Origin of the sequence: Paenalicyclobacillus macrosporangiidus, from assembly GCF_900116805.1 — a bacterium.
GTDB classification, from domain to species: Bacteria; Bacillota; Bacilli; order Alicyclobacillales; family Alicyclobacillaceae; genus Alicyclobacillus_H; species Alicyclobacillus_H macrosporangiidus.
This window is the reverse complement of the sequence record NZ_FPBV01000024.1, coordinates 1-49,708: the sequence shown is the minus strand read 5'-3', so window position 1 is coordinate 49,708 and position 49,708 is coordinate 1. Positions and strand designations below refer to the sequence as shown.

47 protein-coding genes and 1 tRNA gene are annotated in these 49,708 nt (G+C 66.8%); 20 read left to right on the top strand and 28 right to left on the bottom strand.

Annotation, left to right across the window (positions count from 1 at the left end; genetic code table 11):
* Positions 1–202: 202 nt before the first annotated feature.
* The 7 genes from BM357_RS15950 to BM357_RS15925 all read right to left on the bottom strand — a co-directional run bounded on the left by BM357_RS15950 (position 203) and on the right by BM357_RS15925 (position 7,029).
* Complete coding sequence (locus BM357_RS15950; protein ID WP_074955743.1) at positions 203–1,012, bottom strand: CotS family spore coat protein; 810 nt, start codon at positions 1,010–1,012, stop codon at positions 203–205.
* 419 nt (positions 1,013–1,431) lie between these two features.
* On the bottom strand, positions 1,432–2,628 hold the full coding sequence (locus BM357_RS15945) for an acyl-CoA dehydrogenase (RefSeq protein WP_074955739.1): 1,197 nt from the start codon (positions 2,626–2,628) through the stop codon (positions 1,432–1,434).
* A gap of 61 nt (positions 2,629–2,689) precedes the next feature.
* Positions 2,690–3,355 (bottom strand): 2-oxo acid dehydrogenase subunit E2, encoded by a 666-nt coding sequence (locus BM357_RS20355; RefSeq protein ID WP_245784047.1) that lies wholly within the window; start codon positions 3,353–3,355, stop codon positions 2,690–2,692.
* Positions 3,356–3,369: 14 nt separating this feature from the next.
* Complete coding sequence (locus BM357_RS20350) at positions 3,370–3,771, bottom strand: biotin/lipoyl-containing protein (RefSeq protein WP_245784046.1); 402 nt, start codon at positions 3,769–3,771, stop codon at positions 3,370–3,372.
* 14 nt (positions 3,772–3,785) lie between these two features.
* Positions 3,786–4,763, bottom strand: a complete 978-nt coding sequence (locus tag BM357_RS15935; protein ID WP_074955736.1) for an alpha-ketoacid dehydrogenase subunit beta — start codon at positions 4,761–4,763, stop codon at positions 3,786–3,788.
* Positions 4,745–5,851, bottom strand: a complete 1,107-nt coding sequence (gene pdhA, locus BM357_RS15930) for a pyruvate dehydrogenase (acetyl-transferring) E1 component subunit alpha (protein ID WP_074955733.1) — start codon at positions 5,849–5,851, stop codon at positions 4,745–4,747. The genes BM357_RS15935 and pdhA overlap by 19 nt, the downstream gene beginning before the upstream one ends.
* 77 nt (positions 5,852–5,928) lie before the next feature.
* A complete protein-coding gene (locus BM357_RS15925; RefSeq protein ID WP_074955730.1) occupies positions 5,929–7,029 on the bottom strand; it encodes a YheC/YheD family protein in 1,101 nt (366 codons plus the stop codon).
* A 95-nt stretch (positions 7,030–7,124) separates the two neighbouring features.
* Between BM357_RS15925 and panD the strand changes: the two genes are divergently transcribed.
* Positions 7,125–7,502 carry an aspartate 1-decarboxylase gene (panD, locus tag BM357_RS15920; protein WP_074955727.1) on the top strand — a complete coding sequence of 126 codons (378 nt, stop codon included), beginning with the start codon at positions 7,125–7,127 and terminating at the stop codon, positions 7,500–7,502.
* A gap of 188 nt (positions 7,503–7,690) precedes the next feature.
* Complete coding sequence (locus tag BM357_RS15915) at positions 7,691–8,209, top strand: GtrA family protein (RefSeq protein ID WP_175511560.1); 519 nt, start codon at positions 7,691–7,693, stop codon at positions 8,207–8,209.
* On the opposite strand, the gene queF is transcribed toward BM357_RS15915, so the two are convergent.
* Positions 8,145–8,510, bottom strand: coding sequence for a preQ(1) synthase (gene queF, locus BM357_RS15910; protein ID WP_074955724.1), 366 nt, complete (start codon positions 8,508–8,510; stop codon positions 8,145–8,147). The two genes, BM357_RS15915 and queF, sit on opposite strands and share 65 nt — an antisense overlap.
* A gap of 294 nt (positions 8,511–8,804) precedes the next feature.
* Here queF and BM357_RS15905 point away from each other — a divergent pair, with 294 nt between their 5' ends.
* Positions 8,805–9,440 carry a hypothetical protein gene (locus BM357_RS15905; RefSeq protein ID WP_083430595.1) on the top strand — a complete coding sequence of 212 codons (636 nt, stop codon included), beginning with the start codon at positions 8,805–8,807 and terminating at the stop codon, positions 9,438–9,440.
* Between the two features lie 258 nt (positions 9,441–9,698).
* On the opposite strand, the gene BM357_RS19490 is transcribed toward BM357_RS15905, so the two are convergent.
* Both BM357_RS19490 and BM357_RS15895 read right to left on the bottom strand, forming a co-directional pair.
* The gene (locus BM357_RS19490) at positions 9,699–10,157 is read right to left on the bottom strand and encodes a hypothetical protein (RefSeq protein WP_139234760.1); all 459 of its coding nucleotides are present in this window, start codon (positions 10,155–10,157) and stop codon (positions 9,699–9,701) included.
* Positions 10,123–10,590, bottom strand: a complete 468-nt coding sequence (locus BM357_RS15895; protein WP_074955718.1) for a hypothetical protein — start codon at positions 10,588–10,590, stop codon at positions 10,123–10,125. Before BM357_RS15895 ends, BM357_RS19490 begins: the two co-directional genes overlap by 35 nt.
* A 198-nt stretch (positions 10,591–10,788) precedes the next feature.
* Here BM357_RS15895 and BM357_RS15890 point away from each other — a divergent pair, with 198 nt between their 5' ends.
* Positions 10,789–12,219, top strand: a complete 1,431-nt coding sequence (locus BM357_RS15890) for an RsmB/NOP family class I SAM-dependent RNA methyltransferase (RefSeq protein WP_245784045.1) — start codon at positions 10,789–10,791, stop codon at positions 12,217–12,219.
* Between the two features lie 51 nt (positions 12,220–12,270).
* On the opposite strand, the gene BM357_RS15885 is transcribed toward BM357_RS15890, so the two are convergent.
* The gene (locus tag BM357_RS15885) at positions 12,271–13,461 is read right to left on the bottom strand and encodes an acetyl-CoA C-acetyltransferase (protein ID WP_074955716.1); all 1,191 of its coding nucleotides are present in this window, start codon (positions 13,459–13,461) and stop codon (positions 12,271–12,273) included.
* 252 nt (positions 13,462–13,713) lie between these two features.
* On the opposite strand from BM357_RS15885, the gene BM357_RS15880 reads away from it, so the two are divergent.
* The 3 genes from BM357_RS15880 (at position 13,714) to BM357_RS19970 (ending at position 15,324) form a co-directional block, all read left to right on the top strand.
* Positions 13,714–14,106 carry a DUF2089 domain-containing protein gene (locus BM357_RS15880; RefSeq protein WP_217647707.1) on the top strand — a complete coding sequence of 131 codons (393 nt, stop codon included), beginning with the start codon at positions 13,714–13,716 and terminating at the stop codon, positions 14,104–14,106.
* The gene (locus tag BM357_RS15875; protein ID WP_074955714.1) at positions 14,103–15,107 is read left to right on the top strand and encodes a DUF4097 family beta strand repeat-containing protein; all 1,005 of its coding nucleotides are present in this window, start codon (positions 14,103–14,105) and stop codon (positions 15,105–15,107) included. The genes BM357_RS15880 and BM357_RS15875 overlap by 4 nt, the downstream gene beginning before the upstream one ends.
* A 79-nt stretch (positions 15,108–15,186) precedes the next feature.
* Positions 15,187–15,324 carry a hypothetical protein gene (locus BM357_RS19970; RefSeq protein WP_175511559.1) on the top strand — a complete coding sequence of 46 codons (138 nt, stop codon included), beginning with the start codon at positions 15,187–15,189 and terminating at the stop codon, positions 15,322–15,324.
* A gap of 19 nt (positions 15,325–15,343) precedes the next feature.
* Here BM357_RS19970 and BM357_RS15870 read toward each other — a convergent pair whose 3' ends face one another.
* Both BM357_RS15870 and BM357_RS15865 read right to left on the bottom strand, forming a co-directional pair.
* The gene (locus BM357_RS15870; protein WP_074955711.1) at positions 15,344–16,504 is read right to left on the bottom strand and encodes an aminotransferase class V-fold PLP-dependent enzyme; all 1,161 of its coding nucleotides are present in this window, start codon (positions 16,502–16,504) and stop codon (positions 15,344–15,346) included.
* A gap of 4 nt (positions 16,505–16,508) precedes the next feature.
* Positions 16,509–17,309: an SDR family oxidoreductase gene (locus tag BM357_RS15865; RefSeq protein ID WP_074955708.1), complete on the bottom strand. Its 801-nt coding sequence runs from the start codon at positions 17,307–17,309 to the stop codon at positions 16,509–16,511.
* 162 nt (positions 17,310–17,471) lie between these two features.
* On the opposite strand from BM357_RS15865, the gene BM357_RS15860 reads away from it, so the two are divergent.
* The gene (locus BM357_RS15860) at positions 17,472–17,819 is read left to right on the top strand and encodes a hypothetical protein (protein WP_074955705.1); all 348 of its coding nucleotides are present in this window, start codon (positions 17,472–17,474) and stop codon (positions 17,817–17,819) included.
* A 29-nt stretch (positions 17,820–17,848) separates the two neighbouring features.
* Here BM357_RS15860 and BM357_RS15855 read toward each other — a convergent pair whose 3' ends face one another.
* On the bottom strand, positions 17,849–18,364 hold the full coding sequence (locus tag BM357_RS15855; protein WP_074955762.1) for a peptidylprolyl isomerase: 516 nt from the start codon (positions 18,362–18,364) through the stop codon (positions 17,849–17,851).
* A 269-nt stretch (positions 18,365–18,633) separates the two neighbouring features.
* Between BM357_RS15855 and BM357_RS15850 the strand changes: the two genes are divergently transcribed.
* The 3 genes from BM357_RS15850 to BM357_RS15840 all read left to right on the top strand — a co-directional run bounded on the left by BM357_RS15850 (position 18,634) and on the right by BM357_RS15840 (position 21,558).
* Positions 18,634–19,215: a hypothetical protein gene (locus BM357_RS15850; protein ID WP_139234759.1), complete on the top strand. Its 582-nt coding sequence runs from the start codon at positions 18,634–18,636 to the stop codon at positions 19,213–19,215.
* A 64-nt stretch (positions 19,216–19,279) separates the two neighbouring features.
* Positions 19,280–20,236 (top strand): aldo/keto reductase family protein, encoded by a 957-nt coding sequence (locus BM357_RS15845; RefSeq protein ID WP_074955700.1) that lies wholly within the window; start codon positions 19,280–19,282, stop codon positions 20,234–20,236.
* A 104-nt stretch (positions 20,237–20,340) separates the two neighbouring features.
* The gene (locus tag BM357_RS15840) at positions 20,341–21,558 is read left to right on the top strand and encodes a molybdopterin molybdotransferase MoeA (RefSeq protein ID WP_074955697.1); all 1,218 of its coding nucleotides are present in this window, start codon (positions 20,341–20,343) and stop codon (positions 21,556–21,558) included.
* 89 nt (positions 21,559–21,647) lie between these two features.
* Here the strand turns inward: BM357_RS15840 and BM357_RS15835 are convergent, their stop codons facing one another.
* The 4 genes from BM357_RS15835 to BM357_RS15820 form a co-directional block, all read right to left on the bottom strand.
* Positions 21,648–22,667: a hypothetical protein gene (locus tag BM357_RS15835; protein WP_074955695.1), complete on the bottom strand. Its 1,020-nt coding sequence runs from the start codon at positions 22,665–22,667 to the stop codon at positions 21,648–21,650.
* Positions 22,645–23,559, bottom strand: a complete 915-nt coding sequence (locus tag BM357_RS15830; protein ID WP_074955692.1) for an ABC transporter ATP-binding protein — start codon at positions 23,557–23,559, stop codon at positions 22,645–22,647. The genes BM357_RS15835 and BM357_RS15830 overlap by 23 nt, the downstream gene beginning before the upstream one ends.
* Positions 23,534–23,977 carry a GntR family transcriptional regulator gene (locus BM357_RS15825; RefSeq protein ID WP_074955689.1) on the bottom strand — a complete coding sequence of 148 codons (444 nt, stop codon included), beginning with the start codon at positions 23,975–23,977 and terminating at the stop codon, positions 23,534–23,536. Before BM357_RS15825 ends, BM357_RS15830 begins: the two co-directional genes overlap by 26 nt.
* A gap of 242 nt (positions 23,978–24,219) precedes the next feature.
* The gene (locus tag BM357_RS15820; RefSeq protein WP_074955686.1) at positions 24,220–25,725 is read right to left on the bottom strand and encodes a phosphoenolpyruvate carboxykinase (ATP); all 1,506 of its coding nucleotides are present in this window, start codon (positions 25,723–25,725) and stop codon (positions 24,220–24,222) included.
* A gap of 177 nt (positions 25,726–25,902) precedes the next feature.
* On the opposite strand from BM357_RS15820, the gene BM357_RS15815 reads away from it, so the two are divergent.
* Positions 25,903–26,838 (top strand): ketopantoate reductase family protein, encoded by a 936-nt coding sequence (locus tag BM357_RS15815; RefSeq protein WP_074955683.1) that lies wholly within the window; start codon positions 25,903–25,905, stop codon positions 26,836–26,838.
* A 24-nt stretch (positions 26,839–26,862) separates the two neighbouring features.
* On the opposite strand, the gene BM357_RS15810 is transcribed toward BM357_RS15815, so the two are convergent.
* Entirely contained in the window at positions 26,863–27,186 is a 324-nt protein-coding gene (locus BM357_RS15810; RefSeq protein WP_074955680.1) for a hypothetical protein, read from the bottom strand.
* A gap of 273 nt (positions 27,187–27,459) precedes the next feature.
* Here BM357_RS15810 and BM357_RS19965 point away from each other — a divergent pair, with 273 nt between their 5' ends.
* The 3 genes from BM357_RS19965 to BM357_RS15795 all read left to right on the top strand — a co-directional run bounded on the left by BM357_RS19965 (position 27,460) and on the right by BM357_RS15795 (position 29,710).
* Entirely contained in the window at positions 27,460–27,891 is a 432-nt protein-coding gene (locus tag BM357_RS19965; protein WP_074955677.1) for a DUF309 domain-containing protein, read from the top strand.
* A 119-nt stretch (positions 27,892–28,010) separates the two neighbouring features.
* Positions 28,011–28,208, top strand: coding sequence for a DUF3311 domain-containing protein (locus tag BM357_RS15800; RefSeq protein WP_074955674.1), 198 nt, complete (start codon positions 28,011–28,013; stop codon positions 28,206–28,208).
* Positions 28,208–29,710: a sodium:solute symporter family protein gene (locus tag BM357_RS15795; protein WP_074955759.1), complete on the top strand. Its 1,503-nt coding sequence runs from the start codon at positions 28,208–28,210 to the stop codon at positions 29,708–29,710. The genes BM357_RS15800 and BM357_RS15795 overlap by 1 nt, the downstream gene beginning before the upstream one ends.
* 111 nt (positions 29,711–29,821) lie before the next feature.
* Here the strand turns inward: BM357_RS15795 and BM357_RS15790 are convergent, their stop codons facing one another.
* From BM357_RS15790 to BM357_RS19485, 3 genes are all read right to left on the bottom strand, one after another.
* Positions 29,822–31,048, bottom strand: a complete 1,227-nt coding sequence (locus tag BM357_RS15790) for an MFS transporter (RefSeq protein WP_074955672.1) — start codon at positions 31,046–31,048, stop codon at positions 29,822–29,824.
* Between the two features lie 251 nt (positions 31,049–31,299).
* The gene (locus BM357_RS15785) at positions 31,300–35,451 is read right to left on the bottom strand and encodes a UvrD-helicase domain-containing protein (RefSeq protein ID WP_074955669.1); all 4,152 of its coding nucleotides are present in this window, start codon (positions 35,449–35,451) and stop codon (positions 31,300–31,302) included.
* The gene (locus BM357_RS19485) at positions 35,448–39,167 is read right to left on the bottom strand and encodes a PD-(D/E)XK nuclease family protein (RefSeq protein ID WP_074955666.1); all 3,720 of its coding nucleotides are present in this window, start codon (positions 39,165–39,167) and stop codon (positions 35,448–35,450) included. The genes BM357_RS15785 and BM357_RS19485 overlap by 4 nt, the downstream gene beginning before the upstream one ends.
* A 256-nt stretch (positions 39,168–39,423) precedes the next feature.
* On the opposite strand from BM357_RS19485, the gene BM357_RS15775 reads away from it, so the two are divergent.
* Entirely contained in the window at positions 39,424–40,650 is a 1,227-nt protein-coding gene (locus BM357_RS15775; protein ID WP_083430586.1) for an MFS transporter, read from the top strand.
* 85 nt (positions 40,651–40,735) lie between these two features.
* Here BM357_RS15775 and dusB read toward each other — a convergent pair whose 3' ends face one another.
* The 6 genes from dusB to BM357_RS15745 all read right to left on the bottom strand — a co-directional run bounded on the left by dusB (position 40,736) and on the right by BM357_RS15745 (position 44,986).
* Entirely contained in the window at positions 40,736–41,710 is a 975-nt protein-coding gene (dusB, locus tag BM357_RS15770; protein WP_074955753.1) for a tRNA dihydrouridine synthase DusB, read from the bottom strand.
* Positions 41,711–41,791: 81 nt separating this feature from the next.
* Positions 41,792–42,022, bottom strand: a complete 231-nt coding sequence (locus tag BM357_RS15765) for a TM2 domain-containing protein (RefSeq protein WP_231493407.1) — start codon at positions 42,020–42,022, stop codon at positions 41,792–41,794.
* Positions 42,023–42,166: 144 nt separating this feature from the next.
* On the bottom strand, positions 42,167–43,009 hold the full coding sequence (locus BM357_RS15760; RefSeq protein ID WP_074955664.1) for a D-alanyl-D-alanine carboxypeptidase family protein: 843 nt from the start codon (positions 43,007–43,009) through the stop codon (positions 42,167–42,169).
* Positions 43,010–43,062: 53 nt separating this feature from the next.
* Complete coding sequence (locus BM357_RS15755) at positions 43,063–43,734, bottom strand: metal-dependent transcriptional regulator (RefSeq protein WP_074955662.1); 672 nt, start codon at positions 43,732–43,734, stop codon at positions 43,063–43,065.
* Between the two features lie 43 nt (positions 43,735–43,777).
* Entirely contained in the window at positions 43,778–44,446 is a 669-nt protein-coding gene (locus BM357_RS15750) for a fumarylacetoacetate hydrolase family protein (protein ID WP_245784043.1), read from the bottom strand.
* Positions 44,447–44,563: 117 nt separating this feature from the next.
* On the bottom strand, positions 44,564–44,986 hold the full coding sequence (locus BM357_RS15745) for a BrxA/BrxB family bacilliredoxin (RefSeq protein ID WP_074955747.1): 423 nt from the start codon (positions 44,984–44,986) through the stop codon (positions 44,564–44,566).
* 230 nt (positions 44,987–45,216) lie between these two features.
* Between BM357_RS15745 and hemE the strand changes: the two genes are divergently transcribed.
* The 4 genes from hemE to BM357_RS19960 all read left to right on the top strand — a co-directional run bounded on the left by hemE (position 45,217) and on the right by BM357_RS19960 (position 49,179).
* Positions 45,217–46,278 carry a uroporphyrinogen decarboxylase gene (gene hemE / locus BM357_RS15740; protein WP_074955659.1) on the top strand — a complete coding sequence of 354 codons (1,062 nt, stop codon included), beginning with the start codon at positions 45,217–45,219 and terminating at the stop codon, positions 46,276–46,278.
* Positions 46,275–47,276, top strand: a complete 1,002-nt coding sequence (locus BM357_RS15735) for a ferrochelatase (protein ID WP_074955656.1) — start codon at positions 46,275–46,277, stop codon at positions 47,274–47,276. Before hemE ends, BM357_RS15735 begins: the two co-directional genes overlap by 4 nt.
* On the top strand, positions 47,269–48,795 hold the full coding sequence (hemG, locus tag BM357_RS15730) for a protoporphyrinogen oxidase (protein ID WP_074955653.1): 1,527 nt from the start codon (positions 47,269–47,271) through the stop codon (positions 48,793–48,795). The genes BM357_RS15735 and hemG overlap by 8 nt, the downstream gene beginning before the upstream one ends.
* Before the next feature lie 287 nt (positions 48,796–49,082).
* Positions 49,083–49,179: transfer RNA gene (locus BM357_RS19960), tRNA-Sec, on the top strand.
* Positions 49,180–49,708: the final 529 nt, after the last annotated feature.

Below are 49,708 nucleotides of genomic sequence, written 5' to 3'. Positions count from 1 at the left end.
AAAAGACGCCGCAGGGAATCGTGGTGCAGCGGACGGAGACAACTGAAGTACAACGGGAGATTCTTGGTGCCCTGCAGGTCGCGGAGCCTTCGCGAGTTCTGGGCATCCGTATGAACACGCCGCTCGGGCTGTAGTTACTACACGAGTTATCTACAGGTCTTGCGAATCCATGTCGGGCTTGACTTCGCGGGACTTTGTGTGACTACCAACTGTCGAACTCGGGTGGAAGGTCGAACGCGACGCCGTCGAGGTCGATGATCCACAGGCCCCCTGGCCCCCACTGCCCGTTGGACCAACCGTAATCCTGGTGAACCAGCCCCCACTCCGGCTCGCTGCGTGTCACCAGTTGGTTGTACGGGGACTGTTGCAGACGAACCAACGCCTCCTGCGCCTGCGCTTCGTAGCGGTCAGCCGCGGCGAGCAGCGCCCGGCTGGCCGGGATGTCGGAGTAAATCTGGGCCAGTGTGCGAAACCAGGGGATTTTGTTCAGAATTTTCGCGTACGTTTTCGGCCATCGGTGCAGCCGACTCGCGCGGGCTGCGCCCGACGGCTCGACGTATCCGCGCGACAGGCGGTGGAACTCGCCGAGACCGTAGCACAGCTGCTGTGCACCGGAAAGGTCTGTCTTGGAGACCGGCGCGAGCGGCTCCACCCATTCCGTGACAATCCACAACTTGCCCCCCGCCTCGGTGGCCAGACGCCCTTTGGTGGTTTCGATCAGTTGAGGTACGCGTGCGCCTTTGCCGACGAGGTAGTCCTGGGCGCCGACGGAGAACAGGCTGCGCTCCGGGGCGCGGTGCAACAGCTTCAGGCTGCGCGGGCCGCGGTCGGTGTCCAGCTTCCAGATGGCCCCCCCCTTGTCGGACTTGGCCGTGATCAGTGTCATACCGAGAACACGCATGTCGTATCTGGACAGCACCTTTTCCGCCAGTACCGCCACCTCGGGCGGCACGGTCATGTCCGGCTCCGCATACCCGTCCTGTATCCAGGGACGAATCACGTAGTCCGCCACCCCAATCCCCCCTCACATATTGCTGTCAGTCTATTGGGGGCAGGCGGACGGGGTACAAGACATCCGGCCACCGACAGCAGTTGATTGGCGGATGTCCCGGTTGAGCTGGACCACTGGCGGCAATCGGTGGGGAAAATGAGCAGGCGGGCAGGACGCCCGGCGGGAAAGCCGCGAAGCACCTCCCCGCATCCGCTGGGAAGGTGCTTCGCAAGGAAGACGGACTGACGCACAGGGTGAAATGACAGCGGAAGGGAAACTGCACACGAGGTTTGCGGCGCAAGCGTGATCGTCGGCGGCCGCTGTTCCAAACGGGATCAGCCCTGAAGCCCTGTCTAAACGCGCAGGCCGCCCGAGCGGGCGGCCATCCCATTTTCTGAGTTGTCGATGTCAATGCCCGGTTCGGTTCGACCTGGCGGTGTTCAGCGCAGCTCCAACTTCGCGATTTGCCGCCGGTGCACCTCGTCCGGCCCATCCGCCAGCCGAATGGTGCGCGCATGCGCCCACATCTGTGCGAGTGGGAAGTCGTCGCTCACACCGGCGCCGCCGTGCGCCTGAATGGCCCGGTCCATCACGCGCAGCGCCACGTTCGGGGCAACCACCTTGATCATCGAGATCTCCTTCTGCGCGGCCTTGTTGCCGACTGTGTCCATCATGTACGCCGCCTTGAGCACCAACAGGCGCGCCTGTTCAATCTCGATGCGCGAGTCGGCGATCCACTCCCGGATCACGCCCTGTTCGGCCAGCGGCCGGCCGAACGCCACGCGCTCCTTGACGCGCTTGACCATCAGCTCGAGCGCCCGCTCGGCCATGCCGATCAGACGCATGCAGTGGTGGATGCGGCCCGGGCCCAGCCTCCCTTGTGCGATCGCGAATCCCTTGCCCTCTCCCCAGATCAGGTTCGAGGCGGGCACCCGCACGTTCGTGAAGGAGATCTCCGCGTGCCCGTGGGGCGCGTCGTCGTAACCGAAGACCGGCAGCACGCGCTCGATCTTCACCCCCGGGGTGTCGAGCGGCACCAGGATCATCGACTGCTGCTCGTGCCGCGGCGCGTCCGGATTCGTCTTGCCCATGACGATGGCCACCTTGCAGCGCGGATCGCCCGCGCCGGTCGACCACCACTTGCGGCCGTTGATCACGTACGTATCTCCGTCGCGGACGATGCTGGCGCGGATGTTGGTGGCGTCCGAGGAGGCCACGTCCGGCTCCGTCATGGAGAAGCAGGAGCGGATCTCGCCGTTGAGCAGCGGGATCAACCATTTCTCCTGTTGCTCCGGCGTGCCGTACCGGACCAACACCTCCATGTTTCCGGTGTCCGGCGCGGAGCAGTTGAACACCTCCGGCGCGATGAGCGAGCGTCCCATAATCTCCGCCAGCGGCGCATACTCCAGATTGGTGAGCCCCGCCCCCCACCGGCTGTCCGGCAGGAACAGGTTCCACAAGCCGGCCGCCTTTGCCTTCGCCTTCATCTCCTCCATCACCGGCGGAATCGTCCACCGGGACGGCGCCTGGGCCAACTGCTCGCGGAAAACCTTCTCCCCCGGATACACCACCTCTTCCATGAAGGCCGTCAGTTCCCGCTGCAACCGCTTTACCTTGTCCGAGTATTCGAAGTCCATCGTCTCTCCTCCCCTCCCCATCCGTGCGGGGCATGCGCCTTCTCCCGCTCGTGCCGGGCCATCACAGTTCCAACACCAGCCGCTCGGGCCGCTCCAACCGCGCCACCACATGCCGCAGGAAGCGGGTCGCATCGGCGCCGTCGAGCACGCGGTGATCGAACGTCAACGAGACAGGCATCAGGTGGCGCGGCACCACTCGGTCCTCGGCGTCAAACATCGGACGCCGGACGACGCGCCCGGTGGCGAGGATCGCCACCTGCGGGTGATGCAGGATCGGCGTGGCGAACATGCCGCCGAACGATCCAATATTCGACAGCGTGAACGTCCCGCCCTGCAACTCGGCCACCGTCAGGGTCCGTTTGCGGGCCCGCTCCGACAGGTCCTCTATCGCCCGCGCCAGTTCCAGGAGGCTCAGCCGGTCCGCGTCGCGGATCACCGGCACCACCAGGCCATCCGGCGTATCGACGGCAATGCCGATGTGGTAGCGGCGCTTGAGCACAATGTCCCCGCGCGCGTCGTCCAGGCTGGCGTTCAGGTACGGGTAGGCGCGAAGCCCCGAGATCACCGCCTTGATGATGAACGGCAGGTACGTCAGTTTGACGCCGAGCGCCTCCGCCTCGGCGGCGGCACGCGCCCGGAAGGCCACCAGTTCCGTGACGTCCGCCTCATCCATCCCCGTGACCTGGGCCGCCGTGTGCAGGGATTGGACCATCCGCTCGGCGATCACGCGCCGCAACCCGCTCAGGCGGACGCGCTCCTCGTCCGCGCCGGGCGCCGCGGCAGGCGCGGGCCCTCCGGATGTGCCCGACGGGCCGGGTGCCGCCGGCGGCCTCCCTCGCCGGACGCCGTGCCCCCCGCACCAGTCCTCCCTTCGGTCGCCGCTGCCGGGGCGACAGCCTGTCCGGGTTCCGTCTCAATCTCCACCAGCACCGTGCCCACCGGGACCACCGCCCCCTCCGGCACCAACACCCGCAGGACCCTGCCGGCGACGGGAGAGGGGATCTCGACCAGCGCCTTGTCCGTCTGGATCTCCGCCAGCACCTGATCCATCGCCACCGGTTCGCCCGGAGCGACGTGCCAGCGCACCACCTCCCCTTCGTGCACGCCCTCGCCTAGGTCGGGCAACGCCCACCGGTACACCATGTCGTTCACGCTCCTCACGCCTGCATCACCCGCCGCACGGCCGCCAGCACGCGGGCGGGCGTCGGCAGCCACAGGTCCTCCACCGCCGGAGGCGGGTACGGGGTGTCGAATCCGGTGACGCGCTCGACGGGGGCGAGCAGTGAATAAAACGCCCCGTCGTGGATGGCCGCCAACACCTCGGCGCCCACGCCGCCGCTGCGCACCGCTTCGTGCACCACCACCGCGCGGCCCGTCTTCTCCACGGATTGCGTCAACGCCGCCGCGTCGAAGGGAGAGACCGTGCGCAGGTCGAGGACCTCGCACGACACCCCCTCGGCGGCGGCCGCCTCCGCCGCCTCCAGCGCGATCGGCACGGTCGGCCCCCAGGCGACAATCGTCACGTCCTCGCCCTCCCGCGCCAACCGGGCGGGTCCAATCGGAACCGTGTAGAAACCATCCGGTACCTCCATCCGGCCGAGACGATACAGGCGCATCGGCTCCAACACCAGGACCGGGTCCGGGTCCTCCACGGCTGCGAGCAGCAGTCCCTTGGCGTCGTACGGGTTGCTCGGCATCACCACCTTCAGACCGGGGGTGTGCAGGAACAGGGCCTCCAGGCTGTCCGAGTGCAGTTCGGGCGTGCGCACCCCGCCTCCGAACGGGGCGCGGACGACCAGCGGCACCGTGCAGCGCCCCTGGGTCCGGAAGCGGATGCGCGCAGCCTGAGACGCCAGTTGGTCCATCGTCTCGTAGATGAACCCAAGGAACTGGATCTCGTCAATGGGGCGCATCCCGGCGAGGGCGAGGCCGACCGCCGTGCCGACGATGCCCGATTCGGCCAGGGGGGTGTCGATCACGCGGCCCTCCCCAAACCGCTCCTGCAGCCCCTCCGTGGCGCGAAACACGCCGCCGTTCTTTCCCACGTCCTCGCCGAGGACCATCACCCGCGGATCGCGGGCCAGGGCCGTTGCGATGGCGTCTTGGATCGCCTGGATCATCGTGCGCCCGGCCATCCGTTTGCTCCCCCTTCCGCCTGTTCCGCCAGAAATCCGGCGCGCTGGGCCGCGAGTGCGGGCGTCGGTTCCGCATACACGTGGCCAAACAGCACCTCCGCCGCATCCGGCGCCGGGTACGACTCGGCCCGCTCCACCGCCGCCGCAATCCGCTCGTCCGCCTCCCGGATCCAGGCAGACTCCGCCGCCTCGTCCCACGCACCCCGCCGCTCCAGACAGAGCCGCAACCGGCGAATGGGATCCAGCGCCTCGACCCAGGTCTGGTGCACCTGCGGATCACGGTAACGGCGCGGATCATCCGCCGTGGTATGGGGCCCCTGCCGGTAGGTGACCGCCTCCACCAGCGTTGGCCCGCCGCCGGCGCGGGCGCGCGCCACCGCACGGCACATCGCGGCGTACACGGCGACCACGTCATTGCCGTCGACGCGGATGCCCTCGATGCCGTACGCCACCGCCTTCTGTGCCACCGTCGGCGTCGCCATCTGCCGGGTCACGGGAACGCTGATGGCGAACTGATTGTTCTGGCAGAAGAAAACGGCCGGTACCCGAAACACCGCGGCGAAGTTGAGGGCTTCGTGGAAATCCCCTTGCGAAGTCGCACCGTCTCCGAAGAAGGCGGATGCGACGCGGTCTTCCCCGCGCTGTTTGCAAGCCCAGGCCGCACCCACCGCGTGCAGAATCTGCGCCGCGATGACAATCTTGCCCGGCAGCATGTTCAATTCCGCGGGCACCTTGCCCGCATCCGGATGACCCTTGCTGAACAACAGGGCCATCTCCGGCGGCAACCCGTGGTACATCATCCCGGCCACCTCCCGGTAGCTCGGGAACACCCAATCCGTCTTCTCCAGCGCCGCAAAGCTGCCGATTTGGGCCGCCTCCTGGCCGGAGAACGGCGCGTAGGTGCCCAACCGCCCCTGGCGGTGCAGGGTCAGGGCCCGTTGGTCGAAGCGGCGCGCGAAGACCATCCATCGGTAGAACGAACGGAGCCGCTCGTCATCCAAAGATTCAGGCCACTCTCCGACGACGGATCCGTCCGGCGCGAGCACCTGGTGCGCCGGAATCTCCTCCTCCCAGCTGTACGTGCGCAATGTCCTCCCCCTTCTCCAGCCGTACGACGGACTTGCCCCGCGCGAGCGCAGAGTCCGCCGACGCCGGCCGATGGCCGTCACACGCGGCCTGTGCGCGCCAGATGGACGAGAAACTCTGCGTTCAGGCGGGCCGCCATACGCTTCATTTCTGAATCCAAGAGCAACCGCGAAGGTTTGGGATTCATCTCAATGAACCAGACGCGCCCTGCGTCGTCGACGCCGAGGTCGAACCCGAGCAGGCCCGCGGACGGCCGGCGTGCACTGATGAGCTTCGCGATCGCCAAGGCACATTCCTCCAGGTCGGCGACCGGAATCACCTTTCCCTCGCGCGCCGCAAGTGCCCGGCCACGCGCCAGATCGAGCCGCTCCCCGCCGGCGACAAGATTGGTCACCACCCCGTCCCGCGGGGCCCGCTTGGGAATGACGCCGACGATGCGCCACTTGCCCCCGAGGCCCCGGCAGACCACCACGCGAAAGTCCACCTTCCGTCCAGCGAGGGTGATCAGGGCCAACCCGCGCTGCACCAGATGCGGGGTGCGCGCACGGCGGGCCAACCAGGCGGCCAATACGCGCTCGGTCATCCGTCGGCGCATGGCGCCTCCTTCGCGCAGGCGATCGGCGCAGACGCGAAACCTCCCGTCGCGAGACGCTTCAATCCGCGTCACACCGGTGCCGCCGTAGCCCCCGACAGGTTTCACGAAGGCGGTTCGCCACGCGCGGATGTACGAGATGGCCTGGGCGGGAGCGGTGAGCCAGTGGGTCTCCGGCAGATAGCGGGCCAAATCCGTCCGGCGCAGCCACCGGAACATCTGCCATTTGTTCGGAAGCACCGGATTGAACACCGGGATGCCGTTGCGCCGGGCTTGTGCCCGCAAGCCCCTGGTGTACCCGCGGACGGCCAAATGGACGAACACATTTTCGTAGAGGGCCTGTGGGAGCGGACGCCAGACCCGGCGCCAGGGTCCCTCCGGACGGTCCAGATCCGCCGGTACCCAGGCGTGCACGCGGCGCGCCGGCCAGTCCACATCCTCAGGGGAGAACACCAACAGCTCCGCACCCAACTCGGCAGCCCGCACAGCCATGCGGCGGAAGTATGCAACCGGCCGCGCCCCCGAGGGTCCTCCGCCACGCGGCAGGACCGTGGTGACGACGCCCACGCGCACCATGGAATCGCTCACACGAGTCACCCCTCACAAATGCCTTGCACATGATATGTCGGGGCATTTGGCAAGGGCTGGACAACCGCCCAGGGGTGGATGGAAGGAGGAACCCGGTGCTGAGAACGGTGTGCAAAGGCAAGATCCACCGTGCCACGGTCACGCAGGCCGACCTGAACTACATGGGCAGCGTCACCATCGACAAGGTCCTGATGGACGCAGCGGATATCCGCGCGTTTGAGATCGTGCAGATCACCAATCTGTCCACCGGGACCATCTGGCAGACGTATGCCATCGAGGGCACCCCCGGATCGGGCACCCTCTGCCTCAACGGCCCGCCCGCACGGCACTTCCACGCGGGCGACAAGGTGATCATCCTGTCGCTGTCCATCGTCACGGAGGAAGAGTGGGCCCGGCTGGAGCCGCGTCTCGTGTACGTCGACGATCGCAATCAGATCCTGTCGGTCGTACGCCACAAGACGGCCGATCCGTGACGGCGCCACGCAGGCGGCCGGGTTACACAGACGGCTGCGCCACGCCCTGTCACAAGCACCGATTCGTATTCGTTCTGCGGGCTTCTCTTCAAGGAAATTTCGAAGTCGCGGGGGTATGAATGGGGAAAGCCGCAGCGGGGCGGGCCTCCCGCCGCCCGCCCGGCAACCTTGGCGACGGGAGGTCCCCCATGCCCACCGCGATGCAGAGATTTTGTCTGGCACTGGGAATCCGCGGAAGCCACCGCATCCGCGCCGGCGTGCTGAAATTTGCTTGCGTCGGCGTGCTCTCGGCGGCCATCGATTTCGGCGTGCTCAACGCCCTCCTGTGGACCGCGCCGGCCGGCGGATGGCTGCGGACCCTGTATAACTCTGTCGCCGTCGTCTGCGCGCTCGCCAACAGCTACGCGTGGAACTGCCGCTGGACGTTCGCCGAGCGAGCGGACGGCAGTCGCAGCGAACGGCGGCGATTCTTCCTGCAGGCGGTGCTGAACGTCGCCCTCAACGACGCCACGTGGCTGACGCTCGGCGGTTGGTTGTCGCACCTCGGCCACCTGCAGCCGCGTGTGGCCGACGACGCGGCCAAAGCGGCCGCGATGCTCATCTCATCCACCGCCAGTTACGAGCTGATGCGGCGCTGGGTGTTCAGGCGGGATCCGGCTGCCGGTACTCCACCGTCACCTTCGTGTGAATCCCGCCACGCACGGTGAAATCGCCCGTGACCCGGCAATAGCGCGGCTTGGCGGCGGCGACGAAGTCATTGAGGATGATGTTCGTCACGTCCTCGTGAAAATGCCCTTCGTTCCGAAAGCTCCACAGATACAGCTTGAGGGATTTCAGCTCGACCAGGAACGGCCCCGGTTGATAGTGAATGGTGATGGTCGCGAAGTCCGGCTGCCCGGTCATCGGACAGACGGTCGTGAACTCCGGCGTCGACATCTCGACATCGTACACACGGTCCGGGTGCGGATTGGGCACCACGACCAGCTCTTTGCTCGGCTGCGTCGGCATGGATAACCCCCCTTTGGTCCACCCACACTATACGAACGAACGCCCGTGCGTGCAACCACCTGGACGTCGCCGTCCGTCGACTGCCCGCGCGACGCCCGGGCCTCCCATCCACCGATGCCCCCGAAGTGCGCTCCAAACAGATTCCGAACCGTCGTGCCCGCTGTCGCCAATGCTCGCCTCATGCAGATGACCGGTGGGGACAACGTGGATTCCTCTTCAGACAGATTTCCTTTGGGGGAATGTTTAGATAAAATTCTAAGCAACTGTATGAAATCAAATGAAGGATAGGCGAGGATGCCAATGAATCTGCAAACTCAATTGTTTCTGGGCAGGTTCGGGAATCTGCTCGCATTTGGTTATGGGATTTTTCTTATCGTGATCTGTATACCGATGCTGGTTTGGCTTGTTGTCTCACTCATTCGGTGGAGGACATCAGGAAAAAGAGCACTCCTCAAATGGTGGGCGATTACCGTTGGCGTTCTTTCTGTCTTCGGGTTAGTCATCCTGGCCGTTGCCAAGATATTTGATGATGCTGCGTATACCATCGCATCTCGGACGAACATTTATGTTCCAAGATCAGTGGACGTACTGGAAAACGACCATTTGGTTGCGTTCGATCAAGAACAGGACTACGTCGTCGTGCGGTTCAATCAAACTCAAATGGATACATTCATCCAAGCCGCTCAGGAAAAAGGATGGAAATATGGAACCGTTGTGCCGTACTCCTTGACACATCCCTCGCCCGGGAAGGAAGATTCAATGTCTGGTAAACGTAATCCATTACCTCAAGTGAAACGGGATGGATATTATGATTCGCTCGTCACGACCAGCGGCCGATATCCGGCTTCGTCCACGACACGGGAAGCCTATTTCTTGGACACAGAGACCAGAACGCTGTACATGTTCTTTGACCGCTCACAGTGGGGTTGACCTTGTTCACGACATCTGTCGACTTACGTCATTTGCGTTTGCTGCACCCCCTGGTCGCCATTCTACTGCTGCACCACAACCGGTATTTTGATCATGTTTTTGTTCAACTCCGTCTCATTCCCCACATTCATGCCGAGCACGATTTGCGGAACGACCAACAGAAACCCGTGATCCGCGGGATTCACCATCGTGTAAACGATCGCGTTCGTGTACGGCGACGGCTCGCACTGCGCCACAGCGTCCGGGCCGGGACCGGGATCACCGTGGTCGCTGTACAGGAGAAATGCCAACGGAAGCTTTGGCCCTGAGTCGTAAACGACCAATCACCAGATGTTGGCCAACACGCATGTGCAGCGGGGAAAGGTCACCAGTGATATGGAAGTCCGTCGCGCCTCCCTTTGTTGTGCCGATCACTTGCAACGTCCTCGTCACACTGTTCGGTACCTCTCCTGCCGTGGGAAACTCCTGCGAGACAGAGGATGGATGGACGCCCTGGGACGTGAAGGTGTACATCACCGGAGTCTCAAATCCCACGGCAGAGCTGCGCAACAGAAGGTGTTGGTCATCCAGCTTGTACGAGATGCCTCCAGGGATGATCTTGTCCTCCTGGAGGTGCCGTGTGTTCCATTGCCCTTGACCATGGTGATCAAATTGTTCCAGGATCAGCTTTCCTCCGCCGAATTCAGGGGCTATCGCCACGTTCTGCACCATCGCCAAATAGTCGGATGATCCCGCCGTGAACCAAAAAAATCTGGTCACGGTTGATTCCATTATCGTCGTGGACGTGGTAGAGTACCTGAGGTGATTTCCCGTCGGCATCTGCGACGACATAGAGCTCCTGGGCATAGACTTTAGGCAACCCGGAAACGTACCCGAAAAGCTTCAGCTGCCCATCGGGCGAAGTGGTCACAAACGCTTCCGACAGTCCGGTGGGAGGCGTGAACGGGAGACAGGTCGCCGCGTTGGAGTCTTTCTCTGCTACAACAGGCAGTCCGGTCGTATGAGTCGCAACGGTCAGGCCAACAACCAGGATTGCAACCGCGGCCAGTGCGGCTGTGGCTGTGCTCCATGCATGGGAAAGCCATTTTGACTTCGATGGCCGTATGTCATTCGATTGTCGCCGGATGATGGCTTGCATGCGTTCTCTCACAGCATCGAGCATCCTTGCGTTCGCCAATGGCTTGTACCTGTTTCTCCAATCGTCAAGGTTGTTCAAACACGATTGAGAACATTTTGCAACCCAACCGACATAGGGAACATGGACAGCCGCGCCGCTGCGCGGTATCGGTTTCGATCCCGTCCGCCCCTTGCGGTATTCTGGTCATACATCCGCAAGGAGGGACACTGCGTGAAGGCACCCCGCGCATTTTCCGATTGGATGCTCCGATGGCTCGGCTCGGAATGGGACGAGTTCGCGTCGGCGCTGGAACAACCGCCGCTTCGCGCCGTCCGGCTCCACCGCGTGAGCGTGCAGCCGGCCCGGCATGGCGATCCCGCGGCCGCTGACGGCGACAGCCCGCTCGCTGCCGCCGTGACGTTGCCCGTGCCCGAAGCGGTACGCCGCGAACTGGGCGATCCGGTGCCGTGGGCCGACGGCGGTTATTATATCGCGCCCGACAGCCCGCTCGGCCGCCTGATCTACCACGACATGGGCCTGTATTACCTGCAGGAGCCATCCGCCATGGCCGTCGTCGCTGCCCTCGCCCCGCAGCCGGGCGAGTGGGTGCTCGATCTGTGCGCCGCCCCCGGCGGCAAGACCACCGCCATCGGCCGCGCGCTGGCGGGCAGCGGGTGGCTGGCCGCCAACGAGATCCATCCCGGGCGCGTCGAGATCCTGGCGCAAAACCTGGAGCGAACCGGTCTGGAAGCCACCATCTTCCAAGAGACACCCGAACGTTTGGCGGACGCTCTCGGCCCGTGTTTCGACGCGGTCCTGGTGGACGCACCCTGCTCCGGGGAGGGGATGTTCCGCAAGGACCCGGCGGCCGTTGCGGAGTGGTCGCCGGACGCACCGGCGCGCTGCGCGGATCGCCAACGCGAGATCCTCGGGCACGCCCTGCGCCTGGTTCGCCCAGGGGGGCGATTGGTGTACTCCACCTGCACCTTCAATCCCGTGGAGAACGAACAGGTGGTCGCGTGGGCGCTTCGCCACCACCCCGTGGAGGTCATGCCGCTGCCCGAGTGGCCCGGGTGGACGACCGGGCAGCCCGATTGGGCGGATGGCGATCCGCGCCTGCTGCACACCCGCCGCCTGTGGCCGCACCGCGGCCTGGGCGAGGGGCACTTCGTCGCCGCCCTGCAGGTGCTCGATACCCCGCGGGACAGGAACGCCCGGGCCGTGCGCGGCCGCGGCCGACCACAGAACCCGGTTCGGCTGGAGAGTTGGTGGGACGATCTGCTCAGTGTCCCCGTCCCCGAGTCCTGGCGACGTCCCTTGTGGCGCGGGGACTTCGCGTACACCCGACCGCCCCGCCCGCTGCCCGACGGACTGCGGGTTCTGCGGCCGGGTGTGCCGATTACCAGGCGGCTGCGGGATCGCATGGAACCGCTGCACGCCTTGGCGATGGCGCTCGCGCCTGGGGCGGCCCGGCGGTCCCTGGCCCTGGACGAAGCCGAGGCGGCCCGCTACCTCGCGGGAGAGGCGTTGGCGGACAGCGGAGAGAAAGGGTGGGTATGGCTTCATGTCGACGGCCTGCCCCTCGGCTGGGGAAAACGCGCGGCGGGCCGCGTGAACAACCTCTATCCGAAGGGCCTGCGCCGGCCGGGGGTCATCGGATAGGGTGCCACACGGGCCCGCCGCGGGTCCGCCGACATCCGATGAGGCGCTGCGTCAATCCGCGGTGGATTCTATCACCATTGCGATGCCCTGCCCGCCGCCGATGCACAGGGAGGCCACGCCGATGCGTTCGCCGCGCCGGCGCAGTTCGTACGCCAGCGTGAGCAACACGCGCGCCCCGCTCGCACCGATGGGATGACCCAGCGCGATGGCGCCACCGTTGACATTGGTGCGGTCGCGGGGCAGGCCGAGTTCCCGTTCGACGCTCAGGTATTGGGCCGCGAACGCCTCGTTGACCTCCCACAACGCCACGTCCTCGAATGACACCCCGGCCGCCGCCAGGGCCTTGCGCACGGCTGGCACGGGGCCGATGCCCATGTACGCCGGGTCCACGCCGGCCACACCCCAGCCGAGGATGCGCGCCACGGGTTTGAGCCCCCGCTCGGCCACCGCCTGTTCGGACGCCACCACCACCGCGGCCGCCCCGTCGTTGATCCCGCTGGCGTTGCCCGCCGTCACGGTACCGCCCGCCTTGAACGCAGGTTTGAGTCTTGCCAGCGCCTCGAGGGTCGTGCCGGGGCGGATGTGCTCATCCTGTTCCACGAGGGTGTCGCCTTTTCGGCCCGGCACCGGCACCGGGACGATTTCTTCCGCCAGCCGCCCCGACGCCCGCGCGGCCGCGGCGCGTGCCTGGCTCAAACACGCGAACTCGTCCTGCGCCTCCCGGGTGATGCCGAAACGTTCCGCCAAATTTTCCGCCGTGATGCCCATCGGCAGGTTCCCGCGGCAATCGGTCAGCGCCTCCGTCAACACGTCCACTGCAACGGCATCGCCCATGCGGTGTCCGAACCTCGCCCCGCGCAACACGTAAGGCGCCTGGCTCATCGACTCCGCCCCGCCGGCCAAGGCAATCTGGCTTTCCCCCAGCAGGATGTCCTTGGCCGCCGTCACCACCGCCTGCAACCCGGACCCGCACAGCCGGTTGACGGTCAGCGCCGGCGTCTCCACCGTCACGCCCACGTCGAGTGCGATGTGGCGGGCGAGATACGGCGCCCCGTTGTGCGACTGGATCACGTTCCCGAAGACCACGTTGTCGACGGCTTCCGGTTCGACGCCCGCGCGGCGCAGCGCTTCCGCCCCCGCGATGGCGCCGAGTCGGGTCGCGGTGACATCCTTCAGGCTGCCGCCGAACGATCCGAACGGTGTGCGCGCCCCGTCCACCACGTACACAGACTTCCGATCCATTTTATCCCCTCCCGCCCCCATTATCGCATGGGCCCGGCCGCGTGGATAGGGGCCAGCCGCCTGTTCGCCCGCCCCCACCTGTTCGTCCGAGGGGTTTGATATTTTGAATTGAAATGTGCCTAATTTTAATGATCCTGTTTGACAATGTTCATTTTCGAGTTCATAATCAAAACAACCCCACCGGACCAGCCGGATCCCGCCTCAGGGCGGTCAGCCCGGTGTCCGCCGGGAATCCGAGAGGAGGTTTACCCTGTGGCTTATCCGATGCCCACACGCTGCCCCGCGTGCCAAACGGCGATGCAGGTGACCGAGCTGGCCTGCCCGCAGTGCGACACGAAGGTCCAGGGGACATTCACCGCCCCTGCACTGTTCCAGTTGAACCCGGAGCAGGCGCAGTTTGTCGAAGTGTTCCTGCGCTGCCGCGGCAACTTCAAAGAGGTGGAACGAGAGCTGAAAATCTCGTATCCGACCGTGCGCGCCCGGCTGGATCAGGTGATTCAGGCGCTCGGTTACACGCCTGCGCCGGAGGCGGCACCGGCCGACATCCCGGCCGAAGCCGGCGAGGTGTTGGACGCGCTCGGCAGCGGCGAACTGACGTTTGAGGAAGCACTGCAGAGGTTAAAGGAGGACCGGTTGTCGCGATGAACGAGCAGAGGAAAATTCTCGACCTGTTGGCGGAAGGCAAGATCACGGCGGAACAGGCAGAGATGCTCCTGCAGGCCCTGGGAGGCGACAGCGGGCGCGCGGGAGGCGCGAAGCCGTGGCAGGAATGGAGCCGCCGCATCCCCCTCCAGGACCTGAAACAGGTGGGTGCGCAGATTGCCTCCACGGTCACCCAGTCCCTCAGCGAAGTGAAGCGCACCCTCGAACAGCAGAAGCGCGTGGTCGAACAGCAATTGGAACATCTGTCATGGAACCAGCCCGTCGTGTCCGTGTCCCATGACCTGCGGCTGCCGGAAGGCGTCACGGACGTGTGTGTGGAGACCGGCCACGGCAGCGTGCAGATCACCGAAGGGGACGGTCCGGCCATCGCCATCCATGTCCGCGCCCGCGTGCGGACCGACAATCTGGCGGATGGCAAGCGAGCCCTGGAGCAGGCGCTGCAGTCCCTCCACAATGACGATCGGTTTGACTTGACGGTTCTGCCCGGATTCAAGGACGCCGACTCCGGTGCCACGGTGGTGTCGGCCGATGTGGACGTGTTTCTTCCCCGCGGCGTCCGCCGTGTGTCGGCACGGACCCGCAGCGGACGGGTGTTGGCCGATTCCGTCCATGCCGGAGAGCTGCGGCTGGAGACGACGCGCGGAAATGTGTTGGCCATCCGCTGCGCCGTGGACCGCCTCCATCTGGACAGCGAGTCCGGGTCCATCAGCGTGCACGCCGTGGACGCCAAAACGCGAAGCGTATACGCCCAGACCAAACATGGCACGATTGACATCGACGGGGTTCCGGACGGCGTGACCGTCACGGGAACCGCGCAGACCAGCATCGGGACCGTCGATATCGACGCCGAGCGCTTTGAAGTGGAATTCGGCGAGACTTCGCGCCGCAACCATGCCCGGTTCCGCCGCCAGGCGGACGCGGGAGAATCGGAGCTGCACATCCAACTGACCGCCCGCACCGGCGGCATCAAAGTGCGCGGGTAGCGGCCGGAGCGAACAGCGGATGTGTCGCGCCCAGGCGGCACGCGGCAAGCCGGCGGTCCCGGAAGGAGTGGGACGAGATTTGGATCGGACACATCCGCTGTACGCCGTCGTTTGTATCCTGGCGGCCGCCGCCATCCAGGCGGTGCTGTTGTGGAAGCTTCGCGGGGGGATGGAAAAGGCCCGCGCGGACGCGGACCCGGAGGACCCGGTTTCTTAATGCCGGTGTTCCTCTGGGATCACGCCCTCACCTGTTCCAGCCACTTCACGAACCGTTCCACATCGTCCTCGTGGTTGTACAGCCCGAAGGAGATCCTGATCCACCGCCCGTCCGGGCTGATCCCCACCTCGATCCCGTGCGCCCGCGCGTCCTCCGCGCAGGCCCCAGCTTCCCGCCCGGCGACTTCCAACGCGAGCATGCCCACCCGTGCGTCCCGCGGCGTCATGACCCGGACGTGCGGAAGGTCGAGCAGCCGCTCCATCGCCTGCCCGGAGAGCCCGCGGACGCGGGTGAACACCAAATCCCACCCGGCCTGGCCGCGCAGAAAGCGCAGGCTCTCCAGCCAGCCGGTCCATGGCGCCAAATCGCCCGAGGCCAGTTCAAACCGCCTCGCGTCGGGCGCGAGGAGAAAGGATCCCCACGCGTCGAGGGCAGACGGGCTGGCCAGTGCCGGCTCGCCAGTCCACGCCGGTTGCAGCATGGACCACACGTCGGGACTGACGACGACCGCCCCGACCCCGAACGGACCGCACAGCCACCGCCGTCCGTCCACCACGTATACAGGGATGCCACTCTCCTCCAGCGTGATGGGATCGGCCCCTGCGCCGTAGGAACCGTCCACGATGAGGAGGATGCCACGCGCACGGCACAGTTCGGCGAGCGCCTCCACCGGCAGGCGCCGGCCGCTCTGGGGGTCGACGTGCGCACAGATCATTGCGCGGGTCCGCGGGGTGATGCTCGCCCCGGCCTGGGCCACCAACGCATCCGCGTCCAAGCTGCCCGAGAGACGCCGGGTCACCACCCCCCGCCGCTGCGCGAACGCGTACAGCGGGAGCACTGCGTCCGCGTCTCCGAGGCCCGCGTACACCACCTCGTCTCCCGCCCGCAGCGGTAACGCCCACAGCACCATCCCCAGGCCGTGCGCCGTCCCCGTCGTCAACGCAATCCGTTCCGCATCCGTGTGAAACAGATGGGCCAACTGCTCGCGCACCTGCTGCCGGACCGCCGCGAGCCGCTGCGCATGCACCGGTTCCAGCCGACCTTCCGCGCACGCCTGCGCATACACGGTCTGCATGGCGGAGGCGGCCGCTTCCGGCAACGCACCCGCGTAGGCCGTGTTCAGATACGTCACTCCACGCACCGCCGGAAAATACCGGCGCAGATGATCCGCGTACGCCATCCTCTCACCCCTCGCCGGATACTCCCTCGGGCGCGCGCCATCCGCCCGCAGGCGCCTCTTCGCGGGCCCGGATGTCGCGGCCGCCGGTGACCTGCGTGACGGTCCCGTTCAACTGCTGGCTGTCCTCGTGGCAGAGGAACGCAATCAACCGCGCCACGTCTTCGCCGACCGGTGCCCGGTCGCCGCGGGGACCGGACGGCACCTCGCGGATCATGCGCTCTTTGTTCTCCCCGCGGATGTCCCCAGGGCAGACCATGTTCGCCGTGATCCCGAAGTCGCGTTCCTCCCGCGCGATGGTGCGCGTGAGGCTGGCGAGGGCGGACTTGGCCGCCGCGTAGGCCGAACGGTGGCGCCAGCCCGCCGCCTCCCCCGCCCCGTCATACCCGACCGTCACGATGCGGCCAAATCCCCGCGCCCGCATCCCGCCGATCAGCGCCCGGTAAATCCAGAAGAAATTGTTCAGGTTCCCGTCCATCATCCGCGTCCACATCTCGTCAGTGTACGCGGCCAGCGGGATGCGCTCGAACACGAAGGGCCCGAAGTTGTGCACGAACGCATCGATGGCGGAACACTCAGAGAGGAACCTCGCGACAACGTCCGACACCTGGGCCCGGTCCAGCAGATCGGCCTGCGCAAACCACACGCGCCGCCCCCGTTCCCGGGCCAATCCGGCCAAACGTTCGGCCTGCGCCAGGCTCGTCCGGTACGTGAAACACACATCCCAGCCGGATTCCAACAGCGCGCGCACGACGGCGAAACCGAGCCCGCCTGCGCCGCTCGTCACCAATGCTGTGCGGACCGTCATGCGCTATGCGGTCCCCCTTTGCGGCATCGCCGCTCCCGGTCCCCGGGACGGAAGCGGCGAAATATCCAATGTTGTCCGCGGCGCACAGATTCACCTATGATGAAAGTATCCCAACAGATCGCCATACACATCACTATACCCGACCTTGCAGGAGGTGCGCCGATGTCCTTCAAACTCGACCCCAGGCTCGGCATCGAGCTGCCGGATTTCGAGCGGCCGTACGAGGAACTGGAACCCCGGGAGCAAGAGGAGATTCTCGTACAGTGGGAACAGATCCGCGCCAAAATCCCCGACCAAATCGTCCATTTTGAACACGTCATCGAAGACCTGCTGCAAGAGGTGCACAAGGAGGAGGACTGGGACGTCATCTCCGCCTATTTCGCCGACATCGCCGACTACGCCAGCCGCATCCACGAGTTGAACACCTGGCGCCGTGTCGATCCGGCGCTCGGCGCCCTGCCGGCCCAGGGCCACGCCCAGGAACACCGGGATCGGGAAAAGACCACGTGACCCTGGACGCCGCCCGGCCTCCGGCTCCCTCAGCCCGCGGGGCGGGTGACGATCTCCACCGAGATCATCCGCACGTCCTCCACGGGCCGGCTCACCTCGCCTGTGGCGGAACGGGTGACCGGCGTCGCGGCGATGCGCTGCACCGTGTCCATCCCCTCCCGGACGCGGCCGAACACCGTGTAGTTCGGATACCGGTTCAGGTGCCGGCACTGCTCGCCGGTACAGATGAAAAACTGCGATCCGTTGGTGTTCGGCCCCGCGTTGGCCATCGCCACGATCCCCGGCTCGTACGGCCGCACGGGCGGGAGCTCGTCCGCAAACCGGTAGCCCGGTCCGCCCGCCCCGGTGCCGGTCGGATCGCCCGTTTGAATCATGAACTCGCGGATGATCCGGTGGAAGATCACCCCGTCGTAGAACCGGTCCCGCGCCAGCGCGACGAAGTTGTTCACCGTCAGCGGGGCCTCTTCCGCAAACAGCTCCACGGTGAAGTCGCCCTCGCTGGTATGAATGACCGCCTCGTACTGCGTGTCCGGCAACAATTGCATGGCGGGTGCCCGCCCATACGTTTTCGGCACCAACAACACCCTTCCCTGCCTGCGTTGTGGGAGCGGCGAGCGCCGTGCGCCGCTCTCGCCCCTGGTTCGATCCTAACACACCGTAACTGGAAACACACCCATCCGTGTCAAATGCGCGCCCCGCATCAACGCCGTTGAAGGCCCCTCCGTCCGCACCTTGGGTTTGTCCGGGCACGGTTCGGAAACAATGGTACACTGGGATCAAGAGAATTCCATCCTGACGTTGGAGCGTGCCCCGCATGCAAACGCTGAACCGTCTCTGCCCGTCCCTTGCGCCGGCGAAACAGGCGGGCGGCCACCCGCCGTGCCCTGGCCGTCGGTCCTTGCCGCTCCCGCAGGCCGCCTGGGTCGATGCGCGCAAGGCCAAGTCTCTGCTTTCGAACGTGCTCAACGCCTGGCACCAGGACACGGGGGGCGCGTACGCCGAAGCAGCAGCCATCCCATCCCTCGCCGCGATTCGCCACCAGTTCTGGTTGGCCGATTGCGGGCATCATCCGCCTCCGATGCTGGCTGCGGCCATCTGGCCGGACGGGCGCACAGCCGGACTGTTGGCCGGCTGGCCACGGCACGCGCTGCGGGACTTTTTCATCACCGGCGTCGCGCTCCATCCCTCGCTCGACCCCGCGTCTTCGGAAGGCCTCCGGACCGCGGAAACGCTGCTCGAGTGCGCGATGGATGCAAGCCTTGGGGCGGGGTGTGGCGGTTGGCTCGCCTGCCTGGCGGGTCCGGATGACGCCTGGTGGGAAGCGCTCGGTTTTTCGCCGGACGATCCGTTCACCCTCCGCCGCCTCGGCTACTTCCAACGAAGCCCCCTTCAGTGAGCCGCCAAATCCGCTTTGCCTGGGGAACCGGGTGGGGTACAATGGGGAGCGGAGGTGGACGTACATGGAATACCGCAGACTCGGCAAGAGCGGCTTGAAAGTGTCCGAGATCGCGCTCGGCAGCTGGCTTACATACGGTACCGTGACGGAGCAGGAACAGGCCATCGCCTGCATCAAGACGGCGTATGACCTGGGCATCAACCACTTCGACTGCGCCAACGTCTACGGCGCGACCCCGCACGCCGCGGAGCAGGTCCTCGGTCAGGCGCTGCGCGATTACCCGCGCGACAGCTACGTGGTGACGACGAAGGCGTTCTGGCCGGTCGGCCCTGGCGTCAATAACCGCGGGCTCAGCCGCAAGCACATCTTCGAGGAAGTCGAAAAGAGCCTGCGGGCACTCGGCGTCGACTACGTCGACATCTTCTATTGCCACCGGTATGATCCGGAGACGGATCTGGAGGAAGTGCTGCGCGCCCTCGACGACCTGGTCGCCCAGGGCAAGGTGCTGTACACGGGCATCAGCGAGTGGCCGGCCGACCGCATCGCGGCAGCGGTCAGCCTGCAGAAGGAGCTCGGCCTGCGCAAACTGGCGGCCAGCCAGCCGGTGTACAACCTCTTCAACCGATACATCGAGACGGCGGTCATTCCCATCTGCGACGAGGCGGGCATCGGCCAGGTGGTGTTCTCTCCCTTGGCGCAGGGTGTGTTGACCGGGAAATACAAGAAGGGCCAACCGCTCCCGGAGGGCTCCCGCGCCGCCACACCGAAGGTCTCGAAGACCATGCAGCAGTATCTGGACGACGCCTTACTCGACAAGGTGGAGCGGTTGCGCACCGTCGCGGAACGGCTGGAGATCACGCTCGCCCAGTTGGCATTGGCCTGGGTGCTGCGCTTGCCGAGCGTGTCGAGCGCCCTCATCGGCGCGTCGCGTCCGGAACAGGTGGAGGAGAACGTCAAAGCGTCCGGGTACAAACTGGACGAGGCGACGCTCGACGAGATCGAACAGATCCTGCAGGCGTGACCCAACGCAGGGCGGTACGGCGCACCGCCCGCATCACTCGCGCGGGAGGGGGACGTTCGGTTCCCCTCCCGCTTTGGTGCACGCCGGTCACCGAGGTGATGACCATGGACGCCTACTGCACCTTTGAGGACGCCGTACGCCGCGTGACGGCCCTGGGCCATGCGCTGCCCGGGGAGGAGGTGGCGCTGGCGGAGGCGGAGGGCCGCGTCCTGGCTGCACCGGTCCTCGCCCGCATCCCGGTGCCGCCCTTCACGCGCGCCATGATGGACGGGTTCGCCGTGCGCTCGGCGGACGCCCAGGTGCCTCCGGTGCGTCTGCGCGTGCGCACCACCACCGCGGCGGGCGACGCGGCGGCCCCCCCGCTCGGCCCGGGTGAGGCGGTGCGCATCCTCACGGGCGCCCCCCTGCCTCCGGGTGCCGACGCGGTGGTGCGGTTCGAGTGGTGCGACGAGCCGGAGCCCGGCGTGGTGACGGTGCTGCGCCGGATATCTCCCGGGGAATCGGTGCAGCCTGAGGGCGACGACGCCCCGGCGGGATCGACGCTCATCACCGCCGGCACCCGGCTGGGGCCGTTGGAACGGGCGTTGGCGCAGACGTTCGGCGTCGCCCGCGTGCGGGTGCGCCGGGTGCCACGGGTGGCCATCGTCGTCACCGGATCGGAGCTCGTCACCACCCCGGAAACGCCGCTTGGCCCCGGCCAGATCTACAGCTGCAACGACACGTTGATGGCCGGCCTCGTGGCCAGCGCCGGTGGCCAAGTGATGGCCGTCGACGTCTTGCCGGACCATCCCGACCGCATCAAAGAGGCCATCGCCCGGCACGCGGCGGCCTGCGATTGCGTCATCACCACGGGCGGCGCATCGGCCGGCGACTACGACTTCATCCCAAGCGTGCTGGCGGACCTCGGCGGGGAGATGTCGGTGCACAAGGTGTGGTTGCGCCCTGGCTCGCCGTTTCTCGCCGCCCGCGTCGGCGCCTGCACCGTGTTCTCCCTCTCGGGCAACCCGGCGGCCGCGCTGGTCCAATTCGAATCGCTGGTGCGGGTGTGGTTCGACGCCGCCCTGGGCCGGCCGGCCAAGCCGTTCCCGGCAACCGGGCGCCTGGCGCACGCACTGCACCTCAAGCCGGTCAAACACACCCGCGTCTTGCGGGCCCGCGCCGCGCTCACGGACGGCGTCCTGACGGTGGACACGAGCCTCGCCCAGTCTTCCGGGGTGCTCTCGAGTCTCGTGGCCAGCAACTGCCTGGTGCGCATCGACGAACCGGACCTGCCGGCGGGCACCCCGGTCCCCCTGCGCTGGTTGCCCGGGTGCGCCCCATAAGAGGTTGGCGTACGTCGTGCTCCGCTTCTGCGCTTTCTGCGCTTACGCGAGCGGCTCCGCGCAACGCACCCTCGCGCACATCACCGAACTCACGCCGACCGTAAGCGGCGGATCCACCAGCGGCGCACCTGGTGCAGCCCGACCCAGGTCAGTGCGGCCATCGGCAGCCAGACCGCGGTCAGCACCGGGGTCCGCCGGGGATCGAAGTCCATTCCCCCGACCGCCAACTCACCGCACACGGTCCCGACAATCAACCCGACGCCGGCGAACAGCACGTGCCACAAGGCCGGATATGCGAACAGCGCCCCCTCCCGCTCCAGTGGCAGACGGCGGAACAGGGTCTCGGCGGCGATGTACCACCCGAGCGCCCAGACGGCGTACCAGCCGCCGAGGCACCACAGGGGCGCATCCGACACCCCGGGCCCTGCCAAGGGAGACAATGCCATCACGTCGTTCGCCACCCGCCATACCACTTCGTCAAACGGCACCGGTTGGATGCTGGTGTGGGCCAATTCCTGAATCATCAGGCTGACATAGATGGGGAACCCCGCCAGTCCAAGTGCGCACAGAATGGCGGCGATGAGGTTGCCGACGCTGGTGGTCACGGCGAAGCCAACCATGAACACGGCGGATTTGAGGAGTCCTTGAAACAGAAACCACCCGGCGATGTCCCCCGTCGTCACCACGTGTCCGAAGGCGGCGTTGACCACGAACAGGTACACGGTTAGGAGCAACAGCGCCACCCAGACGCCGGCGAGACAAAACACCGCCTGCACGCGCACCACGTCCTGCCGCCGCACGGGCCCGGAGAAGGTCAACAACAATCCGCCGCGCGCCCGCTCCAAGCTCATCGGCACCACGCCGAGGACCAGTGCGGCCGCGGCCGTCCAGCTCACCGATGCGAAATGCGGGTGGAGCCCCTGCAACATCTGTACCACAGATGCGGCCAGAAGTGGCTGCTGCTCTGGGTGCGCCTGAACACCCGTCCAGTACCGGACCACGGTCTTGACGGGCGCAGCCCAGAACACGACCGCCAACAGCACCAGCCAGCCGCGGATCTGGCACCACTCCTTGTACACCACGGCCTTAGGAAAGGAGAATCCCTTCACGGCGATAGCCCTCCTTGTCCATGAAATGCCGGAACAGTTCGTCCAACTCGAGATCGAGCACCTCGCAATACTGGGCCCCCGCCTGGCGCAGCGCCGCCATCACCGCATCCACATCGCCGTCGACGGTGACGGTCACCATCTGGCCGCTGCGCACCACATCGACGACGCCCGGGTGCTGGCGGACGGCCTCCGGGATCTCCCCCGGCAACACCGCTTGCACGCGCTTGACGCGCTGCTTCAGGGCGTCCAACTGGCCAGAGGCCACTGCCCGCCCGTTGTACAGGACGGTGATCCCGTCGGCGATCCGATCCAGGTCGTCCAGATGGTGCGTGGCGATCACGATGGTCGTCCCGGCCCCGGCCGCCTCCTGCACCAACAGTTGCAGGAACTGGCGTTTGACGACCGGATCGAGCCCGTTGGTCGGTTCGTCGAGCAGGAGCACGTCGGGCCGCGCGGACAACGCCGCAGCCAGGCGCAGTTGGGTCTTCATGCCCTGTGAGAGATGGCGCAGGGAACGCCGCACCGGCAGCTCCAGCGCCTCCAGCAGGCGCTGGCAGCGCCCGTCGTCCCAGCGGTGGTAGAGCAACCGATGGTAGTGCAGGTAGTCGCGCACGCGCATCGCCCGCGGCAGGTCGCCCTCGCTGGCCACCAGGTGCACCCGCTGGCGCAGTTCGGCCGCCTCGTCGCCCACCAGCTCCCCGAGCACCCGCACCTGCCCGCCGGTCGGTCGGTACAGGCCCATCAGGATGCGCAGCAGCGTGCTCTTGCCGGCGCCGTTGGCCCCCACCACCCCGTGGATGCTCCCGGCCGGGACGGCCAGGCTCACGCTGTCGAGGACGATGCGGCCGTCGAACACCTTTCTCAGGTCAATCGTCTCCACGGTCCACACCATGCGAATCCTCCCCCCTGTCCACGTTCCTCTGTCCCTGCTCCTCTTCCCACTCGCGGACCACGTCCGCAAACAGAGCCAATGCCTCCCCCGGCTGCAGGTGCAGGTGATGCGCTTCGACGAGCAGCTTTTTCATCGCCTCCCGCAGTGCGGCGCGCCGGCGCGCCTCGTCCGACGGGATGGCCGGCTCGGCGATGAACGTGCCGCGCCCGCGGATCACCTCGATAACGCGCGCGCGCTCCAGCTCCTGGTACGCCTTGGCCACGGTGTTGTGATTGATGGCCAACTCCACCGCGAGCTCGCGCACCGACGGCAGCCGGTCCCCCGGGACCAGCATCCCCTTGGCGACGGCGGCTTTGACGCCGTCCACCACCTGCTGGTACACCGGCACGGGCAGCCTCGGGTTGACGCGCAACCACATCGGAACACCTCCTCAGACTGTCCATGTGTACCATTACAACTAGTACATACAGACAATACGGCAACGCAGCCGGGGTGTCAAGGCACCATGGAGCAGAGCCCAAGCCCTGTCGGCGCGACCCGATTCGCAGCCTGCATCCTCGCACATCCCGGGCACAAAAAAAACGCCCCCGCGGGCATCCCGTTCTCCCGCGGGGGCAGTGGCCTCCGGACAGCGCGCGTCCGGCCCAAGGTCCGCTCGTCTCACACCGACAACGTCTCAAACAGCGCCAGGCGCTTGCGGAACGCCTCGGCCAGGCTGCTGCGCGCCGCCTCGTACGACCGGGCGTCGGCGAACCCGGTCTGCGGACGCAAATAGACGTCCGGGATGCCCGGGATGGACACCGGGACATTCAGGAACAGGTCCTCATCCCGCTCCGTCGGCACGTCGTCGAGGGCACCAGCCAACACCAGATGCACGATCTGGCGCGTGAGCGCGAGCGGCATGCGATCCGTCTGCCCATAGCCGCCACCGACCCAGCCGGTGTTGAGCAGGTACACGGGCACGCCGTGCCGGGCCACGCGCTCCATCAGCATGTCCGCATAGCGAGCCGGGCGGTCCGTCAGGAACGGCGCGCCGAAGCACGCGGAGAACGTCGGCTCCGGATTGACGACGCCGCGCTCCGTGCCGGCCAGTTTGCTGGTGTAGCCGAGCAGGTAATGGCGACGGGCGTCTTCCGGCGACAACCGGGCCACCGCCGGCAACACGCCGGAGGCGTCCGCGGACAGGAACACGATGGCCTTTGGGTGGCCGCCGCGGCCGCTGGGCTCGACATTCCGGATAAACGAGAGCGGATAGGCCGCCCGCGTGTTCTCCGTGCGCGTGCGGTCGTGGTACAACGGGCGGCGCGCCTCGTCGTACATGACGTTCTCGAGCACCGACCCGAACCGGATGGCATGGTAGATGTCCGGCTCCCGCTCTTCCGAGAGGTCTATGCACTTGGCGTAGCACCCGTTTTCCATATTGAACACGCCGTCGTCTCCCCAGCCGTGCTCGTCATCCCCGATGAGCCGCCGCGCCGGGTCCGCGGACAAGGTCGTCTTGCCCGTCCCGGACAGGCCGAAGAACAGCGCCACATCCCCGGCCTCGCCGACAGACGCCGAGCAGTGCATCGGCAGCACGTCCTGCTCCGCCAGGTGATGATGCATCAAGGTGAAGATGGACTTCTTCAGTTCGCCCGCGTACTCCGTCCCGCCGATGAGGACGATCCCGCGCGCCAGGTGCAAAACAATGAACGTCTCCGACCGCGTGCCGTCCCGCGCCGGATCCGCCTTCAGCGTCGGAACCCCGTAGACGGTGAACCGCGGCGCGACGTCCGGATCGCCCGGCATGAACAGGCGCTGCACGAACAGGTTGTGCCAGGCGAACTCGGTCACGAACCGGACGGGCACGCGGTAGCGCGGGTGATGATTGACGGCGCCGTCAAACACGTAGCCGCCCTTCTCCGCCAGGTGCGCCTTGACCTTGTCGAACAACCGCTCGAACTGCGACTCGGTCAGCCAGTTGTGCGCCTCCGTCGGCAAGGGGCAACCCTCGTAGGCGACGAAATACTTGTCCTTTGGCGATCGGCCGGTGTACTTTCCGGTCTCGGCGCAGAGGGCCCCGTTCTCCAACAGGACCGCTTCGCCCCGGCAGACCGCGGCCTCAATCAGTTGCACCGGTGTCAGACGCTGAATGCTTGCCTGATTCACAGGACCACTCCTCACCATCTCCGTATGGCTCCTATTATGACATACTATATACGCCTGTCGCCACTATTTCTGACATACTTTTTGACCCATTTTTGAACAACAATGCGGCTCGTCAAAACGTGGTATCATGAGGGGGTCTGAATGGACAGACAAGCGACAATTGTTCCGATCTCAAATCTAAGGGAGGAACCGTCCATGCACGTGGTGGTGATTGGAGCGGGGGCGGTCGGGGGGTACTTCGGTGCGCGCCTGGCCCAGAACGGGATTCCGGTGACATTTCTTGTCCGGGAGCGGCGACGCCAGCAACTGGCGGAACGGGGCCTTCGTGTGCGCAGCATCCATGGCGACATTCAGTTGTCTCCGCAGCTGGCCGTGCGCCCGGAGGACATCGCGAACCCGGGCCTGGTCCTGCTGGCGGTCAAACAATACCACCTCGAAGGCGCACTGCCTCAGGTCCAAGCGCTCGCCAAGCAAGGGGCGTACGTGCTGCCGCTGCTCAACGGCATCCGGCACCTGGACGCGCTCCGTTCCGTCATGCCGCCGCGCCAGCTGCTCGGCGGCCTGTGCCACATCGAGGCGACGCTCGATCAAAGCGGCGACGTCATCCACACCAGCCAACTGCACGATATCACCTACGGTCCGCTGGCAGAGACGGATGCCCGGGACCTGCCCGCCATCGACGAGACCCTGCAAGGACGCGGGTTCATCGCCCGCCGGAGCGAACAGGTGTTGGTCGACATGTGGATCAAATACATCTGCCTGTCGACCCTCAGCGGCCTCACCGCGTCCACCCGCAAACCCATCGGCGCGGTGCGGGACGACGGACCCGCATCCCGCCTCATGCGCCAATTCGCCGCGGAAGCGGCCGCCGTCGCGCGGGCGGAGTGCCCCGAGGTCCCGAGCGATGCGGCGGACCAGGCGGTGCGCTGGTTGGAGCGCCTGCCGGCGTCGATGACCGCCAGCATGCACCGGGATCTGGAGAAAGGGTTGCCCATCGAGATCGAAAGCATTCAGGGCGTGCTCGTCGAGCTGGCCGAGCGGCACGGCATCGACACCCCGGCCATCCGCGCGCTGTACGCCATCCTGCATCCCCATCGGGATGGCGCCCGCGAGCCGCTTCGGCAGGCCTGACGCCCGCCCCGGGCCCGGTGCGCATCACCGGGCCTCCCCGGCTTCGCCGGCGCGACCCTTGCACCGGGCGATCTCCGCCAGCAAATCCGCCCGAAAGCGGGTGATCTCGGCGCCCGGCTGTTGCAACTCCCGCTCGGTGAACGCCCGCAGCCAGGGACCCCCGCGAAACGGCGCCACGTTGTGCGGCGCCACGCGCACCTCGTACTTCGGCCCCTCCCCGCTCCCGTCGTCGGGAAGCCGGCGGATGGTGCGCACCAGCACATTCGCAGTCTGCGGATCCATCGGCTCCGCGACCAGTTCCATGTCGGCCAGCGGAAACCGGGTGAACAGCCACGTCCACTCCCCCATGTCGTTCACCTCCCGTCTACTTCCTCGCGCTGGATGGGCACTGGGTGGGCGCTGGATGGCGCCCGTTCCAACGTATGTCCGCCCTGGTCCTGTGCCGCCCTGCGTGATAACATGGTCGTGCGTGCGGTCCCGGGTGTCCGCGCCGCTCCCTCTGCCGAGGGCGCACACCCGCTTCGATTGACCCCAGTATACACCACCGGGTCGTCGTGGACCGTGCCCGAACCGAATCGCCGTGTGGCTTCCACGCACTCCCCGTTGTCCCGAGGTGAACCCATGGACGCTCGCCTGATGTCCTACCTCTACTGTTTCAACATCACGCGCGATTATTTCGAATGCCACGAGTACGGTGAATCCCTTTGGCTCGACAGCGGCCGCCCCGTCGGGCTCAAAGGCCTGATTCAGACAGCGGTGTGCCTCTATCACTTGGAAAACGGAAACGTCCGCGGCGCGTGGCGGATGTGGCAGCGTGCCCGCACGTACCTCACTCCGTTGCGGCCCGAGTACGAATCCATCGACGTCGGCCGGCTGATGGACGACATCGACGCGGTGTTCGCACAGGTGCCCGTGGATTGGCGCCCGATGCAGGTCAGTCCGGCCCAGGTGGAGGCCCTGCATTTGCCCCGGGTTGACATTCGCATCACCGATCCCGCCATCGCCGCGCAACTCCCCCAATGGTCCCCGGAACCGCTCCCGGATCGGGATTGAGTCTGTAAATTTTTTACCTTTCTAATCCACTTTTATTTGATTTCAAAAGTGTATCCTCGTACAATCCGGTTGCAATCGTTTACACCGTCAGATTGGGATTGGGAAGGGAGGAAGACGGCTTGCGCCGATTTGCCGTCTGGATTTTGTTCATCGTCCCGTTTCTCGCACAGTTGGTGGCGCTGCCTTGGGTGAACCGGATTCATCCGATGGTGCTGGGCTTCCCGCTCTTGCATTTCTGGCTCCTCATCTGGATGCTGCTCACGCCGCTGTTTACCCTCGCCATCCACTGGGTGCTGAGAAAGGAGGAACAGGCATGATGCACGGAAATGCGCTGGCTTTCGCAGTCACCGCCGGGATCGTCCTCGCCGTGGTGCTCATCGGCTTTCTGGCGGGACGCGACAAAGAGGCGCGCAGCTCCGTGGAGGAGTGGTCCGTCGGCGGCCGGCGCCTCGGCAGCCTGTTCGTGTGGTTCCTCGTGGGCGCCGACGTCTACACGGCGTACACGTTCCTCGGGTTGACCAGTTCCGCGTACAGCGGCGGGAGCATCGCCTTCTTCGCGACACCGTACGTGGTGCTCGCCTATCCGATGGCGTATTTCTTCCTGCCGAAATTATGGCGGGTGGCCAAAGAACACGGCTACATGACCCTGGCCGATTACGTGGGCGGCCGATTCGACAGCAAGCTGCTGTCCTTCTTGGTGGCCATCACCGGCGTGCTCATGCTCATCCCGTACATCGATCTGCAGCTGAGCGGCATCCTCGACACCCTGCAGGTGGCGGGCGCGGGGTTGGTCAACGTCAAACTGATTGTCATCGTGTCGTTCCTTCTCGTGGCGCTGTACACGTTCTTCAGCGGCCTCAAGGCGCCGACGTACACCGCCATCATCAAGGACATCCTGGTCTGGGTCGTGATGCTGTTCCTCGTCGTCTCCCTGCCCATCCTCCACTTCGGTGGCTGGGGCCAGATGGTGCTGGCGGTCGCGACGCAGCATCCGAAGCTGCTCGTCCTGCCGGCCTCGGGTCCGAAGGGGATCCTGTGGTTCTCCACCGCGGCCCTCATCTCCGCCATGGCGCTGTTCATGTGGCCTCATACGGCGACGGGGACGTTCAGCTCGAAGAGCGCGGACATCCTGAAGAAGAATGCCATCGTCCTGCCGCTCTACAACATCGTCCTCATGCTGGTCACCTTTCTCGGGATCCTGGCCTTCATGGTCGTCCCGCAGGGGACCAATCCGCGCCTGGCGTTCCTGACGCTCATCCACGACTCGTACGGCGGCTTCACCCAGGGCCTCGCCTACGCGACCATCGCCCTGGCGTCGCTGGTGCCTTGCTCCATCATGGCCATCGGTGCCAGCAACCTGTTCGCGAACAACATCTACCGCGACTGGATCCAGCCGGACGCCAGCCCGAAACGGCTGACACTGGTGACGCGTTCGATGGTGTTCGTGGTCATCGGCCTCGCGCTGCTGTTCGGTCTGGCGTTCCCGACCGCTCTCGTGTCGTTGCAGTTGATGGGCGTCTCGGGCATCGTCCAGACCTTCCCGGCAGTCGTCTTGAGCCTGTACGTGCGCAACCTGCCAAAGGAAGCGGTGACGGGCGGCCTTCTGGCCGGCCTGGCGACGGTGTTCTACCTGTACGCCAGCCACAATGCCCACGGCGCCTACGAGGGATTTTGGGGGCTGTTGGTCAATCTCGCCGTCATCGCGGTGCTGACGCCGCTGTTCATCGGCAGGGCGCGCCAGCGCACCAACGCCGTGATGAAGTCCCTGTTCGGCGGCCGGAGCGAGCAAAGCCGGGCTCAACAACCGAACATCGCGTGACTGCGCTCCATCCCGTGGATGCCTGGTCACGCCGGGAGAGGGCGCTTCCACGCCCCCTCCTCCTCTCCTCCCCGGTTCGCCACGCAACACCTTCCCGCCGGCCGCGCCCCGTCATGTGGCCGTGCCAGACCTCACCGACGGGTTCTGCAGCGGGCGCTTGCCGCGAGGGACCCAGCGGCTGGACCAAAACGCCACGCCGCTCGTCACCAGCAGCAGCAGACCGGTGACAAGGAACACACTGTGCGGCCCGAACGCACCGCCGATGGCTCCGCCCACCAGCGGCCCGACCATGTTCCCCACCTGGTTGGCGGTCTGGTTGAGCCCGAACGCCCGGCCGCGAAACTCCGGTTCCGTGGTGGAGACCACCAGACCGTTGAGCGCCGGGAAAACCGCGCAGAAGAACGCCCCGTACAGGAAACGGACGATGGAGAAGCCCCAGATGTCGTGAAACGGGATCTGGGCCAGATTGCCAATCCCGCCGCCGATGAGTCCAATCAGGAGCACCTTGTGGAACCCGGTTCGGTCCGCCCAGCGGCCCCATCGCGGCGCGAACAATACGCTCGCCACCCCGGCGAGCGAGAACACGATGCCCGCCAACAGCGAGGCGTCCTGCAGGGATCCGCCCAGTTGGGCGATGTACAAGGGCAACACCGGCTCAATCGTCATGATGGAGAACGTCGTCAGCACTGTCAGACCGAGTGTCATCAGAAAGGCACGATTGGCGGCTGCCAAGCGCAGCGCCTCGATGACGGAGCTGCGCGTCTTGCTTGGGACGAACTTTTCCTCCGTGACGAAGAACAGAACCAGCAGGGTCGCCAAGAGCACCAGCACGCCCGCGCTCGCGAACGCCACCCGATTGCCGAACCACCGGGCGATCCCGCCGCCCAACAGCGGCCCGAGGATGCCGCCCACCGCGTTGCCCGTCGACATCAGGGCGAGCGCGTACCCCACCCGCGCCTCCGGCGTGTTCGTCGCCACCAGCGCGATGGCCCCCGGCACGTATCCCGCCAGAGCCCCCTGCAGCGCGCGCAGGATCAACAACTCGTACGGATTGCTCACCAACGCAGTGAGGATGTACAGGATGCAAAGAGAAAAACCGGCTCGCAGGATCATCGGCTTCCGGCCGTACTTGTCGGCCAGGGACCCCCAGTAGGGGGAGACCAGCGCACCGGTCAGGAAGGTGATGCTGTACAGGAGCCCGGACCACAGCTCCGTGTGCTGATTGACGCCAATCTTCAAGAGAAACAAGGGCAAAAACGGAACCACCATCGAAAAACTGGCCGACGTCACCAGGACGCCGAACCACAACAGCCACAGATTTCGTTGCCAGGTCTCCATCGCCGCCTCCGAATTCCGCCTAGGATGTCCTAGATTCTACGCTCTTTCGAAGGACGAAGGAATTCGAAAATCCGTTCACATGGCGCCGATTTGCCCGAAATCCCGCAATTGGCGGCGAACAACCCGGCGAGACGCGAATTCTCGCCGGGTTGCGGACCGTTCCCTCATTTTTTGTCGAGTTTTGTCGTGGCCGACGGGATGCAGAATCCATGCCCGGATGGGGAGGACCATCCACAGGCCACGCCCACCGGTCACCCCTCCGGCGTGCCCGGCGTTTGCACCAGCGCGTCAATCACACGGCGCAGCGGCACCCCGTCCACCTGCACGGCCGCCCTCGGGTGGACGAAGTACAGGTACGCCTCCACGCGCCCGTCCCCGAGTGCCGTGCGCACCGCTTCCACGTACGCCGCCACCTGCGCTTCGTACTCCCGCGCCTGCGCTTCCAAGGCACGCGCCCCGATGCGGTCCGTCTTGTAATCGATGATCAACCACCCATCCTCCTCTTCGGCGAGGCAGTCGATGACGCCCTGCACCACGACAAACCGGCTGTCCGCCGAATCCGCAGGCCCGAGCCGCCCCCCGGCTGGCGCGGGTTCGGACACCGGGATCCGGTAGAAGAACGGCTGCTCCCGCCACACCCGCCGCGCCCGCGCCAAGCGGCGGCCGAGCGGCGAGGCGAGGAACGCCCAAGCATCCTCCACCAAGGCCGGATCCCGTTCCCGTTCCGTGAGGATGCCGGTGCGCACCATCTCGTCCAGCGCCGCCTCCACCACGCGCCGGCTCGGTTCCGCAGCGAAGTCGAGCCGCTGCATCAGCGCGTGGAACAGCACCCCGCGCTCCCGTGGGGTGACGGCGTCCGGCCTGTGGAACGCGGGATCGTCGAGCAGATGCGCGGCGGCCGACGGGTGGACGGCTGCCTCCGGGACGCCCTGCGGATCCGTCCGCCGCAGGTGATGGGCCCATATGCGGCGCAGATCGGTCGCCGACACCTTCCCCGGAAGGGGTGTCCGCGCCACATCGGGCTTCCAAAGCGTCAAACCGTCCGGCCATGGCTCGGAGGAAAGCGCGCCGGAGGAGGCCGCGTCTTCCGCAGCCGCCGCCTGCTGCGCGAGCGCCGTCTGCCCGTCCCTCTGCCCAACGTTCCCCTGCCCGGGAAGGCCGGCCGGTTCCGTCAACTGCGCCAACTCCGCCAGGTGCGCCCGGATCCGCGCCGTGTCGCCGCTGGCGAACACCTCCGGCCGGAACGGACAGCCGCCCGCCGGTTCCGCCGCGGTCTCCGCCACCCCGGCGGACGGCCACGGCAACCGGCGTCCGGCCGCCGTGTTCCACAGGGTGACCGTGAAGCCAGCCGGGTGATCGTACACCGGGCCGGGATGCCAAGCGGCCGCCATCCCCGCCTCTTCCGCCAATCGGCGCAAGGGCCCGCCGTCCCGGTGCCGCAGGAGAGCCGGGCCGATCCAGTCGAGGTACGACTTGGCCCTAAGCATCCCGTACAGGGGCAGCGCCATGGCGTCCGACTGCGCCAGCGGAACCCAGCGCGCCGCCTGCTTGGCCAGGTCCTTCCCCGAGCCGACCAGGATCAACCTCTCCCGCGCGCGGGTCATCGCCACGTACAACACGCGCGCCTCCTCCGCCAGCGTCTGCGTCAGCTCGAGCTCCTGGATGGCGATGGACGGCAAGGTCAGCCACCGTTGCTCCGTGTCGACGTCGACCATCACCGGGCCCACCCCGAGCGTGCGGTGCAGCGGCAGGTTCGTGTCGACGCGGAACTGCTTTCCCAGGTCCGCGACGAACACCACGGGATACTCCAATCCTTTGCTCTGGTGGATGGTCATCACGCGCACCACATCTTCGCTCTCTCCGAGCGTGCGGGCCTCGCCTTCATCCACGTCCCGCTCGAGCGCCTCCTTGGCCCGGCGGATGAATCCGAACACCCCGTCCGGGTAGCGGCGGTCGTACGCTCGCGCCTTCCCGAGCAGCGCCTCCACGTTCGCCCGCCGGCCCGGGCCGCCCGGCATTCCGGAGACAAACGCCAAAAAGCCCGTGTCCTCGAGGATGCGCCGCAACACCGCTTCCGCCGTGGCGCGCCGCGCCAGGGCACGCCACTCGCTCAGGCGGTCGTGAAAGGCGCGCACCTTCGCCACCAACCGCTCCTGCCACCCGGCCGCCCCGGTGTCCGCCACCTCCGCCCAGGCCTCGACGCGGCCGGCCGCCGCCCGCCGCCACGCGTCGTAGAACATGCCGCGACCCAACAGGCGGATGCGGGCCAGTTCATCGTCCTGGAACCCGCCGATGGGGGAGCGCAGCAGCGTCACGAAATCCAGGTCGTGGCGGGGATTGTCAATCACCGTCAGCGCCGCGAGGAGCCACTGCACCTCCAGCGCCCCGTAAAATCCGACGGACGTCGCCCCGTACGCAGGGATCCCGGCCTGCGCAAACACCTCGAGGAAGACGTTCACCTTTACCCGGGCGGCGCGCAGGAGGACCACGATGTCCCGGCAGCGCAGCGGCCGGTACCGGCCCTCGTCGCGGTCCCACACCTCGGCCGCCGCGCAACCCGGCACCCGTCCCAACAACTCCTGAATGCGCCGGGCGACCACCAGCGCCTCTTTCTCCAGGTGGCTGAGCTCCTCCATCATCGCTTCGAGATCGCCTTCGCCCCCGGTCTCCTCGGCGCTTTCGTCCCCAGCTTCCCCCTCGCCTTCACCGGCGCCGGGCAGCGAGCGGTCGCTGAGATCCGCCTCCGGCGCCCCGTGTTCCTCCCCCTGGGAACCGCCCGCCGAGCCATCGGCCTGCGCCGCGTCCTGGCGCTCCACCAGATGCACCTCGACCGGGCCGGCCAGCGTGCCTTCGCCGCCGTCCGCCGGATACGGAGCCGCGGCGTTCATCGCCCCGCCGTCGCCATAGTCGATGCCGCCGAACGGAGGCGAGAAAAACTGGGAGAAGAAGAAATTCACCGCGTCGACCACCTCGGCCCGGCTGCGGTAGTTGTCGGTCAGGTCGATCACGCGTCCCCCCGCCTGCCCCCGGTACCGTTCGAGGAACAGCTGCGGTTCGGCCATGCGGAACCGGTAGATGCTCTGCTTCACGTCGCCCACCACGAACACGTTCCCGTGCGGCCGCGCGATGGCCGTTACGATGGCATCCTGAATGGGGCTCGTATCCTGGTACTCGTCGACGAAGATCTCGGCGTACTGCGCCTGCAGGCGCCGCGCCTCACCCGTCGCCGGGTCGCGCAGGACCCGGTGCGCGAACTGCTCCAGATCGCTGAAATCCAGCACCCCGCGCCGCCGCTTGGCGGCATCGTAGTGGTCGGCGAAGGCGGCCGTCAGATCGACGAGCGCCGTTACCGCGGGTGCCAGTCGCGCCACGTCGGCGCGCAGGCCCGCCTCGCCGCGCGACAGGATGTCCAACACCGCTTGGATCCGGTTCCGGCCCTTCGTGCGCAGGTCCTTGACGGCCTTGAACTCCGGCCGGTTTGGGGCGGAGACCCGCTTTCCGCTGAAGATGGCGCCGAGGCACCTCACCGCCTCGGGCACGCCCGCCCAGCTGCCGAGCCGTCCGGCGGCCTCGCCGGCCAGAGCGCGGGCGTGGGCGAGGTCGCGGCCGTACGCCTCGAGCTCCGGCCACCCCGTGGTCATCCGCAGCGCCTCTGAGAACATCTCTGCCGCTTCCTCCACCTGCCGCGCGGCCCACTGCAGGAACGCCGGCGTCCAGGGCCAGCGGGCCGTCTCGACCGCATCCGCCTCCTCGTACATCCGCCGCACCGCACCCAACCAATCCGCCGGGTTCGGCTGGCTCTGGGCGAAGGTGTCCAGTCGGTCCACCAGCGGCCACAGGCCTTCCAGGTCGTCCGCGCACAGGATCCGCGCCACGCACCGCACTTCCTCCGCCCGGCCGCCGGACAGCCACGCCTCCACCAGTTCTTCGAATACCCGCGCGCGCAACGGCGTACGCTCGTCCTCCGGCAGGATATCGAAGGCCGGTTCCAGCCCGAGTGTCAGGAAGTTGCGGCGCACAACCTCCATGCAAAAGCTGTGCAGCGTCGAGATCTGCGCCCGGTCGAGGAGATTCAGCTGCCGGTGCGCCTGCCGCACGGCCGCCGCGTCGCCGCGGGCGGCGGCCTCCTTCGCCAACGCCTCCAGGCGCCCGGCGATGCGGTGGCGCATCTCGGCCGCCGCCGCCTCCGTGAAGGTGACCATCAACAGGCGATCCAGATCCAGTGCACCGGGCCAGGTGACGCGCTGCACCACGCGCTCCACCAACACCGAGGTCTTCCCGGACCCGGCGCCGGCGGAGACCAGCACATTCTGGCCGCGTGTCAGGATGGCTTCCCGCTGCCGCGCGGACCACCGCGCCTCCAGCTGCGGATCCGTTCCACACGTTTCCCGAGGCGAACTCACCGTCTCTCCTCCTCCCCGGCTGCCCAATCCGCCAGGATGTCTGCGCGCTCGCGCCGCTCCAGCCGCCGCATCGGCCGTTCCCAGCGCCGGTCGAGGTGGCACACGGATTGCAGCGGGCAGCGTTTGCACGCGTGATCGTCCAAGCTCAATTGATACGGCGCAATCTGAATCTCGCCGCCGGCCACGCGCGCCGAGACCTCCCGCACATGGCCGAGCACCTTCCGCAGCATCCCGCGCCATGCGTCCGCCCCCGCCACCGGCGCGCCTTTCGTGAAACGTCCGTCTTTCGTGAACACCTTGCCGAACAGCTCCGTCTCCGAACCATCCGGCAGCCGTTCATCCATCCACGCCACGAGTTCCGGGTCCGCCAGCAACAGCCCTCGCGGCCGCATGCTCCGGTACGCATGCACCCGCGCCTCGTCCCCCGACTCCGGCACCCGCACCGTGCGCGGGCTGCGCCCCACGGGCATGTACAGGACGGCGGCCGGTTCCGCCTCGGTCCCGAACAGCACGCGGGCGTGGCGGGCGACCACCGCCGCGTACAAGGGAAGCTGCAACTGCAGGCCATGGTGCACCTTGAGCAGGTCGAGCGCGATGCCCATGTTGCTCTTGTAGTCCATCACCCGGAAGGCCAGGCGTCCCTCCGCCTCCGCCACGTCGACGCGGTCAATCCGCCCGTGCACCCGCACCACCCCGCCACCGGGCAGTGCCACTTCCAGCGCAGGTAATCCCGCTCGTGCGTCATCGCCGAACGACAGCTCGCTGTGTACCGGCAGAAAGCGCCCGTGGCGGACATGGCGCGTCAGGACGACAGCGGCCTTTTCAATCACCCCGAGCGCAGTCCGGGCCGCCTCCAGGCGCGTGGCCAGGCGCCGCCAGGCCTGGGTGCGCGGCTGCTGCAGCACCTCGGCGAAGCGGGCCCGGACCCGTTCCACCGCCTCATCGTCCGACAATGCGCGCCAAGCCTCCGGCGCCGCCGCGTGCTCCTCGACGAACCGCTCCAGCACGTCGTGGATCAGGTTCCCCCGCGCCGCGCGGGCGGCCCGCGCGACGTCCTCGTCGCCGACTCGCAGGCCATAGCGGACGAAGTGCTGGAACGGACACGCGGCGAACGCCTCCAGTTGGTGGACATGCACGTGGAGCGGCTGTCCGTACAGGGCGCTTGCCAAGCGGGCCGGCAGGGGCCGGGCGACCGCCGTGAAGCCCAGGCCGGCCAGCGCGGCGTCCAGACGGCGCTGGACGGCGTCCTCTCCGCGGAGCCAATCGAATACCCAGACCGCCGCCACGGGGACGCGGCCGGTCCGGCGCGCCTGTTCGATCACACCGACCCACGTGTCGAGCGCGGCGAGAGGCGTCCATACCTGAGGCTCGTCCCACAGGGCGTCCTCCACCCAGATCTGGGTGTCGACGGCGCCGGCAGGCAAGGCGCTCACCCGTTCCACCACCCGCGACGGCCGGGCCGCCTTGCCCGCCTCATCGGACAGCGGATAGGTGAGGAAGAGCCGCTCTGTCCCGCGGGTGAGCGCGGTGTGGACGACGGCGCGCTCGCACAGCTGCAGCTCCGCGGACGTATACCCGACCGGCCGCCCGAACAGCCGCTCGAACGCCAGGCGTTCCTCGTCCTGCAGCATCCCCTGCGGCCGCACGCGCCTCGGAAAGACCCCGTCGACCGCGCCGATGAGGAACAGCACCGGCACGTGCAGCGCCCGGGCGCGGCGGATCTCCGTCACCAGCACCTGATCCATGCCCGCCGGAATGGTGGACAGCGACTGATGGACCAGATCCGTGCGGATTAGTTCAAACAGGAACGACCGGCTCAGGCGCGCAGCGGGAAGGGTGTCGGCGAGGTCCTCCAGGAGCACCAGCACGCGCTGCCACGCCTGTTCGTGGAGGCTGGCCTCCAAAGGGCTCATGGCACCCGCCTCGCCCACCATCCACTCTGCGACGATGCGCTTGGCATCGGTGCGCTGGAGCGTCCCCCAGACCGCCTCCGCCACCTCGCCCGGGGTCACCCGCTCCTCCTGCAGCCCCTGCCACAGGGGGAGGAAGCGTTCCGCCAACTGCCTGCGCAGCGCATCCGCCTGTGCGTCCTCGGCCTGGGCCGCCCCCGCTCTGGCGTCGTCCGCCCTGGCGTCATACGCGAACTGCCACGGCGCCTCCGTGGCCCACGCGGCCACGCCGGACACCTCATGGCGCCGCACGTACGCCTCCAACCAGTCCGCGTCCTGGCGGCGCAGGCCGCAGAACTCCGTCTTCAGCAGGCGCGCCACGGCCTCGGTCGACGCGTTGTCCTCCACGCTGTCGAGGGCAGCGAGGATGAAGCGCCCGAGCGGATGGGTCGCCAGCGGCGGGAAATCGTCCACGTAGGCGTCCACGCCGTGGCGCCCGAACGCGTCCCGCAACAGCGGCGCGTACTCGGCGAGGTCGGGGACCAACACGGCGATGTCCCCGTATCGGAATCCCGATTCGTGGACCAGACGCAGCGCCGCCCGGGCCACCCCGTCCGCTTCGCGCCGCAGGTTTTGCGCGGCGGCCACGACGATGGGGGCCTCACGCCCAGGCGCTCCATTCGCACGGGCTGCCGCGTCCCGCCGAACGCCCGCGTCCTCACGAACCTCCGACCTCGCGCGAACCTCCGCCCCCACACGACCCTCCGACCCTGCGCCAACCTCAGACCGTGCGCCAGCCTCCGATCCATCCGGGACTCTTGCGCCGAACAGCCCCGCCTCCAACCACCGGCGGACAGGTTCGGGGCCATCGGGCGGCGCCGTCGACGGCTCCACCGCAATCGGCAACCCCCGTTCGCGGCACCCCTTCAGCAGGCGCACGGTCCACGCCAAGGTCTGCGGTGCCCAAACCGCCTCCGGATCGGGCAACTTGGCCAACAGGCGCATCAGGGGCGGCAGGTCCGTGCCCCTCGCCCCGGCCCCGCCCGGCTCGTCCGGCTCCCCGCCCAGCGCATGGGAGAGCCATGCGGGATCCATCGTCACCGAGAACACCGTTTCCTCCGCCGCCTCGGCGATCGCCAGCAGAAAGCGCGTGTCCCTGGGCGGCAGATCGTCGAACCCGTCGACGAACACGCGCGCGCCGGCCAGCGCCGGCCAGCGGGCCACGTGCTCCGCCAGCAACGCAGGCAACTCGTCCGGATCGTACAGGCCGAGGGCCGACAGGCGCGCCTGAAACCAGTGATAGAGGGTGCACACGTCGCGCAGCTTGCCGATGAGCGACGGCCCGGACACCGTCACCGCCTCCATCCCCGCCTCCGCCAGGCGGGTCGCGGCCGTCTCGAGCAAGGCCTCCACCTGATGCAGCGATACCAGGTGGCTCGACATCTCGGCGAAAACCTCGAGCACGCTGTCGAGAAACCGGATGGACGGTTGCTCCCGCCACAGCACCTGCAACGCGCCGCCGCTCTCCTGAAACACGTCCGCCAGAAGCAATCGCTTGCCGGTCATGTTCACCGGCTTGCCGGCCACCACCCCGAGCGCCTGATTCACCTGCTCAGCCAGGCGCGGCACGGTCAACACCTCGGCCCGCATCGCGGCCGGCGCGTAGCGCATCAACAGCCGCTCGCACGCATACGACGCGTCCTGCGGCACCACCCACAACAGGCGGCTGCCGAATGGGCTGTCCGCCAGCGCACCGGCGATGGACCGGGCGATGCGCGTGGATTTCCCCGTCCCGGCATGTCCACCCTGGATCACGACTCGCCCCACACGGGTACCTCCTCATCGTTCCGAACAACGGGCATCCGCCCGGTTGTCTCCACTCTAGCCCAAGCCCACCGCCGTTTCAATGAAGGGCCTCGTCCCACGGGCCGCTCGGCGGCCCTCGCCGGCCCTCGCCGGCCCTTGGCGACTCCGGCGCACGGGGCGCTTTCGCCCGCGCTCCGCTGCGGGACCCTGCACCACCAGCCCGGGGTGGGCATATGACGGTATATATCCACATGTCGATGACAAAGGAGTGACATGGATGAGCGTCGAACCCGCGGTGATGTCTGCCCGCATCAAGCCGGTCCCCTCCGCGAAACGGTTGATCACGGTCTCCGGCATCGGCCTGTTGTTCGACTCCATGGACGTGAACCTGGTCGCCTACATCCTCGTCGCCGTGGCCGCTCAGTGGCATCTGAGTCCGGCGACGCAGGGGTATCTGAGCAGCATGGGGTTCATCGGGATGGCCGTCGGCGCCGCACTCGCAGGCCTGTTGGCCGACCGGTTTGGCCGCAAGGCGGTGTTCATGTGGACCCTGCTGATCTACAGCGTGGCCACCGGTTTGACGGCGTTCGCGTGGGGGGTTGGCATCTTCTACTTCCTGCGTTTTCTGGTGGGGTTCGGACTGGGCGGGGAACTGCCGGTCGCCACCACGTACGTGCTGGAGTCCTCGGCGGACGACCGGCGCGGCCGGCACGTGGTGCTCCTGGAGATGTTTTACGCCTTCGGGTCCCTGTGCGCCGCGCTCATCTCCAATCTGGTGATCCCGTCGGTGGGCTGGCGGGTCGTCTTCCTGATTGGCGCCATCCCGGCCCTGTACGTGTTGATCCTGCGCCGTCAGCTGCCGGAATCCCCGCGCTTCATGAGCTTGGCGGAACGCCGTTCGATGCGTGACGCCTTTACGACCCTGTGGGCGCCGGGCGTCACCCGGAGCACCGTGGTCACCTGGGTGCTGTGGTTCGCGATGAACTTCGCCTTCTACGGCATGGTCCTGTGGCTGCCCTCCATCCTGTTCCTGAAAGGGTACTCGCTGGTGCACAGCCTGAGCTACACCCTGATCATGACCCTCGCGCAGGTGCCTGGGTATCTGACAGCTGCCTGGTTGGTGGAGAAATGGGGGCGCAAGCGGACCTTGCTGCCCGCGATGCTGTGCTCCGCCCTCGCGGCGCTGGGCTTCGGGTTCGCCCACAGCACGCTCTGGCTCTTCGTCTTCGGCATCCTGGTGAATTACTTCATGCTCGGCGCCTGGGCAGGCACCTACATCTTCACCGTCGAGCAATTTCCCACGAGGGCCCGCGCCTCCGGCATCGGGTGGGCGTCCGGCTTCGGCCGCATCGGCGCCATCATCGCGCCGTCTCTCGTCGGCCTCATGATTGGGGCGAAGATCGGGTTCGGCGCCGTGTTCACGATGTTCTTCGCCATGATTGCCATCGGGTTTCTCGTCGTATGGGCGTTCGGCCGCGAGACCTTGGGCGAGCGCCTGCGTTGACCGACGCACCGTCCGGCCTCCGCGCGCGCCGTGCGGGATTCCCCCAAATGCCAACGGTCCCGTGCCTTCCGGCACGGGACCGCGTTCAAACCGCCAGCGGGACCTGTTCCAGGAAGCTCCACAACACCGCCTCCATGCCGGCCAGCGTGGTCTGCTGGTTGATGACGTCGCGCATCCGCGCGGCCCCCGGCAACCCCTTCACGTACCACGCGGCGTGCTTTCGCATCTCGCGCACGCCGATGACCTCGCCCTTGTACTCCACGAGCAGATGCAGGTGCCGCACCGCGACCTCGATGCGCTCCCGGGCCGGCGGGGCGGGCAGCTTCTCGCCGGTGCGCAGGTAGTGGGTGATCTCGCGGAAAATCCACGGGTTTCCGAGCGCCGCCCGGCCGACCATCACCCCGTCGCACCCGGTCTCTTCCAGCAACCGCTTGGCGTCCTCCGGCTCGACGACGTCCCCGTTGCCGATGACCGGGATCTTCACCGCCTCTTTCACCTTGCGGATGATGGACCAGTCGGCGCGCCCGGTGTACATCTGCTTCGCGGTTCGCCCGTGCACCGCCACCGCCTTGGCGCCCGCCTCCTCGACCGCGAGGGCGACCTCGACGGCGTTGACGTGATCGTCGTCCCAACCTTTGCGGAACTTGACCGTCACCGGTTTGCGGACGTGCGCCACGACCTCCCGCACAATTTCCGCGGCGTACTTGGGATCGCGCGCCAGCGCCGCGCCCGACCCGTTCTTGTAGATCTTCAAAACCGGACAACCCATGTTGATGTCGATGATGTCGGCGTTCGTCTCACCGACCATGCTGGCCGCCAACACCATCGACTCCTTGTCGTACCCGACCAACTGCAGGCTGACCGGGTGCTCGTCCGGCAGGATGGTCAACATCATGTGGCTCTTCAGGCTTCCGTGCACCAGGGCTTTGTCGCTGACCATCTCCGCACACACCATCCCGGCGCCCAATTCCTTGGCAATCCGCCGGAACGGCGGATTGCAGACCCCCGCCATTGGAGCCAGGATGACCGGGGTGTCGATGACGACGTCGCCGATGCGCATCGGTTTCAACACGATTGTCCGACCTCCTTCCGTTCCCGGGAAGAAGGGTACCAGATGCGGCCGCGGGGTGCAAATGGAAACTCACCCCCGCTGGGCCATCCCCGCCGTCAGGAACAGGTCGATGAGCCACCAGACGCCGACGATGAACAACAGCAGGTGCCCCACCAAGATGGGGAACGTCAAACAGCCAATCACGGTGCATGCCAGCATGGCCACGCCGCTGGCCACGCGTCCGCAGTACATGCGGTGAATCCCGAGATAGCCGAGGAAAAACCACAGGACATACGCCAGTGCCACGGAACGACGCTGCACGCCCATCCCCTCCCACGCGGCAGCCTGCGGCGGTCCCCGTCCCGGTTCACCGCCCAATCACCGTATGTGTATGTGGGCACGGCTTGTTTCCATTCGTTTCCTTATGGCTTGTCAAACGGGGGATGGGATCGGTTCGCCCGTGCTTCACACCAACTGGACGCGGGCGTCCTGCTGCGCATACTCGAGCAGCCGGCGAGTCTCCCGGTACATCAGGCTCTTTCGGGGAGCGCCGAGCACCACCGAGATGCGGACCCTGCCGTCCTGACGCGCCGCGAACGCCAGACAGTACATCGCTTTGGAGGTGTATCCGGTCTTGCCGCCAATCACTTCGCCGAACGGCGGAGCCTCCAGGTACAGGAACCGGTTGCCGTTGCGGAAGGTCTTGCCGGCCACCGTGTACTGCTTGGTCTGCAGGGCTGCGACGATGCGCGGATGGCGAAGGGCTTCGCGCAGAATGAGCGCGATGTCGTGCGCGGTGGACAGGTGTTCATCCTCGTGCAGCCCGTTGGGCGTGACGAAGTTGGTGTGCGTGCATCCGATGAGGCGCGCCTTGAGGTTCATCATGCGCGCGAACCCTTCCTGGGACCCGCCGACCGTCTGGGCGACGGCGTAGGCGACGTCGTTGGCGCTTTTCATCAGGACGGCGTGCAGTGCGTCCTCGGCGGTGATAGTCGTATCCGGTTTGAGCCCCAACCGCACGCTCGGCTGCCGCGCCGCCTCCTCACTGACGTACACGGGATCCTCGGGATTCAGATGGGTGACCAACAGGATGGCGGTCATCAATTTCGTGGTGCTGGCAGGATACAGCGGAAGGTCGGCGTTCTTGCTGTACAGGAGGGTTCCGCTCTCGGCGTCCATCACCACGGCGGCCCGGGCATTGATCCCCACGCGCCGGGCCGCTGCGTCGGCGGGCATGGCGAAGAGCACGCCCAGCAGAATGGCGCACAGACCACACAACCAACCTCTCCGAAAGACAACACGGCGCATGTGAACACTCCCTTTGCGGCTCCGCCCTTTAAGCTGAACCACACCGGCCGCTTTTATGCCGGATCCGGGAGCGCCACCAGGATGCGCCGCGCCACCTCCTCGTCCAGCGCATACCGCTGGCCGCCGACCTCGACGGGAACGCCGGCCTCATAAGGGCTCGCAGCCTCTCCGCGGCGGATGGCCGCCCCAGGCACGATGCCAGCCCGGTACAAAAACCGCAGGAGGTCCAGATCTTCCTCCGCCTGCTCGAGGATGCGCACCACCTTCACTTCGGCCGGACCCTTCACCTCCGTCAACGGCTGGCTCGGCGGCAGGTTGGCCCCGGAGCCGGGGATGATGTTGCCGTGCGGACAGGTGGTTGGCCGGCCCAGGCGTTCCATCAGGCGCTCCTCGACGAGCGGGGAGACAGCGTGCTCCAAGCGGCCCGCCTCGACGTGGGCGTCCGCCCAGTCGAGGCCCAATTCATCCGTCAGCCAGCGCTCCAAGAGCCGGTGCCTGCGGACGATGGATTCGGCCAACTCCAGCCCCCTGTCCGTGAGCAGCAGCTCCTTGCCCTCCCCGAATCGCACGTACCCGGCCGACGTCAGCCGCGCAATCGTCTGCGACACGGTCGGCCGTGACACGCCCAGGTAGTCGGCCAGCACGGAGGAGAGCACCGTGACCCCTTCCGCCTGCAGGACATAGATTCCTTCCAAATATTCTTCCATCCCGTGCGTGCGTGGCATCGGCACATCCCCTCCTTACGGTGGCCCTTCGACGGCGCCAACGTCACTGGGCGACACGACAGCGGCCCCAGACGCGCCCGTCCATGACGAGCTCCAGCTCATCCCCGGCGCGGAGCGGGCCGACCCCGGCCGGTGTCCCCGTGAACAGCAGGTCGTCCGCATCGAGACCGAAGTGCGTGCGGACATAGCCAATCAGGGTGTCGAACGAAAAGATCATGTCCTTGGCCTGCCCGGACTGGGCGATTCGCCCGTTGATGCGCAACTCAAACGGGGTCTCGAGCAGGGCGTTCCAGTCGGCCACCTCGTAAAAGTCGGTGATCACGGCCGACCCCTGGAACCCCTTGGCCAGCTCCCACGGATGCCCCGCCTTCTTCAGCTCCGTCTGAGCGTCCCGGTCGGTCAGGTCGAGGCCCAGGGCGATGCCGCCGACCACATCGGACAGCGCCGCTCCCGGCTGGTAGGGTCCTTTCATCCACAGCACAATCTCCAGCTCATGATGGATGTTCTCACGCCCCGCCGGCACACGCACCACCCCGTCGGCGACGGCCAAGGCATGGGTTGACTTGCCGAAGATCATCGGCTTGGACGGGACGTCGTTGCCCAACTCCGCCGCGTGATCGCGGTAATTGCGCCCTACACAAAAGATGTTCTTCACGTGCGTCAACGCTTCCTGCGCCGTGCGGTACGGCTTCTCCCCCGTGATAACGGCCACCCGCGGTCCCCCCTCGGACGATGTCCTATCCATTGTATCACAGCCCAGCGCGCTGGCACCTACACCAATAAAGAGGAAAGCCGCCCATCCGGGCGGCCCCTTCGCTATGCCGAACGCTCAGCAGTACTGGTTGAACATCGCCCGCAGCCGATCGGCGACGTGCTCGGCGCTCGTCCCCTCGATATCGCTGCGGTGCAGTTGGTCCACCAGCTTCCCGTCTTTGAACAGCCAGATGGACGGCGACGAGGGCGGGTTGTTCTCAAAGTATTCGCGCGCCCGCGCGGTCGCCTCTTTGTCCTGGCCGGCGAACACCGTCACCAAACGGTCCGGGCGATTCTCCTGTTGCAACGCCAACGCCACACCCGGCCGGGCGATCCCGCCGGCGCAGCCGCACACGGAGTTGACAAACACCAGGGTGGTGCCCGTCTTCTCCTGCATCACCCGGTCCACCTCCTCCGGTGTGCGGAGCTCCTCGAATCCGATCTGCGTCAATTCATCCCGCATCGGCTGCACCATCATGGCGTAAAAGTCGAGTTCCATGGTCACTGTCGGACACCTCCCACTCAGCCGGTGTCAACCCCGGCCTCCCTATCCGTATTATACCTGGCCGCGCGGGCAATTGACAGTTCGGCGAACGTCCGTCCCCGATTCCGCCACCCTCGTCCCGCCGCGGTTGCATCACCGCATCTGCAATCGGTATAACTAGGGAAGAAATGCCGGATGAAACATGCTCTCCGGTATCCGTATGACAGACAGAGAAGAGGACGCTGATGGCCGAACACCCGTTTTTGCTCGCCTGCCGGCGGCAGTCCGTGCCGTACGTGCCGGTGTGGTACATGCGCCAGGCCGGACGCTATCAACCGGAGTACCGGCAACTGCGCGAACGCTACTCCTTGCTGGACATCTGCCGCATCCCCGAGCTGTGCATGGAGGTGACCCGGCTGCCGGTCACCCAGCTCGGGGTCGACGCGGCCATTCTCTTTTCCGATATCATGGTCCCCTTGGGACCCATGGGGATCGACTTCGACATCGTGGAACACGTCGGGCCCGTGACCCGCAATCCCGTGCAGTCTGCCTCCGACGTGGCGCGCCTTCGGGTGTACGATCCCGCCGCCGAACTGCCCTACGTGGCCGAGAGCGTTCGCCTCATCTGCGACAACGTCGACGTGCCGTTGATTGGATTCGCGGGGGCCCCGTTTACACTCGCCAGTTACATCGTCGAAGGCCGGCCATCGCGGGATTACCTCAAAACCAAGCGCCTCATGTGGTCCGAGCCGGCGGTGTGGCAGTCCCTGATGGACAAGCTCGCGGACGTGGTCATCCGCTACCTCCGGATGCAGATTGAGGCCGGGGCCGCCGCGGTGCAAGTGTTCGACAGCTGGGTCGGCAGCCTCGCCCCGGAGGATTTCCAGGCGCACGTCCTGCCCGCCATGCGGCGCATTTTCGCGGCGATCGCGGACACGGGCGTCCCCGCCATCTATTTCGGGGTGGGCACCGGCGAACTGCTGCCGATGTTCGCGGAGGCCGGGGCGAACGTCGTCGGAATCGACTGGCGGGTGTCCATCCGCGAGGCAAGACGCCGCACGGGCGGAGGCGTGGCCATCCAGGGCAACCTGGACCCCGCCCTGCTCCTGGCCCCCTGGTCGGAGATTGAGCGGCGGGCGCGCAGCGTGATCGATCAAGGTTTGGAAGCCGACGGCTTCATCTTCAACCTCGGTCACGGCGTGGTCTTTCACCAGCCACCGGTGGCCGTCGACACGCTGCGCCGTTTGACCGAATTCGTCCACGAATACAGCGCGCTGCGCATCGGCGCGGGGAGGAATGACGCATGACAGAACCGAGGGGCGTCCTCCTGATGGCCTACGGCACTCCCGCGAGTCTCGACGAGGTGGAGGCGTACTATACCCACATCCGGCACGGGCGGCCGCCGACCCCGGAGTTGCTGGCGGATCTCAAGGCCCGTTACCAGGCCATCGGCGGGGTCTCCCCGCTCAACGACATCACCCGCCGGCAGGCGGCCGCTCTGCAGGCGCGGCTGGATGCCATCGACGGACCGGGGCGGTGGCGGGTGTTTCTGGGCATGAAGCACACCCGGCCGTTCATCCAGGACATCGTCCGGGAGATGGCTGCGTCGGGCGTCAAGACAGCGGTGACCCTCGTCCTGGCGCCGCACTACTCGACGATGAGCGTGAAGAGCTACCAGACCGCGGCAGACCAGGCCGCGGCGGAGGCGGGCCCGCGCCTGTGGCACGTGGACAGTTGGCACCTGCAGCCGCAATTCCTGCAGGCGCTGGCGGAGCGGGTGACGGCGGCCCTCGCCCGGCTGTCCGCGGGTGCGCCTTCGGACGGCGCGGTGTCCGATGGCCGGTCCGCCCCCTCGGCCTCTGACGGTACGCCTGGCGGCACGCCGGCCACCGTCATCTTTTCGGCGCACAGCCTGCCGGAGCGGATTCTGGAAGCGGATGACCCGTATCCCCGCCAACTGCGCGAGACCGGCGAAGCGGTTGCGCGCCTGGCCGGCGTCACGGATTACACCTTCGCCTGGCAGAGCGCGGGCCGCACCGACGACCGTTGGCTCGGGCCGGACATCCTCGACGTCATCCGGCAGTTGGCCGGGCAGGGCCGCCGGCGCCTGGTCGTCTGCCCTGCTGGTTTTGTGGCTGATCACCTGGAGGTGTTGTACGACGTGGACATCGACTGCCAGCGCCTCGCCGCCGAACTGGGCGTCCAGTTGGTGCGCACCGCGTCGTTGAACGACGATCCGCTGTTCATCGCCGGTCTCGCGGACGTGGTCCGGGCCCGGGCGGCCCGGGGCGATCACGATGAGTGATCCGGCAGGACAGCGCACGCGGGTCGTGATCATCGGCGGCGGGATCACGGGCCTCGCCGCGGCGCTCGCGTTGAAGGACCGCGCGGATGGCGAACGGATGCCCATCCGCGTCACGCTGTTGGAACAGGCCAGCCGGGTCGGCGGGAAGGTCCGCACCTACCGGGAGCACGGCTTTGTCATGGAGGCGGGGCCGGATTCGCTGCTGGCGCGAAAACCCGCGGGCGTGGGCCTCATCCGCCGCCTGGGTGTGGAAGGGGAGATGGTCGGCACCAGCCCGCAGGCCACCAAGACGTACATCGCCTTTCGCGGGCGGCTTGAACCCATCCCGCCCGGGACCAACATGGGCATCCCCACCCGTTGGACGCCCTTTGCCCGTACACGCCTCCTGTCCCCCGCCGGCAAGGCGCGAGCCCTGTGGGATCTCGTCCTGCCACGCGGAAACCGGGACGAAGACGAATCGGTAGGGGCGTTCCTCCGCCGCCGTGTCGGCGATGAGGTGGTCGATCACATCGCCGAGCCCCTGTTGGCAGGCATCTACGCGGGGAGCATCGACCGGCTAAGCCTCCTCGCGACCGCCCCTCAGTTCCGCCGGCTGGAGGAGCAGTACCGCAGCCTCATCCTCGGCTCCATCCGCGAGCGCCGGGCAGCGGCCCGCGCAGCCGCCTCCCGTGCGGCCGCTCCGGAGCAGCGCAGACCCGGGGAGAACGTCCGCAGCGTCTTCGTCACCCTGCGTTCCGGGTTGGAGACACTGGTGGAACGGCTGTACGACACCCTGTACGAGTGGGCGGACATCCGGACCCGAACGGCGGCGGTGTCCATCCAACGGACCGTCGACGGCTACGCCGTCGACATCACGGGTCCGGACGGGGATGAGCGGTTGACGGCGGACGCGGTGATTGTCGCGACCCCAGCCCACGCCGCCGCACGCCTGGTGGGACCGCTCTGCCCCGTCGCCAGCCGCCTGGAGAACGTGCGGTACGTCTCCACGGCCACCGTGATCCTCGGCTTCCGCCCGGACAGCGTACCCGCCCGTCTGGACGCGTCCGGATTCGTCGTGCCGCGCCAGGAGGGGCTCGGGATCACCGCGTGCACTTGGGTGTCGAGCAAGTGGCCCCACGCCGCCGGCGGAAAGGGCATCCTGCTGCGCTGCTACGTGGGACGGGACGGGCAGCAGGAGGGCCTCCAGCAGACCGACGCGGAGATGGTCGCGATGGTCCGGCGCGAGCTGAGCCGGCTCATCCAATTGGACGCCTCCCCGTGGTTCACCATCGTCACCCGCTGGAAGCACGCCATGCCCCAGTACGACGTCGGACACCTGTCCCTCGTGGCCCAGGTCGACGAGTCGGTCCAACGCACCCTTCCGGGTGTCGCCCTCGCGGGCGCGGCCTACCGGGGCGTCGGCGTCCCGGACTGCATCGCGGACGGACAGCGAGCTGCCGAACGGGTCTTTGAGCACCTGGTAGCGCGCCGTCGTGAGCAACCGCCAACCGGGCAGCCCGGCGGACAGGCCGGTGAGTAAGGGCCGGCGAATCATCCGTTGCACGGCCCGGTGAATAATCCGATGCACGGGCCGGTGAATGAGCCGGTGCATAGGCCGGTGAACAGGCCGGTGGACACGGACAGGTGCCGCCCTCCCCTACACAGTCGATGGGCCCAGCAGCACCTGGCCGATGAGCGGTCCTTCGGGACCGCTGTACTCGTCCACCGCCCGAGACACCGCGAAGGAAAAGTGGCCGGAGTTGTCGCGCGGAGGCGTACTTGAGTTGAGGGCCCGTCCTGCCTATACTGGGGACGGGCCGACGCCGTGGGAACGGATGGGGTACTGGTGTCCCTCCTGGCCTTCAAAGCCAAGTGGGCGGCGTGGTGCGTAGCCGGTCGGTTCGATTCCGACACGTTCCCGCCAAGCCTTGTGGGTCAAAGATTTTTGGATTGTGTGAAAAGGTCGAAGTGGTGGTCACATCATGGTGTCAAACTGTGCCGTGGTCACCACAGGGTCACGAGAAAAGTCGCTCGGACTCCTTCACCGCCTCCTGCATGCCCGAAACCGCACAGACGGGCCACCGACCTCTTTGATAAACGTGCCAAACGCCCGGACCAACTCAGGAGTTGGAAAAATTAAGTTGGTTCTCCTTTGCGCGGAACACCGATGTGTGCTCCGTGTGCAAGGATTTTGCATACCTGTCTACAAACACGCTCGCACATCAATTCACGTCCTGGGCCCAAAAACCCTGGCCGATAGAGGACCTTCCGTTCGTTCAGCAGACCCCAATCATAGCGTCACATTCACCCGCCATACGTCACCGTTGGGTTAACAGAACATCACGTCAAACCACGTCGTGTTAAAGTCTCAAGTAGTGGTGTAAAATCCGTCGTTCACAATTGACGACGAAGCCACCGTGCGTGTCTACTAGAAAGTGACGCAACCAACTAGT

What these genes read in the sequence shown, in the direction of transcription:
- BM357_RS15845 (WP_074955700.1), top strand. Translation starts at nt 19,280, where the DNA reads ATGGAATACCGCAGACTCGGCAAGAGCGGCTTGAAAGTGTCCGAGATC.
- BM357_RS15820 (WP_074955686.1), bottom strand. Translation starts at nt 25,725, where the DNA reads ATGGTGAGGAGTGGTCCTGTGAATCAGGCAAGCATTCAGCGTCTGACA.
- BM357_RS15840 (WP_074955697.1), top strand. Translation starts at nt 20,341, where the DNA reads ATGGACGCCTACTGCACCTTTGAGGACGCCGTACGCCGCGTGACGGCC.
- dusB (WP_074955753.1), bottom strand. Translation starts at nt 41,710, where the DNA reads ATGCGCATCGGCGACGTCGTCATCGACACCCCGGTCATCCTGGCTCCA.
- BM357_RS15850 (WP_139234759.1), top strand. Translation starts at nt 18,634, where the DNA reads ATGCAAACGCTGAACCGTCTCTGCCCGTCCCTTGCGCCGGCGAAACAG.
- BM357_RS15945 (WP_074955739.1), bottom strand. Translation starts at nt 2,628, where the DNA reads ATGGACTTCGAATACTCGGACAAGGTAAAGCGGTTGCAGCGGGAACTG.
- BM357_RS15790 (WP_074955672.1), bottom strand. Translation starts at nt 31,048, where the DNA reads ATGGAGACCTGGCAACGAAATCTGTGGCTGTTGTGGTTCGGCGTCCTG.
- BM357_RS15855 (WP_074955762.1), bottom strand. Translation starts at nt 18,364, where the DNA reads ATGCAATTGTTGCCGGACACGCAGTACGAGGCGGTCATTCATACCAGC.
- BM357_RS15775 (WP_083430586.1), top strand. Translation starts at nt 39,424, where the DNA reads ATGAGCGTCGAACCCGCGGTGATGTCTGCCCGCATCAAGCCGGTCCCC.
- BM357_RS15760 (WP_074955664.1), bottom strand. Translation starts at nt 43,009, where the DNA reads ATGCGCCGTGTTGTCTTTCGGAGAGGTTGGTTGTGTGGTCTGTGCGCC.
- BM357_RS15735 (WP_074955656.1), top strand. Translation starts at nt 46,275, where the DNA reads ATGACAGAACCGAGGGGCGTCCTCCTGATGGCCTACGGCACTCCCGCG.
- BM357_RS20350 (WP_245784046.1), bottom strand. Translation starts at nt 3,771, where the DNA reads ATGGTGTACCGGTGGGCGTTGCCCGACCTAGGCGAGGGCGTGCACGAA.
- queF (WP_074955724.1), bottom strand. Translation starts at nt 8,510, where the DNA reads ATGCCGACGCAGCCGAGCAAAGAGCTGGTCGTGGTGCCCAATCCGCAC.
- BM357_RS15860 (WP_074955705.1), top strand. Translation starts at nt 17,472, where the DNA reads ATGTCCTTCAAACTCGACCCCAGGCTCGGCATCGAGCTGCCGGATTTC.
- BM357_RS19965 (WP_074955677.1), top strand. Translation starts at nt 27,460, where the DNA reads ATGGACGCTCGCCTGATGTCCTACCTCTACTGTTTCAACATCACGCGC.
- BM357_RS15865 (WP_074955708.1), bottom strand. Translation starts at nt 17,309, where the DNA reads ATGACGGTCCGCACAGCATTGGTGACGAGCGGCGCAGGCGGGCTCGGT.
- BM357_RS15755 (WP_074955662.1), bottom strand. Translation starts at nt 43,734, where the DNA reads ATGCCACGCACGCACGGGATGGAAGAATATTTGGAAGGAATCTATGTC.
- BM357_RS15870 (WP_074955711.1), bottom strand. Translation starts at nt 16,504, where the DNA reads ATGGCGTACGCGGATCATCTGCGCCGGTATTTTCCGGCGGTGCGTGGA.
- hemE (WP_074955659.1), top strand. Translation starts at nt 45,217, where the DNA reads ATGGCCGAACACCCGTTTTTGCTCGCCTGCCGGCGGCAGTCCGTGCCG.
- BM357_RS15905 (WP_083430595.1), top strand. Translation starts at nt 8,805, where the DNA reads ATGCCAATGAATCTGCAAACTCAATTGTTTCTGGGCAGGTTCGGGAAT.
- BM357_RS15875 (WP_074955714.1), top strand. Translation starts at nt 14,103, where the DNA reads ATGAACGAGCAGAGGAAAATTCTCGACCTGTTGGCGGAAGGCAAGATC.
- BM357_RS15830 (WP_074955692.1), bottom strand. Translation starts at nt 23,559, where the DNA reads ATGGTGTGGACCGTGGAGACGATTGACCTGAGAAAGGTGTTCGACGGC.
- BM357_RS15745 (WP_074955747.1), bottom strand. Translation starts at nt 44,986, where the DNA reads ATGGAACTCGACTTTTACGCCATGATGGTGCAGCCGATGCGGGATGAA.
- BM357_RS15795 (WP_074955759.1), top strand. Translation starts at nt 28,208, where the DNA reads ATGCACGGAAATGCGCTGGCTTTCGCAGTCACCGCCGGGATCGTCCTC.
- hemG (WP_074955653.1), top strand. Translation starts at nt 47,269, where the DNA reads ATGAGTGATCCGGCAGGACAGCGCACGCGGGTCGTGATCATCGGCGGC.
- BM357_RS15915 (WP_175511560.1), top strand. Translation starts at nt 7,691, where the DNA reads ATGCCCACCGCGATGCAGAGATTTTGTCTGGCACTGGGAATCCGCGGA.
- BM357_RS15825 (WP_074955689.1), bottom strand. Translation starts at nt 23,977, where the DNA reads ATGTGGTTGCGCGTCAACCCGAGGCTGCCCGTGCCGGTGTACCAGCAG.
- BM357_RS15935 (WP_074955736.1), bottom strand. Translation starts at nt 4,763, where the DNA reads ATGGCCGGGCGCACGATGATCCAGGCGATCCAAGACGCCATCGCAACG.
- BM357_RS15815 (WP_074955683.1), top strand. Translation starts at nt 25,903, where the DNA reads ATGCACGTGGTGGTGATTGGAGCGGGGGCGGTCGGGGGGTACTTCGGT.
- BM357_RS15885 (WP_074955716.1), bottom strand. Translation starts at nt 13,461, where the DNA reads ATGGATCGGAAGTCTGTGTACGTGGTGGACGGGGCGCGCACACCGTTC.
- BM357_RS15810 (WP_074955680.1), bottom strand. Translation starts at nt 27,186, where the DNA reads ATGGGGGAGTGGACGTGGCTGTTCACCCGGTTTCCGCTGGCCGACATG.